The organism is Streptococcus sp. DD13 (assembly GCF_001578875.1).
Lineage (GTDB): Bacteria > Bacillota > Bacilli > Lactobacillales > Streptococcaceae > Streptococcus.
This window is the reverse complement of sequence record NZ_KQ969506.1, coordinates 973979-1018058: the sequence shown is the minus strand read 5'-3', so window position 1 is coordinate 1018058 and position 44080 is coordinate 973979. Positions and strand designations below refer to the sequence as shown.

Annotated in this window: 45 protein-coding genes and 2 pseudogenes; 41 read left to right on the top strand and 6 right to left on the bottom strand. The window is 43.3% G+C overall.

Annotation, left to right across the window (positions count from 1 at the left end; translation table 11 throughout):
* The 4 genes from STRDD13_RS04775 to STRDD13_RS04760 form a co-directional block, all read left to right on the top strand.
* The coding region (locus tag STRDD13_RS04775; protein ID WP_156471276.1) for an AAA family ATPase at positions 1–908 on the top strand (908 nt) is incomplete at its 5' end.
* Between the two features lie 251 nt (positions 909–1159).
* The gene (locus STRDD13_RS04770) at positions 1160–1915 is read left to right on the top strand and encodes a class I SAM-dependent methyltransferase (protein WP_067102560.1); all 756 of its coding nucleotides are present in this window, start codon (positions 1160–1162) and stop codon (positions 1913–1915) included.
* A gap of 11 nt (positions 1916–1926) precedes the next feature.
* Positions 1927–2277 carry a cupin domain-containing protein gene (locus STRDD13_RS04765; protein WP_067102557.1) on the top strand — a complete coding sequence of 117 codons (351 nt, stop codon included), beginning with the start codon at positions 1927–1929 and terminating at the stop codon, positions 2275–2277.
* A complete protein-coding gene (locus STRDD13_RS04760; RefSeq protein ID WP_067102555.1) occupies positions 2267–2575 on the top strand; it encodes a cupin domain-containing protein in 309 nt (102 codons plus the stop codon). Before STRDD13_RS04765 ends, STRDD13_RS04760 begins: the two co-directional genes overlap by 11 nt.
* 280 nt (positions 2576–2855) lie before the next feature.
* On the opposite strand, the gene STRDD13_RS04755 is transcribed toward STRDD13_RS04760, so the two are convergent.
* From STRDD13_RS04755 to STRDD13_RS04740, 4 genes are all read right to left on the bottom strand, one after another.
* On the bottom strand, positions 2856–3635 hold the full coding sequence (locus tag STRDD13_RS04755) for an FAD:protein FMN transferase (protein WP_197457156.1): 780 nt from the start codon (positions 3633–3635) through the stop codon (positions 2856–2858).
* Positions 3628–4116, bottom strand: a complete 489-nt coding sequence (locus tag STRDD13_RS04750) for an FMN-binding protein (RefSeq protein WP_067102549.1) — start codon at positions 4114–4116, stop codon at positions 3628–3630. Before STRDD13_RS04750 ends, STRDD13_RS04755 begins: the two co-directional genes overlap by 8 nt.
* 40 nt (positions 4117–4156) lie before the next feature.
* Complete coding sequence (locus STRDD13_RS04745; protein WP_067102546.1) at positions 4157–5353, bottom strand: ferredoxin reductase family protein; 1197 nt, start codon at positions 5351–5353, stop codon at positions 4157–4159.
* Positions 5354–5629: 276 nt separating this feature from the next.
* Entirely contained in the window at positions 5630–6475 is an 846-nt protein-coding gene (locus tag STRDD13_RS04740; RefSeq protein WP_067102544.1) for a VOC family protein, read from the bottom strand.
* Between the two features lie 604 nt (positions 6476–7079).
* Between STRDD13_RS04740 and STRDD13_RS04735 the strand changes: the two genes are divergently transcribed.
* The 35 genes and pseudogenes from STRDD13_RS04735 to STRDD13_RS04570 all read left to right on the top strand — a co-directional run bounded on the left by STRDD13_RS04735 (position 7080) and on the right by STRDD13_RS04570 (position 39122).
* On the top strand, positions 7080–7796 hold the full coding sequence (locus STRDD13_RS04735; protein ID WP_067102541.1) for a YebC/PmpR family DNA-binding transcriptional regulator: 717 nt from the start codon (positions 7080–7082) through the stop codon (positions 7794–7796).
* A 220-nt stretch (positions 7797–8016) separates the two neighbouring features.
* On the top strand, positions 8017–9582 hold the full coding sequence (locus tag STRDD13_RS04730) for an ABC transporter substrate-binding protein (RefSeq protein ID WP_067102538.1): 1566 nt from the start codon (positions 8017–8019) through the stop codon (positions 9580–9582).
* A gap of 123 nt (positions 9583–9705) precedes the next feature.
* A complete protein-coding gene (locus tag STRDD13_RS04725; protein ID WP_067102535.1) occupies positions 9706–10659 on the top strand; it encodes an ABC transporter permease in 954 nt (317 codons plus the stop codon).
* Positions 10659–11486, top strand: coding sequence for an ABC transporter permease (locus tag STRDD13_RS04720; protein WP_067102533.1), 828 nt, complete (start codon positions 10659–10661; stop codon positions 11484–11486). Before STRDD13_RS04725 ends, STRDD13_RS04720 begins: the two co-directional genes overlap by 1 nt.
* A complete protein-coding gene (locus tag STRDD13_RS04715) occupies positions 11486–12358 on the top strand; it encodes an ABC transporter ATP-binding protein (RefSeq protein WP_067102530.1) in 873 nt (290 codons plus the stop codon). Before STRDD13_RS04720 ends, STRDD13_RS04715 begins: the two co-directional genes overlap by 1 nt.
* Positions 12345–13238: an ATP-binding cassette domain-containing protein gene (locus STRDD13_RS04710; RefSeq protein WP_067102527.1), complete on the top strand. Its 894-nt coding sequence runs from the start codon at positions 12345–12347 to the stop codon at positions 13236–13238. The genes STRDD13_RS04715 and STRDD13_RS04710 overlap by 14 nt, the downstream gene beginning before the upstream one ends.
* A gap of 260 nt (positions 13239–13498) precedes the next feature.
* A complete protein-coding gene (locus STRDD13_RS08980) occupies positions 13499–13648 on the top strand; it encodes a DUF4176 domain-containing protein (RefSeq protein WP_269450100.1) in 150 nt (49 codons plus the stop codon).
* Between the two features lie 205 nt (positions 13649–13853).
* Positions 13854–14510 (top strand): glycine zipper family protein, encoded by a 657-nt coding sequence (locus tag STRDD13_RS04705; RefSeq protein ID WP_067102524.1) that lies wholly within the window; start codon positions 13854–13856, stop codon positions 14508–14510.
* Positions 14492–15196: a hypothetical protein gene (locus STRDD13_RS04700; protein ID WP_067102521.1), complete on the top strand. Its 705-nt coding sequence runs from the start codon at positions 14492–14494 to the stop codon at positions 15194–15196. Before STRDD13_RS04705 ends, STRDD13_RS04700 begins: the two co-directional genes overlap by 19 nt.
* Positions 15186–15491, top strand: a complete 306-nt coding sequence (locus STRDD13_RS04695; protein WP_067102519.1) for a DUF4176 domain-containing protein — start codon at positions 15186–15188, stop codon at positions 15489–15491. The genes STRDD13_RS04700 and STRDD13_RS04695 overlap by 11 nt, the downstream gene beginning before the upstream one ends.
* Positions 15492–15726: 235 nt before the next feature.
* The gene (locus STRDD13_RS08255) at positions 15727–17034 is read left to right on the top strand and encodes a T7SS effector LXG polymorphic toxin (protein WP_082781179.1); all 1308 of its coding nucleotides are present in this window, start codon (positions 15727–15729) and stop codon (positions 17032–17034) included.
* Positions 17028–17405, top strand: a complete 378-nt coding sequence (locus STRDD13_RS04685) for an LSm family protein (protein WP_067102516.1) — start codon at positions 17028–17030, stop codon at positions 17403–17405. Before STRDD13_RS08255 ends, STRDD13_RS04685 begins: the two co-directional genes overlap by 7 nt.
* Positions 17406–17526: 121 nt before the next feature.
* Complete coding sequence (locus tag STRDD13_RS04680) at positions 17527–17745, top strand: hypothetical protein (RefSeq protein ID WP_156471245.1); 219 nt, start codon at positions 17527–17529, stop codon at positions 17743–17745.
* Positions 17746–17858: 113 nt separating this feature from the next.
* A complete protein-coding gene (locus STRDD13_RS04675; protein ID WP_067102511.1) occupies positions 17859–18413 on the top strand; it encodes a hypothetical protein in 555 nt (184 codons plus the stop codon).
* 122 nt (positions 18414–18535) lie between these two features.
* Entirely contained in the window at positions 18536–19096 is a 561-nt protein-coding gene (locus STRDD13_RS04670) for a hypothetical protein (RefSeq protein ID WP_067102508.1), read from the top strand.
* A gap of 82 nt (positions 19097–19178) precedes the next feature.
* Positions 19179–19652: a hypothetical protein gene (locus tag STRDD13_RS04665; RefSeq protein WP_231852559.1), complete on the top strand. Its 474-nt coding sequence runs from the start codon at positions 19179–19181 to the stop codon at positions 19650–19652.
* 3 nt (positions 19653–19655) lie between these two features.
* Positions 19656–20198 (top strand): T6SS immunity protein Tdi1 domain-containing protein, encoded by a 543-nt coding sequence (locus STRDD13_RS04660; RefSeq protein WP_067102505.1) that lies wholly within the window; start codon positions 19656–19658, stop codon positions 20196–20198.
* Between the two features lie 126 nt (positions 20199–20324).
* Entirely contained in the window at positions 20325–20810 is a 486-nt protein-coding gene (locus STRDD13_RS04655) for an immunity protein YezG family protein (protein ID WP_067102502.1), read from the top strand.
* Positions 20811–20855: 45 nt separating this feature from the next.
* A complete protein-coding gene (locus STRDD13_RS04650) occupies positions 20856–21554 on the top strand; it encodes a hypothetical protein (RefSeq protein ID WP_067102499.1) in 699 nt (232 codons plus the stop codon).
* 48 nt (positions 21555–21602) lie between these two features.
* The gene (locus tag STRDD13_RS04645; protein ID WP_067102496.1) at positions 21603–22493 is read left to right on the top strand and encodes a hypothetical protein; all 891 of its coding nucleotides are present in this window, start codon (positions 21603–21605) and stop codon (positions 22491–22493) included.
* A gap of 68 nt (positions 22494–22561) precedes the next feature.
* Positions 22562–23224, top strand: coding sequence for a hypothetical protein (locus tag STRDD13_RS08600; protein WP_067102494.1), 663 nt, complete (start codon positions 22562–22564; stop codon positions 23222–23224).
* 21 nt (positions 23225–23245) lie between these two features.
* Positions 23246–23992, top strand: coding sequence for a hypothetical protein (locus STRDD13_RS04635; protein ID WP_067102492.1), 747 nt, complete (start codon positions 23246–23248; stop codon positions 23990–23992).
* A gap of 238 nt (positions 23993–24230) precedes the next feature.
* A complete protein-coding gene (locus STRDD13_RS04630) occupies positions 24231–25106 on the top strand; it encodes a beta-carotene 15,15'-monooxygenase (protein ID WP_067102489.1) in 876 nt (291 codons plus the stop codon).
* 553 nt (positions 25107–25659) lie between these two features.
* A complete protein-coding gene (locus STRDD13_RS04625; RefSeq protein WP_067102487.1) occupies positions 25660–26103 on the top strand; it encodes a MarR family winged helix-turn-helix transcriptional regulator in 444 nt (147 codons plus the stop codon).
* Positions 26096–27901 (top strand): ABC transporter ATP-binding protein, encoded by a 1806-nt coding sequence (locus tag STRDD13_RS04620; RefSeq protein ID WP_067102484.1) that lies wholly within the window; start codon positions 26096–26098, stop codon positions 27899–27901. Before STRDD13_RS04625 ends, STRDD13_RS04620 begins: the two co-directional genes overlap by 8 nt.
* Positions 27891–29654: an ABC transporter ATP-binding protein gene (locus STRDD13_RS04615; RefSeq protein WP_067102474.1), complete on the top strand. Its 1764-nt coding sequence runs from the start codon at positions 27891–27893 to the stop codon at positions 29652–29654. Before STRDD13_RS04620 ends, STRDD13_RS04615 begins: the two co-directional genes overlap by 11 nt.
* 234 nt (positions 29655–29888) lie before the next feature.
* Positions 29889–30575 carry a gamma-glutamyl-gamma-aminobutyrate hydrolase family protein gene (locus STRDD13_RS04610; RefSeq protein ID WP_067102471.1) on the top strand — a complete coding sequence of 229 codons (687 nt, stop codon included), beginning with the start codon at positions 29889–29891 and terminating at the stop codon, positions 30573–30575.
* Positions 30576–30756: 181 nt separating this feature from the next.
* Positions 30757–31650: a MetQ/NlpA family ABC transporter substrate-binding protein gene (locus tag STRDD13_RS04605; RefSeq protein ID WP_067102470.1), complete on the top strand. Its 894-nt coding sequence runs from the start codon at positions 30757–30759 to the stop codon at positions 31648–31650.
* A gap of 98 nt (positions 31651–31748) precedes the next feature.
* On the top strand, positions 31749–33125 hold the full coding sequence (locus STRDD13_RS04600) for a M20/M25/M40 family metallo-hydrolase (RefSeq protein ID WP_067102469.1): 1377 nt from the start codon (positions 31749–31751) through the stop codon (positions 33123–33125).
* Positions 33118–34181, top strand: a pseudogene (locus STRDD13_RS04595) (methionine ABC transporter ATP-binding protein). The gene STRDD13_RS04600 and the pseudogene STRDD13_RS04595 overlap by 8 nt, the downstream one beginning before the upstream one ends.
* A 9-nt stretch (positions 34182–34190) precedes the next feature.
* Positions 34191–34898, top strand: coding sequence for a methionine ABC transporter permease (locus STRDD13_RS04590; protein WP_443031068.1), 708 nt, complete (start codon positions 34191–34193; stop codon positions 34896–34898).
* 144 nt (positions 34899–35042) lie between these two features.
* Positions 35043–35969: an L-lactate dehydrogenase gene (locus tag STRDD13_RS04585; protein WP_067102465.1), complete on the top strand. Its 927-nt coding sequence runs from the start codon at positions 35043–35045 to the stop codon at positions 35967–35969.
* Positions 35966–36799, top strand: coding sequence for an aldo/keto reductase (locus STRDD13_RS04580; protein ID WP_067102461.1), 834 nt, complete (start codon positions 35966–35968; stop codon positions 36797–36799). Before STRDD13_RS04585 ends, STRDD13_RS04580 begins: the two co-directional genes overlap by 4 nt.
* A 599-nt stretch (positions 36800–37398) precedes the next feature.
* The gene (locus STRDD13_RS04575) at positions 37399–38307 is read left to right on the top strand and encodes an ATP-binding cassette domain-containing protein (protein ID WP_067102459.1); all 909 of its coding nucleotides are present in this window, start codon (positions 37399–37401) and stop codon (positions 38305–38307) included.
* A gap of 62 nt (positions 38308–38369) precedes the next feature.
* On the top strand, positions 38370–39122 hold the full coding sequence (locus STRDD13_RS04570; RefSeq protein WP_067102451.1) for an ABC transporter permease: 753 nt from the start codon (positions 38370–38372) through the stop codon (positions 39120–39122).
* A 20-nt stretch (positions 39123–39142) separates the two neighbouring features.
* Here STRDD13_RS04570 and STRDD13_RS04565 read toward each other — a convergent pair.
* Together STRDD13_RS04565 and STRDD13_RS04560 are read right to left on the bottom strand one after the other, a co-directional pair.
* Positions 39143–40029, bottom strand: a pseudogene (locus STRDD13_RS04565) (sensor histidine kinase).
* Positions 40029–40718, bottom strand: a complete 690-nt coding sequence (locus STRDD13_RS04560) for a response regulator transcription factor (protein WP_067102449.1) — start codon at positions 40716–40718, stop codon at positions 40029–40031. The pseudogene STRDD13_RS04565 and the gene STRDD13_RS04560 overlap by 1 nt, the downstream one beginning before the upstream one ends.
* 852 nt (positions 40719–41570) lie before the next feature.
* Here STRDD13_RS04560 and glyQ point away from each other — a divergent pair.
* Together glyQ and glyS are read left to right on the top strand one after the other, a co-directional pair.
* The gene (gene glyQ / locus STRDD13_RS04555) at positions 41571–42488 is read left to right on the top strand and encodes a glycine--tRNA ligase subunit alpha (protein ID WP_000038760.1); all 918 of its coding nucleotides are present in this window, start codon (positions 41571–41573) and stop codon (positions 42486–42488) included.
* A gap of 208 nt (positions 42489–42696) precedes the next feature.
* The coding region (glyS, locus tag STRDD13_RS04550; RefSeq protein WP_067102447.1) for a glycine--tRNA ligase subunit beta at positions 42697–44080 on the top strand (1384 nt) is incomplete at its 3' end.

Sequence of the window (44080 nt, the reverse complement as noted above, 5' to 3'; positions counted from 1 at the left end):
GCTTAAAAGGTCTCAAAGATCGTCTGGAAGCCAAGGTCATCGGTCAAAACGTTGCGGTTGAAGCGGTGTCCAAGGCCATCCGTCGCAATCGGGCCGGCTTTGACGATGGCAATCGCCCAATCGGTAGCTTCCTCTTTGTCGGACCGACTGGTGTCGGAAAGACTGAGTTGGCCAAACAACTCGCTATTGATCTCTTTGGCAACAAGGATGCCATCATCCGTCTAGATATGTCCGAGTACAGCGACCGGACCGCGGTGTCCAAGCTGATCGGGACGACAGCTGGCTATGTGGGCTACGATGACAATTCCCATACTTTGACTGAGCGTGTTCGTCGCAATCCTTACTCGATTGTCCTTCTGGACGAGATTGAAAAGGCAGATCCACAGGTCATCACCCTGCTCTTGCAAGTGCTGGATGATGGGCACTTGACAGATGGTCAAGGCAATGTCGTCAACTTCAAAAATACTATTATCATCGCGACCTCCAATGCCGGATTTGGCTACGCTACTGGAGAGACAGAAGATGAAGGAGACAACGTGGCGATCATGGATCGGATTGCTCCCTACTTCCGACCAGAGTTTCTCAACCGCTTTAATGGGGTCATCGAGTTTAAGCACTTGGACAAGGAGGACCTAAAAGCCATCGTGGACTTGATGCTCGATCAGGTCAACCAAACCTTGAGCAAAAAGGATATCCATCTGGAAGTGACTGAAGGGGCCAAAGATCTCCTCATGGAAGAAGGCTACGACAAGGCCATGGGGGCTCGCCCACTCCGTCGGGTGATCGAAAGCCAAATCCGAGATAAGGTGACAGATTTCTACCTAGACCACATTGAGGCTAAGCAACTTCAGGCAGATGTGGTTGACGGGGACATTGTCATCCGTGAAAAACGCTCAGAAGAAAACTAATTCAGTCCCAATCCTCTAGGTGTTCAAATCCTCAACAGTGTCTGTTGGGGATTTTTCTTTTAGAAAGAAGGGAAACCAGCTAGGGAGTGGGGCTTGTATCAGATGGGTCCTCTTGTTCTATTCAAGCTTGGTGGAGTGTGTCAGTAAAAGTCTCTAAGTTAAAGGATATCGAAAACTCATATTTTCTGAGTTTTATCTGAAAATTATGATAAAATATAGAGAAAACACTTTCACACAAAAGGAGACTTGATATGGCCAAAAAAGAAGTAGGACATAATTTCCTTGCTAAGTTAGGGAAAAAACGCTTACGTCCTGGAGGGATCACGGCAACCAACTGGCTGATTGAACACGGACGCTTTTCCAAGGAGAGTCAGGTTCTAGAAGTAGCCTGTAACATGTGTACCACCTCTATCGAGTTGGCCCAGACTTATGGTTGCCACATTACAGGCGTTGATATGGATTCCAAGGCTTTGGACAAGGCTCGGCGCAATATCACAGAGGCTGGTCTAGAGGACTTGATCCAGGTGCAGCAGGGCAATGCAATGAAGCTTCCTTTTCCAGATAACTCCTTTGATATCGTCATCAACGAAGCCATGCTGACGATGCTAAGAGGGGAGGCTAAGTCGAAAGCTATCCAAGAATATCTTCGTGTGCTCAAGCCTGGTGGCCGTCTCCTGACCCATGATGTCTCCTATGAAGCAGAGCATATGGAAGAAAAACTATCCCAACTGAGCCAGACCATCCATGTCAACGTGGAGCCCCTTCACGTAGACAAGTGGCAGGAGCTGTTTCGCACCAATGGATTTTCAAAGGTGACAGCCCAATATGGGAAGATGACCCTCATGTCGACTAGGGGGATGATTAAGGATGAGGGCTTGTGGGGGACTTGTAAGATCCTCTACAATGGCTTTAAACGTGAAAATCGTCAGCAATTCACGAAAATGTACACGTTTTTTAACAAAACAGGAAAAGACTTGCGCTATATCGCTGTCTGCTCAGTCAAATAAAGGAGATAAGGATGGTTTATATTGAAAAACTTGATCAGGCAAGGGTACTGGACTTGAAAAAGCTGGTTCCAATTGAAGAAGAGCAAATGCTCTCTAAAACCTTGGTGCAACGAAGAGATCTTGGGATGACCATCTTTTCACTGGATAAAGACCAAGAAATCGGTCGGCACACCTCTCCAGGAGACGCCATGGTCAATGTCTTGTCAGGTGTTGCCAAGATTACGATTGATCAGAACGAATATCTAGTCCATGCTGGAGAGACCATCGTGATGCCAGCCAATGTCCCTCATGCGCTCTATGCGCAAAAAGCCTTTCAGATGCTACTGGTTGTCGTAAAACCGGAGGTAGACCATGAAGGCTGAACTCAAGCAGTTGGTTACCTACCATGAGGAGCAAATCGTCAGCCGATCCCTGTCAAAAAGACTAGGGATCATCTCCTCTGTGACCCTCTATGCCATGGATCAGAAGGAAAGTATCAGCAAGGAAACCAGTCCTCAGCCCAAACTCCTTCAAGTATTGGAAGGCCGGCTAGCAGTCACGCTGGAGGAAGGGACTGTGGAGATCTTAGAGACTGGGGAACTCCTCAGTATCGCTGCTCAGCAACTTCACTCCCTAAACGCCATCACTCCTTGTAAATTCCTCCAAATTGAATTGCCGTGATTTTTTAATAGGGCTCTCTCTTATTGGGACCTTTGCGTTGGGAGGGAAATCGGTCACGAAAGAGGAGAAGCAGATCCTTTCTATTCTTTCTTCATAAACCAAAAGAGAGTGGGACAGCAATCGGTCATTCGCTAGAAGTCGATTTCGTCGTCCCATCTCCGCATGGTTGAGTCGGGCTGTAAAAGCGGATGAAATCGGCCTAGTAGAGCCCACTCAACCACTGTGTCTTGCTCGACAATCTAAAAACAATTGAGAGGCTAGGACTTTTGTCCCAGCCTCTTTAGCGGTTCTGTATCTCGAATAATTGACCATTTTGATAGACCAAGACCTGGGATTTGGTGATGAGAAGGGCGGTTAGCGCTTCGTCTTGGATGAGCTGGTGGGCTTTCTCTTGGCCTGCCGAAAAGAGGGCCGTCGCCCAACTATCAGCCCAGGCTAGGCTTGGTGCTAGCACCGTGACTTGTAGTAAGTCATCCTTTCCCCGGATGCTCAAGTGGTGTCCTCGCTTAGCGAGACCTGAAGTTGCTATTCCCCCATCTGTCAGGGGATAAATCGCAATGAGTTCTTGGAGATCATCTGGATTTTCAATGCCAATTTGCCAGTTAAAGTCGACTCCCTCTCTAACCTTGACCTGCATGTCCCCAGCCCCATTAAAGGAGACTGCAAGAATTTCAGAGTAGCGAAGGAGAGGTTGCAGAACTTGGCGGAAAATCTTCTCGACAATCCAGCCTTTGACAAACCCAGTTGGGTCATACTTGCCCTGGAAATAGGGATCGAAGTGACCAAGGCTTCGCTTTTTGAGGGCGACTACCTGAGCATAAACTTCTTGAAACTCTGGGTCAAAGATCGGACTTTGATCTCCAACTTGGAAATGAGATACCAGGGAGGAAGAGCGAAAAGGTGAAAATTTGTCTTCCAGTCTATTCAGTTCTGCTTGGACTTGCGGGGTTAACTCCGCAAGTTTTCGTTGGGCCAGAGCTGGATCGGAGGTTGCGATGCTAATGGTAAAGGGCATGGTCATAGCCTGCAAGGTCTTGGAAACAAGTTGTGGACTAGGCATTGGCTTGGTTGATCGCATCTTGCAGGGACCCAGTAAATCCTTTAAAAGCCTCACTAGCACCCGAGATCAGCTGGACATCCGCTGATTGCTTGCTGATGGCCTCTTTTGTATAGACAGGGAGAGCATCGGCATTGATTTGTTGCGAGCGGGCATTTTCTGTCGGATACTCGAGGACATCAATCGTAGAGATTTGGCCATTTGCAACAGTGATTTGGACCTGATAGTCCCCTCGATCGGTAGCGGTGACTGCTCCGGTATAGGTGCCGTTTTTCAGTCCTGTCGTACTTGAACTTTCGCTTCCTGTCTGGCTGGTCTCGCTGCTGGTTGTCGGAGTAGATTCAGATCCAGCAGAGGCTGAGATCGTAGATGGGCTCGTTTGATTGCTTGCCTTAAGGTTATTGGCGATTAGGAGGATGGCATTGGCTGCTACAGCTGTAAAGGCTGCCCCTCCCAAAAGTAAGTTTTGCGTATTTTTTTTCATGGATGCGTGTTAGAAGGGCGTATCCCTTGCTCCTTTCTTTTTATCTAAAGCTAAAGCCCTCATAGACCAGCTCCGCTTTTGGATTTTTCTCTTCAAAGGTTTTGGCAAATAGGTTCATCATGACAACCGGTCCGCACATAAAGACAGTCGTGTCATCCGCTAGGTCGTAGTCGTCAAAGCTTAGAAAACCATCCACCTGGCTGTCCTTGAGGGTCAAGTGGAGGTTGGGGTTTCGCTCAGCATAAGCTCGGAGTTCCTCTAGATAAACCGCGTTTTCAGCCCCTGTGTAGGCATAGAAGAAGTCAACTTGCTTGTCCAAGTTGGGGTTTTCACGCAGATAAGAGATGAAGGGGGTGATTCCAATCCCACCAGCGATCCAGACCTGCTTGTCTCGGCCTTCTTCTAGAATCATGTGTCCATATGCCCGGTCGATCTTGACCTTGTCACCGACTTTCAGGTCCCGATAGATCTGACCCGTATAGTCTCCAGCCCCTTTGATAGTGAAATAGACGGTCTTCCCTTGTCCGCCTGAGATAGAGAAGGGATGGGGGGCATGTTCAAACCCTTTTGTCAATATTTTGAGAAAGGCAAACTGACCAAACTGGTAGTCAAAGTCCTTGTTTAAGTGAATCTTGACTTCTGTCGTGTCGTAGTTGAGATGGCGGATCCCTGCGACCCGTCCATAATAACCAAAGCCAAACTCCTGGTAAAGGAAAATCATATAAAAACCAGACCAAAGTCCCAAGAGTGCAAAGACGTTGACAACCAAGGCCAAAAGGCTAATCCCCATCAGACTGACGGGACTGAGCAAGTAGGCGTGGATGAGACCAAGGATGTAAGCGACATACACTAAGCGGTGAATGGTTCGCCAGATTTCGTATTTGAGCTTGTGTCCGAGATAGGCCACTCCGATAATGGAGAGAAAGAGAATGATTGAGACTTCTCCGATGACGCCGGCTGTGCTGGATCCAGAAATCCCCATCATATACTGGTGGAAGATCAAAAAGACGATGGAAAAGACAGCTAAGACCTTATGGTAGAAATACATGGTTTCAATTCCGTGGAACCATTTTTCAAGGAGACGAGCGCGTGTTGCCATCATAAAGGTTAAAGAAAGGGTTGTAAGGGCGATGCCAGCCCCAGTATAAGGACTAGTGGCACTGTTTGTGGCCCAAGCAAATGCAGTGATGAGGATGCTGATGAGAATAAAAGCGATCCCTGGAAGTTGTTTTTTCATAAAAAATCCTTACTAGTTAGTGTTATTTTATAAGAAACTATTGTAGCAGAGGGAGACTAAATTCGTCAAGAAAAGAGCTTGTATCAAAGATGGATGACCATCAGAAGTCGCCGGATGACTGAGGGAGCTACTTGAATAGAAAAACACCCCTCAACCTTTGGTCAATCGGTCAGATGGTTGGGGGGTTCTTGTCAGAATCTTGTCAGAAACCGTCATTAAGTGAATGGATACTTGAGAATGGGTACAAGGTGATGTTAAAACGAAATTTCCCGGGGATTAGATCCCTACTCTGGTCTCGATGCCCTGTGCATCTCTGATGGCCATCAAGTTAGAGTGAATCCATGAGACAGAAGCGCCACGAGTCTGTGCGTTTTTAAAATGGTGCAACAAAGTTTCTTTATCTGGGACTTGGATCAGGTAGTAGGCTAGACCCAGCATGTTGGGGGTGCGGTTGAGCTGTTGTTTTCCAGCCCACTCATTGACGGCTAGATGATGGTGATAGTTGCCCTGGGCCAACCAACTCCCAGTTGCGACGGAGAATTTATCCTCTAGCAAGAGGACATCTTGGTAAAACTGACGAGAAATCTTGCTATCTTTCACCTGAAGGTGGACATGTCCCATGCGACTACCTGCAGGAAGGTGATAAGGGTCCAAGAGCTGGGCATTTTGGTAGAGACTCTCTCCATCTAGCTCCTCTGTAACCCCGACGATGCGACCGTCTTCTCGAATATCCCAGTCTAGGACGGGTTTATCCCGATACAGTTCGATCCCATTTCCTTCAAAATCTTCTAGATAAAGGGCTTCGCTGTAGCCGTGATCTGCCCCTCCCACCATCGGGATTTTTAGTTCGATGATGCGTTTGAGGATATCGGATAGGTCTTGCCGACTAGGGAGCAATATAGCCATGTGGTAAAGGCCATAGCTCGCCTTGACAGGAGTCGTGTCTGACGCATGAAAGAGTTCAACAAGGGGTTCTTCCTGGGTTCCAAGGAGTACATGCTCTTTGCTTTCTTCAAGAAGGGTCATGCCCAGCACATCTCGATAAAAGAGCAGAGCTTTCTGCATATCTGCTACGTTAAGAGCGACTTGTTTGAGGTAAAGATTGGATTCATAAGGGTACATAAGGGTCTCCTTTTCTAAGGGATAGGGTGTCAAGGTTGAAGCTCACAAAAACTGTTAAACGTGTATGCAGGATACAAGTTCGAAAGCAGTGAAATTCAGAATCTATAGTGTTGAAATCGATGTAACATAAAACATTACAACAAGAAGTGTATCACTTGAGAAATGGAATGTCAAGGAAGACAACTCAGGAGACCGTTCACCCCTGTATCCCAGTCTGAACGAGAGAATAGATACAGTAGACGAATCCCCTCCATGCGTGTAGATCATGTAAAGATAGAGAAGGGAAATGTTGAAGAGTGGCGCTAACGGATCAGGATATTCAGGAGTTGCAAGAAGCTAAAGGAAGTAAATTCTCAAAAGAGACCAGGGAAGTTTTAAAAATCAGTCGAGAAGATTCCTCTGATTGGCCGTAAAAGGGAGGAAGCGAGGCGAAACTACCAGCGACAAGTCGAGCTGGAATACCGGAAAGACGCTAAAAAGTAAGACAGGCTGAGGCAAGTGGCTAAGCTCCCTAAGTCGTCTTTACGAAATGTAGGGGAAGTGCTATAATAGTAGGGATATTGATGAAAATCAAAATACTAGAGCATGTATAAAGGAGATTCCCATGGGACGTAAGTGGGCCAATATTGTTGCAAAAAAAACCGCCAAAGATGGCGCGAACTCGAAAGTGTATGCCAAGTTCGGTGTCGAAATTTATGTAGCTGCGAAAAAAGGGGATCCAGATCCAGAGTCCAACTCAGCCTTGAAATTTGTCATTGACCGTGCGAAGCAAGCACAGGTTCCAAAGCATGTTATTGATAAGGCCTTGGACAAGGCGAAAGGAAACACAGATGAGACCTTTACGGATGGACGTTACGAAGGATTTGGACCAAACGGTTCTATGTTGATCGTGGATACCCTCACGTCAAATGTCAATCGGACAGCGGCGAATGTCCGCGCGGCCTTCGGGAAAAACGGTGGCAATATGGGAGCTAGCGGTTCAGTCTCCTACCTCTTTGATAACAAAGGGGTGATCGTCTTTGCAGGTGAGGATGCGGACAGTATTTTCGAATTACTGCTTGAAGCGGATGTCGATGTGGATGATGTGGAAGTCGAAGACGGTAGTGTCACAGTTTACACCGCCCCAACGGACCTGCATAAAGCGCTTCTCGCCCTACGGGAGTCTGGCATTGAAGAATTCCAAGTGACGGAGCTTGAGATGATCCCTCAAGCAGAGGTTTCGTTGACAGGAGAAGACTTGGAAATCTTTGAAAAATTGTACGGCGTCTTAGAAGATGACGAAGACGTGCAAAAAATCTATACAAACGTAGATGGATTCTAAACCATCTAGCGACGGAGTGGACCACTCGGTCGCTTTTTTTATGAAGGCGTAGCAAAATTCTGCAATTCTTTGACATTCGTGGTAGGATAAGAAAGTTGTCAGTTCAACCAAGGTGGGATAGATAGTTTTTTTAAAAGAGGCTATAAAAGACATATATTAGTCAGCTTGGATGAAAATTGATATGATAGACCCACGATGAAAAAGAAAAAGGAGTTTAGCGATGAAAAAGAAAAAGTGGTTACTTGGCTTTCTGTCACTAGCAGCAGTGGCGACCTTGGCAGCATGTGGTGGGGGCTCTTCCTCAAGCAGCTCATCCAGCAATGCCTCAAATGATACGTTTACCTATGCTATCAATAGCAATCCAGAGTCCACCAATCCGATTAACACCAGTGACCGGTGGGGATTGACCTTGACCAACTATATTTATTCCCCGCTCTTACGAGTCAATCCAGATGGCTCTTACAAGAATGAGCTAGCAGAAGGTTATGAGATTGCTTCAGACGGCTTGAGCATCACAGTCAAATTGCGCCAAGATGTCAAATGGTCAGATGGGGAAAAGTTCACTGCGGACGATGTGATCTTTACCTATCAAAAGAAAGCCGATAAGGCCAATGGAAATGCGACGCATCTGTATATCAATGACAAGCCTGTCAAATTTGAAAAAGTGGATGACTATACCGTGCGTTTTGTCCTCCCAGAAGTGAGTGCCCCTGCCTTAGATAATATCGTAACAGAAACCTACATCCTTCCAGAGCATGCTTATAAAAATGTCAAGGACTTTTCAGGGAAAGAATTGGATGTAACACCTGTGGGAACGGGACCTTACAAGTTTGTTGAGTACAAAAATGGAGAATACATCCGTCTAGAAGCGAATGAAAATTACTATGGTGGAGCTCCAAAGATCAAGAATTTTATCTTGCGCATCATCAGCAATCCTGAAACGACTAAAACGGCTCTTCAAACAGGAGAAGTGGATGCTTCTTACATCCTGCCAACCGACATCAAGGACTACGATAAGAGCAGTATCGACACCTATGCGTATACGGAAAACCGTGTCGGATACATGGGCTTGAACACCGCTTCAGACGAATTGAAAGACGTCCGTGTCCGTCAAGCCATCTTATATGCTTTGGACAAAAATGAAATGAACAAGGCGGCTTATGTGGATAGCGACTATTTTGAAACGCCGTATTCCTTCCTACCTGTAGCCAATCCATATCGGACAGACCAGGTCGAAAAATACGAACAAAACTTGGATCGTTCGCGTCAGTTGTTAAAAGAAGCGGGAGTTAACAACCTGAAATTGTCTATCGGCTATACCTCAAGTGATGCCGCACAAAGTCTTCAAGCAACCCTCATTCAAGAACAACTGAAAAAAGTTGGGATTGACGTCGAATTGCAAGGTGGAGATGCGAGTGCTGTTTCAACCGAAATCCGTAAGGACAAACCAAAATACAACCTCTTTTTGAATGGCTATATCATGGGAAATGATCCTGATCAGTATGCCCGCTTGTTCACCACAGGAGGCAAGTCCAACTACTTTAAGTTGAAATCAGCTACAGTGGATAACCTCTTTAAACAAGGTGCAGTCGAATTGAATACTGAAAAACGGAAAGAAATTTACAACACCTTGCAAAGTGAGATTGCAAAAGAAGCAGTCATCTACCCAATCGTGGACAATAAAAAGGTATTGGCAGTGAACAAACGGATCACTGGTGTAGAGGATGCAAAACTAGTACCGATTTACACATTTGAAGACCCATCTAAGTTATCAATCGCAAAATAAGGATAAGGCAGACAAAAACAGCTATTTGCTGGTCTTGCAACCATCCCTGTGACCAGATAGGATGAGTATAATCGCCAGAGGCTTGGGATCTCCCCGGCCTCTTAGGTTTTTGGAGGATAAACATTGGCTAAATACATCTTTAAGCGAATCCTACAAGCAATCCCCTTGCTTCTCGTGATTTCGTTTATCGTTTTTACCTTGATTCACCTAGCTCCTTTTGATATGGTGGATTCGATCACAACCCCGAATATGGACCAGGAGCAGATTGATTTTATGCGCCATCAATATGGCCTAGATCAGCCTTTCTTGGTGCAATATTTCTTGTGGTTGCGTAATCTTTTGACAGGAAATTTCGGAAATTCTCTCAACGGGCAAAGCATTTTGGCGGCTCTATCAGAACGAATTCCCAATACGGTTTCCTTGGTCTTGCCAGCTTACCTGACTTCCTTGGTCTTAGCGATCGTGCTTGGCCTGCTTGCGGCCTCGCAACGAGGAAAATGGTTGGACCGCTTGATTGACGGAATCGCCTCTGTCGGGATTGCGATTCCTGCGTTTTGGTTTGGGATTGTTTTGATGACGGTCTTTTCGAGACAGTTGGGATGGTTCCCAGTGATGGGGATGCATACCCTCGGTCGGGAAAATGATTTTGGAGACTTTCTCAGTCATTTCATTCTGCCTTATTTAACCTTAATCTCAGCCTTTATGCCAGAGTTGCTTCGCTTTGTACGTTCGTCAGCCATCGTGGAGATTGACAAGGACTATGTGACCGTACAGGAGGCCTTTCAAGCTAAGCGACCAAGTATCTTCTTTAAGCATGTCTCACGGAATGTCTTGATTCCCATTGTGACCCAAATTGGACTTGCGCTCCCTATGCTGGTCACAGGGGCCTTAATCACTGAAAATGTCTTTAATTGGCCGGGTGTTGGGACCTATCTACGCGAAGCGACGAGTCGCCTAGACTACCCTGTCATTATGGCGGTGATGTTGATGTCGGCGACCCTGGTGATTCTCGGGAATCTTTTGTCAGATGTATTGTATTCGATTGTCGACCCACGGATTGGAAAGGGGGAAAACTAATGTTTGTCAAACGAATTTTGGAAGTCGCGAGGCGTTCCCCTCTTTTTCTCTTTTCGATTGGTTTTTTAGGGCTGGTCATCTTGATTGCGGCCATCGCCCCCCTTCTTCCCTTGGACCAGGTGACAACCAATGTCTCTGAGATTTATCAGGCACCAAGTGCTGCCCATATCTTTGGGACGGATAAGCTTGGGCGCGATTACTTGTCCCGCTTGATTTATGGTGGGCAAGTCTCTCTATTGGTCGGTGTCTTGGCTATGATGACCTCTGTTGCGATCGGGACGGTTGTAGGGGTCACTGCAGGTTATTTCGGTGGCTGGATTGATGCGGTTCTCATGCGAATTGTGGATATTCTCTCTTCTATTCCCTGGTTGGTCTTGGTCATTGTGCTGAGTGTCTTTTTAAAGCCAGGCTTATCTACGATTATCATTGTCATTGGGTGTTTTTCTTGGATGCGAATTGCCCGGCTCTTACGGGCTGAGACCTTATCGGCCAAGGTCAATGATTACGTCAGCTATGCCCAGTTTATGGGGATTGGCTCTTTTACCATCATCCGAAAGCACATCTTGCCGTCTGTCTTACCAACCTTAATCGTTGCTGCGACGACGAGCATCTCTTCTGCCATCATGACTGAATCGGCCCTCTCCTTTCTAGGACTCGGGATCAATGAACCCATGGCTTCGTGGGGGAGTCTCTTACAGGATGCCCAGACTTTGAGTCAACGTCTCCCTATGATGGCAATTCTACCCGGTTTGTTGATTGTCTTGACCATTTATTCCTTTAACAATGTCGGAGAACTCATCAAGGATAGTCTACAGGAGGAAGTCTAATGACAGATACAAGCATTCGGATTCGCAATTTACAGATTGTCCGAAAAAGACGCAGACAAGCGGATGTTCCTCTTGTCAAGGGAGTGGATCTCGATATCCCTAAAGGCAAAATCGTAGGTATCGTAGGGGAGTCAGGGAGTGGGAAGAGTCTGACCATGAAGAGTGTCTTGTCCATCCTGCCAAAGGAGCTGGAAGTCTCCTATGAACAATTGGATGTAAATGGTCAGGCAGCTAAGGACTGGGATCGCCTCCCTGTCTCTATGATCTTTCAAGACCCGATGACGTCTTTAAATCCCTTGCGAAAAATTGGCTATCACTTGCAGGAAATCGTCGAGCGCTTTCACCCAGATCTGTCTCGCAAGGAGCAAGAAGAGATGATGGAGGAGATGATCGGAAAAGTAGGGATTGACCGACCGAAAGAACGTCTCAATCAATACCCTTTTGAATTTTCGGGGGGGATGCGACAGCGGATCATGATTGCTATGGCCCTCTTAGCAAATCCCGAAGTTCTCATCGCAGATGAGCCGACTACGGCTCTTGATGTGACGATTCAGGCCCAAATTTTGGCCCTAGTCAAGGATCTCCAAGCCAATTTGGGGTTGACAGTAGTAATTGTCAGCCACGATTTCGGTGTGATTGCAGGTTTATGTGATGAAGTCAAGGTGATGCGAGATGGGCTTTTTGTAGAGGAAGGGACTGTCGAAGATATCTTTTACCATGCAGCGCACCCTTACACCCAAGAGCTCTTAGCTGCAGCCCAGCTAAAAGGGACAGATACCACGACCATTGCAGTGGATCAAGCAGATGAGACGGAGTTAGTGGCCCTATCCCATAGCCACCGTGTTAGGAGGAAAAAGCATGAGTCAGTCTAAACAGGAAGAATACATCCGGGTAGATCAGGTCAGCAAGGTCTATTCGAAGCGAAATTGGCGGGGGCAAACAACAGAAACGGTCGCCGTCGATGACCTTTCTCTCTCGATTTACAAAGGAGAAACCTTGGGACTCGTCGGAGAGTCAGGAAGTGGGAAGTCTACCTTGGCTCGCCTGATCCTAGGACTAGAAAAACCGAGTCAAGGAAAGGTGACCTATCTGGAGGGAGTGACAGATGGCAAGAGGCTTCAAATCATCTACCAAGACCCTTTTTCAGCACTCAATCCTAGCATGACAGCTCTTGAAATTGTCAAAGAACCTCTCTTTAACTGGTCCAAGGACAAGGCAGAAGAAGCTGCGATTCAAATTTTGGAGCGGGTTGGCATTACAGGAGACGATATCTATAAGCGACCACGGTCCTTCTCAGGAGGACAACGGCAACGGATCGGGATTGCCCGAGCTGTGGTGAGCCATCCAGACTTTATCGTTTGTGATGAGCCGACCTCTGCCCTAGATGTCTCCATTCAGGCACAGATCTTGAACATCCTCAAGGAATTGCAGGAGGAGTTAGGTCTGTCTTATCTCTTTATCTCTCATGATTTGTCTGTGGTCCGTCACATTTCAGACCGGATCGCAGTGATGTATCATGGTCACCTAGTCGAAGTAGCACCGGCAGACCATTTATTTGATCATCCCCAGCATGCCTATACCAAGTATCTACTGGCTGCCAAAATGGACTTAGACCCCGTCCAAGCTCGTGAAAAACTTGGTCAACTCTCCACCTACAATCAAGAATTTCACTTTAGCCCATCGGATGAGTGGGTAATGGTTGGAGAGGATCACTACGTCCGTCGCTCAACAGCTCTAGCAGATAAGAAGTAAGTTAAGGATGGTAAAAGATCGTCATCCTACAATTTGTTTATAGATAAAGGGTGTCAGCAAGGAGATTTGCAACAAACAAAATCAGTTTCATCGGCTTTTATTTTCATGGACATCCTATATAAAGAGAGATAAGAGCGGTAGGTTATGAAGAAAAAGAAATAATTTTTAGGAACAGGTCAAAAATCCTGTATCAGCCTTTGCCAAATAATGTGAAAAAGAGTAGAATAAAGGTATATAGTTGTTAATAAACCAACAATCAAATGGGTTCCGTAGCAACTCTAAAAAATGGTGATGGTACTGAAGTGATGATTGTGTCACGTGCTAGTGTGATTGAAGTGGATGATGGGAAAGGTGGAGCTAAAAGTGTCTATTTTGACTATGGTTCAGTAGTTATTCCGAACGGGATGTAGACACCAGATAATCTATTCTTTTTCAACAGAGAAAATGTTAAAGAGGTTCTATTTGAGGGATATAGAAATGAAGATGAGAAGGCTTTTGAAGAGCATTACGATACATGGATGAAGTCAGCAGAAGTTTCAAAAGGATCTATTTAAATAATGATATGAGAAGAATCGCTATAATATAGCGATTTTTTAGGGCTCTTTATCAACTGTAGTGGGTGGGGAAATTGCAAATGGAAAATGGAGTATCGGCACATTAGATATATATATAGGTTTCCAATATGCTCGTGCTGTGTTTAGAAAGTCAAGAAATAATCCTGTTAGTTTTCTTAACGGTACTGTTTTTTCTCGTGGTGGAGCTCAAATTTCTGATTTTAAAATATTGGGTAAATCGCTCTTTAAGAATGAAAGTAAATTGGGTAAATTTTTTAGTAAATTTCCGTCTTATGAACATGGTACAATTAATCGTGATTTAAATATGATGAGTGAGAATGCTAGTTCATTTTCTGCAATGACTAAGGTTGGAAAATTCTTTAAAATTGCAGGCTGGGCTGGAACCGCTATAGATGTAGCTTCCAATATTTCGGAATTGAAATCGAAAGGTTTCAGTAACGAACAAACAGCGGCAATCACAGCTCGGAGAACAGCTGTTGATATGGCAAGTTCGGCTGTTGGATCGAATTTAGGTAGACTAGCGGGAGCAGCTATAGGTCAAGTTATTTGTCCTATTCCTGATGTAGGAGCAGCATTAGGAGCTGTGGCTGGTTCAATAATTGGCTCTGCTGTGGGTAGTTGGGCTGGAAGTGCTATAAATAAAGAACTAGATCAGAATATTAAACCTAAAAAGAAAGGATGGAGCTGGCCATGGTAAAAAAAATAAGATTGTTATTTGCTGTGGATAATGGTATGGGCACTAATTTAAAAGGAACAGGTTTAGCTGCAGAGTACTATCCTTTTTCAAGAGATATTGTTTGGAGAAAGCTAGATAAGGAAAGCATAGGGAATCACCAAAACATAGCTAAGAAAATTAGCAGATTAACTTGGATGTCTTCGCCATTATTGATTGTCCCGATTATGGCTTTTATCGCTGGTTATTCTGATAATTACATTGTTCCTCAAAAAGAGTTCGGTTTTTTTTCTTTTCTATTGCCGATGATCTTAGGAATTTGGTTTTTTATACTTTTTGAACTATGGATGGTTTCAATTAGAAATACTTATCCTTTGATTGAAGCTCCTAGTAGTACTGTCCAGAAAGAATATTTTGAAGTTATACACGATATAACTTTAAAACATAATGATGTTTTGAAACAGATAAAAACACCTTATCTTGCAAACATCTTAGTAGTTTTGTTTATTGTCTTTGCAGTTATTCCTTTTGTTTATTGGTTTTATTTTATGCCAAGTACAATTATAGAGTTTATAATAAAATTAGTTGTACTTGCTATACTACTTTCTTTGGTTCCAAATATTATATGGAATGGCATAGTCAAAACTGTTATAAATAATAAAATTTTAGATAAATTAAATTATGAATTGGAGAATGGAAATGGAAAATAATAACCCTATTTTACCAATTGGTTCGGTTGTCATAACTAAAGAGGGGACTATTCCTTTAATGATTGTAAGTAGGGCAGCTTTATTCCGGAATGATAATGGACAAGTCGGTTACTTTGATTATTCAGCAGTACCTTATCCATCAGGTATAACTGATGGCGAGGAATTCGCATTTTTTAATAGAGAAGATGTTGAGTCTATTATTTATGTTGGTTATATTAATTCTGATGAACAACTGTTTTCTGAGAATTATGATAAGTTGGTTTCAGAATCTGGATATCAACGATTAAATTTATAGAAAAATTCTAGTAATAGAATTATCATATTGAATTGACTATGTTGTTTTTATAAGTTCTTATTAGGTGGAAAAAAATCGCTAGATAGTTGTGTGTCTTAAACTAGATTATTTCTAATTTAAGGCTTTCATTTCTCTGAAGCGATTTTTTCTTGATTTCACTTTGTTTGTGTTATAATAAGAGGTTCAGGATCAAAAGACTGCCTTATCTACCTCACAAACCTCACTTTCAAATCAAATCGAAACAGCAAAGTCCTCATTTGTGAATTTGGTCAATTCGGAAAGTCTTAAAGGAGACGTCAAATCAGCCATTAATGCCAAGATTAGCAATCATCAGATTCCACTCTTGACGAATTTTTCCAACGCCTTGTCAGTCCTTTCTGCTCAATATGACAAAACGATTGAACAGTTTCAGACGACAGTATCCGAAACTGCAACAGATGCAATTATTGATACGGATTATTTACAAGGGCTTTTAGATGGCTTTTCGAGCATAGAGACCAATATTAGTACGGTGAATCAAGCAACTGCAAATATTTATAGCTCGATCTCTGATATTATCAGTCTGACGAATCCAGATGCTAGTACCATTACAAGCCCTTTATCAGAAGGTAAAACCATTCTAACAGATACCAAAACCAATATGGAAAGCTTCAATGGTTGGAAGCGGGGAGATGAGTATAGTAAGGTACTGCAGTCGCAAACTCAAACGTTAGAAAGTCTTTCTACTATGGCGGGTCTTTCATTTACTGATGCAGAAGCCAAGGCGTTCTATAGTAGCCAAGATTTCTTAAAAGCAGTTAAGAAAATTTCCTCCAAAGCAAATGGCTCAACACCAGTAGAACTGTTAGGATTGGTCTCTAAGGTAATCAATAAAGATCTTGGGAAGAACAACATATCTAAAAAAAATAAAAGTTCTTCTACTGGGAATAAATTTTTAACAGAACAAGCTCAGAAGGCCCCAGGAGATTTTGTAAAAGAGGTTGCTCTAAATAAAGTAGGGGATGGGATTGAAAAGAAAATAACTGAGAAAGCTACTAAAAAAGCTACAGAAAAAAGTGCTGAGATATTTGCAAACCGCTACTCAACAGTGCTTTCTAATGGGAAAATCATGGGTAAGGTACCTGGGGCTACGCGTGCAGCGCAAAAAGCTTCGGAAACGGCTATAACATCTACCGCAAAAAATATAGGAGAGGCATTAAGTACTGGAGTAGGTATGTTAGCCGGTGTGGGGATTGATATGTTAAGCGGTGATTCGGCAGAAGTAGCTTGGGGTAGACAAGTAACCACTACATTGGGAACTATGGCTGTTACTACTGGAATTGAAGTAGGATCTGCTTATCTAGCTGGTGTTGGAGTCTTGGCGAATCCTGTTGGTCTTGGTGTAGTAGCTACTGTAGGCATCGGTATGGCTGTTGGGTTTGCAAATGAATGGGCACGCGAGACTTTTCCAGAATTTAAAAAAGCACAGGACGAAATCGGGAAGCAAGTTGTAACGGGGTGGAATAATTTAGTCAATGGTGTGAAAGGTTTGTTCTCATGGTAGACTTCAAAGTTTTAAAAGGTTATCCATATAATATTAGTTTGAATAAGCATAAATTGTTAAATGGATGGTTTCTTCTGATTACGGAAGACAATCAAGAATATTTAGTAAGAAGGAATTATAGTTTGACTTCTAGAAGATTGTATTCTGTTTATCAAACGGATAATTCGTTGAAGGATTATATATTTTCAGAAAAACGAAAAGATCACAACAATGGACGAGGTTTATTCTTAGCAATTGTTATTCCAGCTCTGCTGAGACTACTTACTCCATTGGAATTATGGTTCGGTTCGACTAATCGAAAAGGGGACCTTATAGAAGGTGCTTTAAATATACTAATCTTTATGATTGTTTTTTCTTGGTGGTTTTCCTAGTTTCGTTCATACGATTTATAGTTTTAAAAACCTTTCTAAAAAAAAGAGGGGAGACTTTAAAGTATAAAGGAAAAATTAAGGCGAATACACCCTTAAGTATAGGTCGGAATGGAGTTGGTTTTTGGTAATGGTAAATCAGAAAGTTTCTAAAATAATTGCCTACGTAATGATAGTAGTAGTTTTTGTTCTACCTTTTGTAGTTTTTGCTTTTTTCGTTGAATTTAGATTGTTTGCTCTTATTCCACCTGCTATTTTAATTTCACTCTTTTATAATGGGGTTAGGGTTAAAGGTGAGGAACAAGCAGTTGAATTTCATTATCTGGAAGAAACCAAAGATTAAGACATTTGGAAGTCTTGCATATTTAATTTTCTAAACAAAAATTTGCTGAAATAGAAGAGTTATAGAATTTAAATAAGTATCTTATGGTTCCCTTTATATAGAAGGAGTATGGTATGGTTTTTGCTACCTTATTTATTATTTTAATGTTTGTCATTCTTGTTTTCGTTGTAGGGATTGTTTATTGGGCTATCAGTTATGCTCAGAAAAGCAATAAGGAGTATCAGGCTTTTGCTTCATTGCATGGTTACCAATTTGATCGAGCACAGGGGAATGACTATTACAAAGATTATTCGAAGAAGAAGATGGATCAGGATCGGACCACCACTCCTTTCCAAAGTCCCTTTGTTGAAAAATATGCCAACTTTACGCACTATCCCTTTGGCCGTGGTCATGAGCGAAAAGTAGCCTATGTGATCTCAGGTGCCTACAAGGACTGGGAATTTAGAGCTTTTACCTATCACTTTGTGGGTAATACCATGGAGCAAACTGAGCCTGGTGGAGTCTTCAGTGTGGTCATGATTGAGTGTCCTCAGTCACCGCAGGTCCAGCTGCCCGAGCAAGTCTTTTATGAGAATGGTATTTTGTGCGCCTACCAGCACGAAAATCTCAATGTAGAAACCCTTCATGATCGGATCGAAAAATTAGGAGAGCTGGCAAAAGCCTTGTAGGATGAGCTGTCAGTAAGAAAAGTCACATCTTCAGTTCCTTAGGTGAGTACGGAGGTTAGGTGAAATTATCCAGTGGATGATTTCAGCAATCCAGGAAGTTCGGGGATGATGTCTCCCGTGGTTTGAGACATACAGGTGGCGGAGGCCGTGCTGGATCTGAGTTTGCCTCTGAAGCGGGAGAAGCTGCCACTAAGCACGGAGATGATGTGGCCAGAGGTCTGGAAGAGACCGGCAAGGGCAAGGAAGCTGTGGAAGAATTGCTTGATGGAGACGGTGTCTTTAAGAATTCGGAACTGGAAGAACGCTATCAACGTTATCTAAAAGATAAACAGAAACGGAATTTAGAGCCTAGAGACCGATTGGATTGGAAAGAAGCAAGTGATTATTGGGCAAATGAATCTCCTATGGCTCGTGGAAATCGATTTAATGAGACTGTTCGGAACTCTGATTTGTATGATTATCATGAGGTACACCTTGGAAGTGGGAAACGTTTGGATTCTTATGATCCTGATTTTGGAGAAATCATATCTCGTAAGGCTACAGATTTGGATAAAATTCAAGAGGAAACCTTTAGGGGCTATTTGCAAGAAATTCGGGATAAATATTCAGTTGGAGAAACAATTAGATCAAACGCATATCCAGAGCTAGATGGCTTAAAGCTAGATTTTGGAAATTCCTGCTAAAAATGCTGACTTGCCTAATATTGAGCATTTCAAGAATATAGCTTCGGAATATGATGTGAAACTAAGATTTACGGAGGAATAAATGATTACAGTAAACGCACAAGTGAGAGATGTTTTTCAAGAGATTAATTTTATCAACCGATATGAAGCAATATCTCAGGAGTATGATATAAAAAGATTGGGAGCGCGTTCTCGTTTAAATTATCTTGATGGTGAGTTAGTGATGGACATGATTGCAAAATCAGGATATACTCCACAATTTGACTCCAAAGAAAAATTCTTTAAATTTTATGAACAAGTTGATGATATTACTTTCGGATTACATTTTATCTTGTTCAATGGTACAGTTGAATTCATTTGGGCAGTGACCAGAGGGAAGGAAATTCTGGCTGGTTCTCCATGGGGGATTTATCCCAGATTATTAATTGATCCAAGTTGTCGTATTAGGAAACCGATTTTTAGCGATTATGATGAGCTTGAAGAAATTTTAGATAAAGGTTTTGCAATTTACGAAGACTTCAAACAAGCTTTTCTGAAGATTGCCGCAAAGAGTTAATAGATGTTAAAAAACTTTACCAAAGTGGCAGACATGCCTCAAGAAGTGATTGAAAAATACAAGGATCAAGTTCCAGCAGAGTTAGTTCAAATCTGGAAAGAAGATGGTCTGGGAACGTTTCTTGATGGCTATCTGAAAGTCATTAATCCAGATGATTATATTGATTTACTCCGAGATAGTTACTTCATGGGTCATGTTGCCTTCCCCATGTTCGTGACAGCTTTTGGAGATATTATTGTTTGCGAAGAGAAACAATATTTAAGAATGGTAAAATATAAGGATGGAATATTTGATACCATATTTGAAAAGATGCCACTGTTTATAAAATTTGTATATGATAAAGATTTCTCAGATGATTATTTTGACCTACCTCTTTATCATGAGGCGATAGAAAAATACGGGTTGCTTGATTACACTCAATGCTTTGGTTTTGTCCCTCTGTTAGCTCTGGGAGGCTTTAAAGATGTAGATCACATGGATAAAGTAAAAGTCCTAGAGCACATTTACCTCATGTACCAACTCACAGGCGGAGTGTTTGACGATTGATAAAAAAGAACCACCCTCGCGGTGGTTTTCTTGTGGTTTGATCAGAGCTGGTAAATATGGGATGTGGTATACTAGAAGCAGAGTTGCCAAAACACAGACTCATTTGAACCTAAATTGGAGGATGGGTTGGAAACACAAATTAATGAAAAAATTCGTGAGATCGCACAGAGTGTTAATGAGGCAATACCAGTAGCTTGGGATAATCTTTATATCGGCATTAATCTTTCTTCTGATGGAGGAGGAGTATATTATTTCTTTAATGAAGAAGGGAAAAATGAGTATATCTACAATCTCTATATACCAAAGCAATATAGTATTCCTATTTCAGAATTTAAGGAAAATGAAAGACGCACCTTTAGATTGGCTTGGGAGCTTAGAGAAATTTTTCAAAAAGAAGAACAAGCATTGTGGTCTTCTTGTACGATAAAAGTTCTTGGCACGAACTTATCTGCTGAATTTTACTATGCACCATGGAATCAAAGTAGCTTTGGACCAAGTGCTCTTTTAAAATATTTCAAGTATAAATACCTTGGTTTTGAACCTCGAGATGAAAAAGAACTAGAACAGTTCAAGGCTATGGAAGTCTTCCAGCAGGAACATAATGGCAATTAGTTTGCTTGAATTAAAGTTATCAGTCCAGACAAGGAAAGGGAGTTCATGACAAAAGCTTCAAAGAAAAAGAAAGTAGTGATCGAAGAACGCTACCACGGCCCTTTGATTACAGATGGTGTTAGTCTAGGCTATATCAAGCTTCTATCTTGGATTAGCTTAGCATTCTCTTTTATGGCGTATTTTGGGACAACCTATGTCGATCATATTGGCATTTATAAAAACTTGTTCATTATTTTCATGTTCATTAGTGGTTTAGCAATCCCACTCTCTTTCTTCGATCGTTTTATTGTGAGATTTAAGAGTTTTATCTATCTTTTTGTTTCTATACTTGTTTTGATTTTAAACATTGACATTACTTTTGCAGGCTTGGTTATGCTAGTTGGTAAAGATGAAATCTATTCAGGCTTGGCGCTAGCTTATAATCTGGTAGCTCTCTTTATCCTGCTTTTTTCTACAGGTCTCTACTCCTGGTATTATCTTCCTAAAAATCAGGGGAAAATCTGGGCTTTCAACCGATGGGAGACTTATGGTGGTAAAGACAATAACAAGAAGAAAGAGCGATTGTTTAATTTTGGAGTTGCTTTTGTAGCTGTATTGTTAGCACCAGCTATTCTCACTGGTTACATTGAGAATGTCTTTGGTGTTTTCTTGGGCATCTTGATGAACTTCGTTTTCCCAGCTCTCATAGTGGATGGAGTTCAGGCGGCACGCTATGTACGCAAACACCCAGAATATGAGGAGTAGAAGTTTTAGACCAATCGATCAATAGTGTCATAAAATTGGAGGGAGTCAATGAAGAAACAATCTATTTTTAAGGCAAGTTTTGAAGAAAGCCTCAATCTTGAGGATGATGGTTTTAGAAAGTTACAGCAAGAGCAACATGATAAGACTGTGAAGTTTTTTAAGAATGGGCATGCTTCTCTTTGGTTTCGCATTCGAAGTTTTATTTTAAGCCTTATTTTTCCTGTTGGCTTTAACTTTATCTTGCTGGCTATCTCTATGCAACTGCATGAAAGTGATACCTTGACCCTCCCAATAGCTGAGCACGAGTCGTTAACAGCAAATGTTTTTCTGATTTTACTTATCATCTGGCTATCCTTAGTTGTGATTGGGAAATTTATTAAGCGAACCTACTTATTACCGTATCGTTATCAGTTTCATGCTTTTACATTTATGATTTGGTTCTTATTGGAAATGGATCTAATCTTTTTAGACTTTCTATTAGCAAATTTAGCCTCTTGGGAAATTATTGGGATAGTTGCTTTCATTGTGATGATTATTTGCTGGATGTTTACTGTTGAGTTAGAGGGGTTAAGGAAACTCATGTATGGTGAGGTATTGAAAGAGACATTTCGTAATAAGATTGCAAAAATGATTGCTCTCTATGGGATGGGAATTTTAGGACTAGCTATTATCGTAAAGCATCTTCTGGGATTTTTTGCAATAGATGTTTCAAACTCAATAAAAGGATTTGGTTTTTTGCTGTTATGGATTTTTTGTAACTTTGTATTGTTCGCCATCGTTATTTTTATCGGTTTTCCTTATTTTCTTCATGCCTATTACAAATGGAAATACCCAGAAGACTACCGTGAGTGGGAGGGCCAGTCTGTCGAAGAATGGTATGGAAAAGCCTACTTGAAGAAGCATCCAGAACTGTCAGGGAAAGAAACAGGAGAAGACTAGTACTTCAGATAGGTTTAGAGCAGACTACCATTTTAAGAAAATCAGTTGCTTAGAGGAGAAAGACAAACATGTTTTTTAGGAAAGTAATTTATATAGGGGAGAGCCAAGGCCAGGCCATATATGTCCATGTCGATGAGCCACGAAATCCCCTAGCAGCTCCTAAGAGTAAACTCTTAAATACAGCTGCGGCGCGTGGAAATCGAAAACACATCATCTTGTCGATTTGTGCTCTTTTGGCGATGAGTGGCATCCTGCAGATTTTGCCAGCAACGCGCTTTTTTACGGGTGTCTATAGCTATGGAACCCTGATTTATTTTCTGCTAACTTGGTTGCTGGAAGTCATTTTACTATTGGTGATTGTGGAGCGAGCACTCTACAAAAATGTTTCCCTAGCGGAGCCTACCAGCAAGGAAAACTTCAGAAGAGCCGTCAATAGCAATCTCTTTTGGAATAATTTTTCAGATAAGAAGGTTACCCTTAGTAAGAAGCTATTCGCTTGGGTTTTCACAGTCTTTATGGCTGTCATGGGCTTGGTGGGTCCGATTTCTGTCCTCTCCATGCTCGTTTTGAAGATGATGGGAACACCCATTGGTAGTGAGATATTTCCTTTAAGCCTGATGGGGATTTTGCCAGCGGTCGCAGCTCTCTTGCTGTGGCAAAATAATATGATACGATGGTTGAAGGCAGTTGAGCGATATAGAAATCATTGCGTCAAAAAGGAAATAGAATAAAGAAAATAGAAAGAGATCAATATGTTTTTTAGAAGACGTCGTTTTTATTTGAATCAATATTATGACAAAGCCATTTATTTTGATCGTAAGACCCATGAAGTTTTAGAAGCTCCAAAGAGTAAACTATTAGATACAGAGAAATCAAGTAAAATGAACAGGCATATTCCTCTATTAGTTGTTTTCTTTATAGCTAGCGGAAGTGGCATTTCTTCCTTCTTTAGTCTATTTTTACAAGGAACTTATAGCATGACTACTTTTTGGAGTGTTATTCTTATCTGGATAGCAGAATTTGCTTTTGTCACTCTCCTTGTAGAACGAGCCTTGTATAGAAATGTCAATATAGCTCAAGTGACTACCCAAACGGTTTGTCTGACTACTATGATTTATCCCGATGACGAAAATCAAGACGAAGAGGAAAAGACGGAAAAAGGTTTTAGTAAAGGTGCTTTTTTATATTTTAATGCACTCTTATTTACTATCCCTGCGGTAGGTTTCTACTATGTCTATGATTTTATTTCCCGCTTTAAAGACTTGTTGGGGCAACCGATTGGAGGAGAGATTTTTAAGATTATATTTGCAGGTCTTTTGTTGGGAATTGCTTTTGTTGGGTTCAATCAAAATTACATTGTTAGAATCTTGAAATTGTCACAACGGTTTGAGGAGGGGGAAATTAGTGTGATATGTAGAGCTGATGACAATCCAGATGTCTATCTAGAAGTGAGTGTTGGACCAGATGGAGCTATTTTGACAAAAGAATTAGATAAGTAAAGAAGAAAGTTTTGAGATGATTTAAGCTATTTTAAAATATGGAGATTAATGTTTGTTTTAAAGTCAAGAGATGCAATAGTGACTTTTTGACTTCTAGTGAATATTGTTGAACTTTATTGCGCTAAGCAATGTAGAAAAATTTGATGCATACGATGGGGCAGTTAAGACAGCTAAAAACGTTGGTAAAGCTCTTGCTAGTGGATGGAAGACTGTTACGTCATGGTTTGGAGGCTAAATAATGAAGAGAGTAAGTATATTTGGTGCTGATTTTGAAAACAGTAAGAAAATTGTAACCAGTGGGAAGTATTCATTGACTGCAGGGATGCCAAATCCTATCCATATGAGCCTACTAAATCGCCTCTTTACAGTTGGTTTTTGTATGTTTATCTTTTTTGGTGTTATAGGATATTTTATAACAATTGCTATGCCAAGTAGTATTGGTTTAGAAGGTGAAGTATATTATATATCTTATGCTTCAACTGTTTTGATTCGATCTATGGCGGCATTTTTAAAACCTGTTAGTCTGCTATTCTACTTAACTTATCTATTCGCTTCTATTCCTGTTTTTTGGCCGAAGAAGCGCTTAAGCAGTCAGGTCTTTACCTATTTCCCTCTCTATTTTCCATGGGTATCTTCTGCGTTTTTAGCAGTCTTCTACTTAGCAAGTGCTGTGGCCTACGATGCCAACACTCTGCTGGGATTCTGGCTTCAGCTGATAGTAGGAATCGCTCTTTTTATCTGGATAATTGTTAATAAAATCAAGAATTTAAAACGACGCTTGAATGATGAAGATGAAAAGGTACTTTTGAAGAAAGTCTTGTTGATTGCCTTAGGAATAATGGTCTTTCTTTTTCCAGTATCTTTAATGTATCATCAGGTAAACAATTTACCGGTTTTGTGGTATTTTTATCCTTTCGGTTTACTTTTGATTCTTTGGTTTGTTGTTTATGCCTATTTAATAGCTTTTCTTATCAATGTTCACATTGTGCAAGCCTACTATATCCATAAGTATCCGATGGAATACAAAGAATATTTGGAGATTAGTGACCGCGAATGGTATAGTAAACGCTATTACAAAAAGTTGGTTAAGAATGGTCAGCTAAAGGAGAAATAGAGGGATATGAACCGTCAGCCAGAAACTTTAAATAAAGAATATTTTCAATCGTTTAATGATGGGGGATGACCTATATTTTGATGCTCCTACCCACTTAACCACTGTGTCTTGCTCGACAATCCAAAAACAATTGAGAGGCTAGGACTTTTGTTCTAGCCTCTTTCAGAAATCTTTAAATTTAATAACTGACTTTTATTATCGTCTTTTGAGGTTGACAACTTATTGAAAACGGTTATTCAAGGAAATTTTGTTGAATCGATAGAGGTAGGATTTGCTAAGTGAATCCTGATGTTGGAAGAAAATGATTTAGAAATAGCAACATCTTTCTACCATATGTATTCACAGAGTGAATTGCAATAGATAGAAGGATTTGTTGGCTATTTTAAAAAAGAAGACTCGTAGAGCAACTGGTCGGTGTTGAATTGCCCATTCTAAAAGACTGTTGATTCTCTCTTTTTTGTAGGGTGGAAAGTTTTCAGCTTTTTCCTTGACAATAGTTCGCATAAGAACTAAAATAGTTTCTATAAGAACTAATCCCGGAAAGGAGAAGGTCATGAAAGGGAGTTTTGAACATTTTCGGCAGTTTGGGATGCGCTTAGAAAAAGAGGCACGCGCTACGGCTAAGCGGTATGGGGTTGAAGACTTGGCTGGTCCGCAAGGCTTTACCCTGGTGTATTTGCTCAACCATCAGGACAATGAGGTTTTTATCAAGGATATCGAACGAAAGGCGCAGATTTCCAAATCTGTGGCTTCTGGCCTGATCAAGCGAATGGAGAAAAACGGCTATATCCAAGTCATTCCATCGCTCGTGGACAAGCGCAAAAAGCAAGTGGTCCTGACAGATGATGGACGAGAGGCAGGTCAGAAAGTCCAAGTTTTTATCGAAGAATTTCACCGTCGCCTGTTTCGAGGGCTGACTAAGGAAGAGGTTCGTCAAGCGGTCCGTGTCTGGAGGCGCATCGAGGAGAATATCACACAAGGAGAAGAAGATGCTTAAGATTTTTAAACGGCTCACACGCAAGGAATGGTTTCAGATTTTGGTCAGTGTCCTATTCGTGTGTGTAGAAGTCTGGTCTAACTTGAAGGTACCGGACTATATGTCAGAGGTTACGACCCTACTCAATACACCAGACACAACGGTTGCCCAGATCATGGGACCTGGCTGGAAGATGATTGGGTTTTCCTTCTTGAGTTTTTTGTCAGCTGTACTAGTGGGCTTGATTGCATCACGGGTGGCAGCGAGTTTTACCACGCGCTTGCGGGGGGATATTTTTGATCAGGTCATGGATTACTCGGATGCGGAGATCAAGCGCTTTTCCATCCCTAGCTTGCTGACCCGAACAACCAATGACTTGACCCAATTGCAGATTTTGATTACGACTGGTCTCCAAGTGGTGACCATGGGGCCGATCATGGCCTTTTGGGCCCTGACCAAGATCTGGGGGGAAAGTTCTGAGTGGACCATGTCTTTAGGAGTGGCTGCTTTGATCGTCATCGTCCTTTTAGCGGTCCTGCTAGGAGTGGCTTTTCCACGGCAGAGCAAGGTACAGGAGATGACAGACAATCTCAATGCAGTGACACGAGAAACCTTATCTGGGATTCGTGTCGTTCGGGCTTACAATGCTGAAGACTACCAGGATGCGAAGTATAGCAAGGTGAACCAGGATATGACCCGCCTGAATCTCTTTATTTTCCGGCTCATGTCCCTGATGAATCCGGTCATGACCTTGGTTTCTTCTGGTTTGACTCTGGCTGTTTACTGGATTGGAGGCTATTTGATCAATAATGTCAGTCTTCAAACGGCTTCCCAAACAGCTCTGGCACAGTCCATGCAAGAGCGGGTTACGATCTTTTCAGACATGGTGGTGTTTTCTTCGTATGGAATGCAGGTCATCCTAGGTTTCATGCTGATGGCAGCGGTCTTTATGATCCTGCCACGGGCCCTCGTTTCCTCCCGCCGGATTAATGAAGTGTTGGACTTGAAACCCTCCGTTCTCTTCCCTGAGGAAACTCAGAAGCAGAGCAATGGAAATGTTGGAGAGATTGAGTTTCATGATGTCTCCTTCCGATATGCAAGAGAGTCTGCGGATGTGATTGAACATGTTCACTTTAAGGCGAAGGCTGGTGAAACGGTTGCCTTCATCGGATCGACTGGATCTGGGAAGTCGACGTTAATCAGCCTCCTTCCCCGCTTTTATGATCCGACAGGTGGCTGGATTAAACTAGATGGTATTAAGATCCAAGATTATTCCGAAAATGACCTAAATGCAAAAATTGGATACATCCCACAAAAGCCTGTGCTCTATAGTGGGACCATCCGATCCAATCTGGACTTTGGTGATTCCTCAGAGTCCCCTCTCTCGGATGAAGCGATGTGGGAGGCCTTGGAGCTGGCTCAGGCCAAGGAATTTGTTGACAGCAAGGAGGCAGGACTGGATGCAGAAGTGGCTCAAGGAGGGACCAACTTCTCTGGAGGGCAACGCCAACGTTTGGCCATCGCTCGTGCTTTAGCCCGCAAACCTGAAGTTCTGATCTTTGATGATTCCTTCTCAGCTCTAGACTACAAGACAGATAAGCAGCTGCGGCATGACCTTGCTGAAAAGACAGCGCAAACGACTAAATTAATCGTGGCCCAACGGATTTCGACCATTATGGATGCAGACCAAATCTTAGTCCTCGAAGAGGGGAAGGTTGTTGGACAAGGGCGACACGAAGAGCTCCTAAAGACCAATCGTGTCTATCAGGAGATCGCCTATTCACAATTATCACAGGAGGAATTAGAAAATGGCAAATAAAAAAGAGCCTTCTTTGATGAAACAAATCCAACCTTATCTGAAAGGGGCACGTTTCTGGTTGCTCCTGGCCTCGTTGGCTGCGGTTCTCTCTAGTATCATCACCGTGATCGGGCCGGATCGCATTTCCGAAATCACCAATACCATTTCAAAAGCCCTGACATCTGCCAGTGATGTAGAGGTAGATAAGGTCTCTCAGATCGCGGTCGAATTGGCCTTCTTATATGGAGTAGCAGCTCTGTTAGCCTATGGACAGCAGTATATCTTTACGACCGTAGTGCAGAACTTTTCTAGACGCATGCGGACAGAGATTGCAGAGAAGATTAACCGTGTTCCTCTCTCCTACTTTGATGCGCATAATCAAGGAGATACCTTATCGCGCGTGACGAACGATGTGGATACGATGTCCCAATCCCTCCAACAAAGTCTAGGGACTCTCGTGTCAAGCGGTGTGCTGTTGATTGCTTCAGTTGTCATGATGATTCATACCAACGGTCGTTTGGCACTGGTTGCGATTCTTTCTGTCTTGCTTGGTTTTGTCGTGGTCGTCCTTTTGATGGCGTCTTCTCAGCCTCTCTTTAATCGCCAGCAGAATAATCTTTCTCAGGTTTCTTCCTATGTTGAGGAAATCTACTCTGGCCATAATGTCGTCAAGTCCTACTCCGCTGTCGCTCACGTTAAGGAGCAGTTTCAACAGTTGAATCGCTCTCTTTACACCAGTATGTGGCAGTCTCAGTTTATCTCTGGGATTATGCTTCCCTTCATGCAATTCATCGGCAATTTTGGCTATGTGATGGTCTGTGTATTCGGGGCGATGTGGATGCTAGATGGCAGTGTCAGCATGGGCACTATCGTGGCCTTTATGATTTACGTTCGCATCTTTTCTCAACCCTTGTCCCAGCTCGCTCAAGCTATTGGACAATTGCAACAAGCTCAGGCTGGGATGAAGCGGGTCTTTGAATTTTTGAATGAAGATGAAATGCAAAATGAAAAAGACAAACAGCCACAATTGCAAACGGTGAAGGGAGAGGTAGGCTTTGAGCATGTGAACTTTGGCTATACGTCTGACAAGACCATCATCCATGACTTTTCGGCACAAGCAAAAACGGGGCAAAAGATTGCGATCGTTGGCCCGACCGGAGCTGGGAAGACCACGATTGTCAATCTTCTCATGCGCTTCTACGAAATCAATAGCGGAAAGATTACGATTGATGGCGTGGATACCCGAGAGATGACTCGTCAAGAAGTCCATGATGCCTTTTCGATGGTCTTGCAAGATACTTGGCTTTTTGAAGGAACAGTCAAGGAAAACTTGATCTACAACCAGATAGGAATTAGCCAAGATCAGCTAGAGCAAGCCTGTCGTGATGTCGGAGTTCACCACTTTATCAAGACCTTACCGAAAGGCTATGATACCGTGTTGGACGATTCCGTGACCCTGTCTGTCGGCCAAAAGCAGCTCCTTACGATTGCTCGTGCCCTCTTGAAGGATGCCCCTCTCCTCATACTGGATGAGGCGACCTCCTCTGTCGATACACGGACAGAAGAATTGATCCAACAAGCCATGGACAAACTCATGAGTGGCCGGACTTCCTTTGTGATCGCTCACCGTCTCTCGACAATCCGCAATGCAGATTTGATTTTGGTGATGAAAGATGGCAATATCATCGAGCAGGGGAACCATGAAGCGCTGATGAAAGAGCAAGGCTTCTATGCAGATCTTTATAATTCCCAATTTGATGAAGAAGCTGAATAAATGAAGGTTTGCTAAATAGACCAGATCCTGAAAAGCAGTCCCCCAAAAAGAGGATGAAACTCTCTTTTGGGGGATTTTTGTATGACGGAATCAAACAAGGCTATTAAGAGGAGGGGATTGTTGCAATCGTAGACTTGTCTTGATTAATTTTCTTTAACCCTCCTTTAAAGATATATATTAGACGAAGGGAAAAAAGTGGTAGTACAATAGAACAAAACAAAAGGAGGAAGCAGAATGGCAAAGCCGATTATTGGCATTTCAGGAAATGAATTACCAATCCCTCGCTTGACAGCTGAACGGTATGATTTGGTCCCATCCGGTCTGTCAGAAGGGGTGCGGCAGTCAGGCGGGATTCCTTTTGTGATACCACTGGGGAAGCCGGAGCTAGCTGCAGATTATATCGCATCTATCGATAAGCTCATCCTATCTGGCGGGCAAGATGTCTATCCAAAATGGTATGGAGAAGAAGACCATGGAGACCCCAAGCATTACTTTTTAGAACGGGATTATTTCGAGGTAGCCTTGATTGTGGAGGCGTTGAAGCAAGGAAAGCCAATCTTTGCTGTCTGTCGGGGGATGCAACTGTTAAACGTGGCTCTTGGTGGGAGTCTCCATCAGGATGTTTCCAATCATTGGCAAGATGAAAAGTCAGGGACCAGCCACCGGATTCAGGTTCAAACAGGTAGTCTCCTGAGCCAATTGTGTGGAGAAGGGATTGAAATCAATTCCTTTCACCATCAATCCATTAAGAAACTGGGATATGGTTTAGAAGTGACAGCACGAGACCCGAGAGATGGGACTATAGAAGCTTATGAAGATCGAAAAAACCGTTTAATCGGGATCCAGTGGCATCCAGAGTTCTTGATCCAAAAGTGTCCTTGCAACCAAAAACTTTTTCAATTTTTTGTGAATGAAGTATAGGGATAGGGAGCTTGATGTTGATCAGAGGTTGGAGGGGATGGTTCCTTTTGTATGATGGTTCAAAGCGTCATAAAAATTTTTTAAGGGACATATAAGAAATCTATAATAGGCAAATGACCAAACTTCTGCTAGACTTATAGATAGTGATGACTCCAACGGAGTAAAATAAAAGGAGAAAAATATGAAATTAAAAAAAGTATTTGGAGCACTTGCTCTTGCAACAACAGCTGGGATCGCTCTTGCAGCCTGCGCACCATCTTCTTCTAGCTCAAATGCTACAAGCGGATCAGGATCCTCTAAAGAAACGACGCTTCGTGTGGGTGTGATGACCCTGAACGACACGTCTAAAGATGTTTGGACAAAAGTTGCTGAAAAGGTGAAAAGCGAAGGCGTAAAGATTGAATTGAAAGAATACACAGACTATACGCAACCAAACAAAGCCTTGAATCAAGATGAAGTGGACGTCAATGCTTTCCAACATATCTATTTCTTGAACAACTGGAACAAAGAAAACAAGGCAGATTTGCAAATCGCAGGATACACCATCTATACCCCAATTCGCTTGTACTCTGGTGTAGACGGAGATAAAGAACGTTACAGCAAGGTTGAAGACATTCCAAATGGAGCAAAGGTTGGGATTCCAAACGATGCAACCAATGAAAGTCGCGCCCTTTACCTTCTTGAGCAAGCTGGTTTGATCAAGTTGAAAGTAGAAAACAATGGTCTTGCGACAAAAGCAAACATCACTGAAAACAGCAAAAACTTGGACATTCAAGAAGTATCTGCTGAGCAATTGGTTCGTGCACGTGGTTCACTGGATGCAGCCGTGATCAACACAAACTACGCTCAACAAGGTGGTATTGATGTGTCAACTGCTATCTTCGTAGAAAAACCATCTGACATCACTGAGCAATGGTACAACATTATTGCAGCGAAGAAGGGTTGGGAATCCTCAGACAAAGCTGACGCGATCAAGAAGTTAGTGGCAGCCTACAACTCTGAAGATATTGCAAAAATCTATGAAGAAAAAACCAAAGGTGCAGAAATTCCAATCTGGGATTCTGTGAAGAAATAACAGGGGAACCTGTCTGTCCTAGGAAGAGGGACAGAGATATCAAGAGGATGGGACTGGGTTCGGCCTAGTTCCTCTTCCTGTTTTTAGGAGGGATTCAGATGCCATTTTATAGCAAGGAAGAGCAAGTCAACAAGTTTGATACAGATCCATATATCCAAGAGGAACTTTCATTTTTTAAGGAATTGATTGCACGCAAATCAATTTATGCTCAAGGGATTGGCTTAAAGGATGTCGCTTATTTGTTGAAGGAAGAGTTTGAACGGGCTGGAGCAGAGGTGTTGGTGGACGAAACCTACACAGCTCCGTTTGTTATTGCTCAGTTTAAATCCGATCAACCAGACGCGAAAACCCTGATTTTTTATAATCATTATGATACCCAACCTGCAGATGGGGATCAGGTTTGGACCTATGGAGGTCCGTTTGAGCTGACTCGTCATGAAGATTACCTGTATGCACGAGGGGTAGATGACGATAAGGGGCATATCGTGGCTCGACTGACAGCTGTTAAGCGCTATTTGGCAGAGCATGGGTCCCTTCCTGTCCATGTGACCTTTATCATGGAAGGCGCTGAAGAATCCGCATCTGTCGACTTGGAGCACTACTTGGACAAGTACAAAGATCGACTGAGAGGCGCGGATCTCCTTCTATGGGAGCAAGGGCGAAGAAATCCGTTAGGTCAGTTGGAAATTTCGGGTGGAAACAAAGGAATCGTAACCTTCGATCTAGTGGTGGATAGTGCCAACGTGGATATCCACTCTTCTTTCGGAGGGGTGATTGACTCTGCGTCCTGGTACCTCTTGCGAGCGATCGATAGCCTCCGCAAGGAGGATGGACGTTTAGCTATTCCAAGTATTTACGAGCAACTGCGAGAGCCTAATCAGCGGGAATTGGACCTTGTGGCGGCTTATGGCTTAACCAAACGAGAAGATTTAATAGCAGTCTATGGACTAAATCTTGCGACTCTTGATGAGGATCCAGAGGATTTGCTGAGACGCTTGTATTTTGAGCCTGCGATTAATATTGAAGGACTGTCGACAGGCTATCAAGGGGCAGGGGTCAAAACCATTCTGCCTGCCTCTGCCAAAGCCAAGATGGAAGTACGCCTAGTGCCTGGCCTTCATCCAACTTTTGTCCTCTCAGAAATTGAAAAGCATTTAAAAGCCAATGGCTTTAACCAGGTTCAAGTCATCTATACCCTAGGAGAAGAGTCCTATCGCTCGGATATGTCTGCACCTTCTATCTTGAAGTTGATTGACCTAGCCAAAGATTACTATGCGGATGGTGTAGCAGTCTTACCAACCTCTCCAGGAACTGGTCCCATGCATGCGGTCTATCATGCTTTGGAAGTACCGATGGCTGGTGTTGGATTGGGCCATGCCAACAGCCGGGATCATGGGGGAGATGAAAATATTGCGATAGAAGATTATGTGACCCATATTGAACTAGTAGAGGAGTTGATTGCATCTTATGAGTAAGGAAATTGTAAAATTAGATAACATTGATGTGACCTTTCATCAAAAGAAAAAACGATTGAGGCGGTGAAAAATGTCACGATTCATATCCATCAAGGAGATATTTACGGAATCGTAGGATATTCTGGAGCTGGGAAGTCTACCCTGGTTCGTGTGGTGAATCTCTTGCAGGAGCCAACGGCTGGTCAGATTACGATCGATGGAGACCTCATCTTTGATAAGAAACCACTCTTGAAAGCTGCGGCTCTCCGTCAGAAGAGACGAGATATCGGAATGATCTTCCAACATTTCAATCTTATGGCACAGTGGACAGCTTCACAAAATGTTGCCTTTGCCCTTCGTCATTCAGGTCTTTCAAAAGAAGAAAAGGCGGAAAAAGTCCGGAAACTACTAGAACTGGTGGATCTGGCAGACCGGGCGGACAACTATCCAGCCCAACTATCTGGTGGTCAAAAGCAACGGGTAGCGATCGCGCGGGCCTTGGCCAATGACCCAAAAATTCTCATCTCAGATGAATCGACATCGGCATTGGATCCAAAAACGACCAAGCAAATTTTAGCACTCTTACAAGAATTGAACGAAAAACTTGGTCTGACAGTCATCATGATTACCCACGAAATGCAGATTGTAAAAGATATTTGTAACCGTGTAGCGGTCATGCAAAATGGAGAGCTTTTAGAAGAAGGGTCTGTCTTGGATATTTTTTCAGATCCCAAAGAAGAGCTGACACAGGAATTTATCAAAACAGCGACAGGAATCGATGAAGCTCTGGAGAAAATCTATCTGCAACCAGTGGTCCGGGACTTGGCGAAGGGAAGCAGACTGGTTCGTCTCAAATATGCAGGAGCTTCCACGACAGATGAGCCCTTGCTCAATGAAATCTATAAAGAATACGGTGTGACGGCCAATATCCTCTATGGCAATATCGAGATTTTGGAACATACACCAGTTGGGGAGATGGTCGTGATCCTGTCTGGAACCCCTCAAACTGTCGAAGCTTCCTGTCAAGCGATTCAAGATCGGGGTGTCCAGTTATCTGTATTAAAGGAGGGAAAATAGATGGAACAGATCGCAACATTTTTTCAACAGCATTTTCCAAATGTCATTAAGATGGGCTTGTATGACAATGCCCTACTTGGGACAGAAGGCTGGCTCTCAGCGATTTATGCTACCTTATATATGACGTTATGGGGATTTATCTGGGGCGGACTACTCGGTCTGGTCTCGGGCTTGTTCCTCGTTTTGACAGGTCCTAGAGGAGTCTTACAAAATCGCTTTGTCTTTTCTGTATTAGACAAGATCGTCTCCCTTTTCCGGGCCTTCCCTTTTGTTATCCTCTTGGCAGTGATCGCTCCTGTGACACGTAGTCTGGTCGGTACAGAATTTGGGGTCCAAGCCGCGGTCGTTCCCCTCTCTTTATCAGTCTTTCCTTTCTATGCCCGTCAGGTGCAGGTGGTACTCGCAGACTTGGACCGTGGGGTGATTGAGGCAGCTCAAGCTTCCGGTGGAACCCTTTGGGATATTGTAAAAGTCTATCTTCGCGAGGCTCTTCCGGATTTGATTCGGGTGACGACGTTGACGCTCATCTCCTTGGTTGGCTATACAGCGATGGCAGGAGCTATCGGGGCAGGTGGTCTAGGGAAAGTTGCAGTATCAGACGGATATAACAACTTCCGTTCAGACCTCACCTTGGTTGCAACCTTGCTCATTCTGGTCTTGATTTTCACCATTCAATTTATCGGAGATTACTTTACCAAAAAACTGAACCATCGCTAGGGAGAAGACCGACTCCTTTGATAAAAAATAAGAAAGATCTTTGCCTTCTCTTTTTTCGAAGAAGTGCAAGGATTTTCTGCTGTTAAAAGAAAAGCAAAGATTTTCTTGAGAGAGAATCTTGAACAAATCTAGGAGGGATTATATATGGGACGCAAAATTGGCATTATCGGAATCGGACATGTAGGAGCCACCTTGGCCCACAGTCTCATCCTTAGTCAGACCTTTGATCAGTATGTCCTGATCGATACGAATGTAAAAAAGGTAGAAGCAGATGCCTTGGATTTTAGGGATACTGCTGCAAATTCTGGTCAGTCCGTTCGGATTATCGTCAATGACTATCAGGCTCTAGCAGATGCGGATATTGTGATCTCCACCTTAGGAGATATTAAGTCGCAAGCCAATAATAGTGATGATCGCTTTGCCGAGTTACCCTTTACCAGCCAGCAAGTTATCCAGGTTTCGGCTGATTTGAAAGCGTCAGGCTTCCAAGGAATATTGCTAGTCGTCACCAACCCAGTGGATGCAGTGACCCAGCTTTACCAGAAATACACGGGTTTTCCAAAGGAGCGGGTGATTGGATCGGGGACTCTTTTAGACACGGCCCGTATGAAACGAGCAGTGGGGGAACGGCTGGCGCTCGACCCTTCGAGTGTATCAGGCTATAATCTAGGAGAACACGGGAATTCACAATTTGTTGCTTGGAGTCAAGTGCGGGTTAAAGGACGTCCGATTACAGAATTACTGAGTCAGGAAGAATTGGCTAGTATCAATCATGAATCCCTTAGAGGGGGACATACAGTCTTTTTTGGAAAATTTTACACGAATTTTGGGATAGCTGCTGCAGCCAAACGCTTGATTCTAGCTGTCTTAGAGGATCGTCATGAGGAGTTACCAGTATCTCACTATGTCGCTGATTATGGAACTTATCTTGGTTATCCTGCCATTGTTGGTGCCCAAGGAATCGAAGAAAGTCTCATGTTGACCTTGACAGATGAAGAAAAGGCGAAATTAGCGCATTCTGCGCAAACCATTAAGGAAAATACAAAAAAAGGATTGGAGGACAGTCGATGAACACCATCACTCTAAACGACGGCCATCGCATCCCAGCTATTGGATTTGGGACCTATGAAGCAAAGGATCAGGAGGTCTATGAAGCGGTTCGTGAAGCCTTGCGTGCAGGGTACCGCCATATTGATACAGCAGCCTTGTATCAAAACGAAGAAGCTGTTGGGAAAGCCATCAAAGATTCGGGCATTCCTCGGGAGGAAATCTTTGTCACGACCAAGTTGTGGAATGATGCACATGATTATGGCAAGGCCAAGGTGGCCTTTCAAGAATCGTTGGATCGCTTAGGGCTCGACTACATTGACCTTTACTTGATTCATTGGCCAAACCCTCTTGCTCTTCGAGATCAATGGCAGAGCGCTAATCGGGAAACTTGGAGAGCCCTGGAAGAGCTCGTTGAAACAGGAAAGGTACGAAGTATCGGCGTCAGCAACTTTATGGTCCATCACCTGGAAGCTCTCTTGGAATCGGCGCGGATCGTACCAGCTGTCAACCAAATCCGCCTGGCACCGGGTGTTTACCAAAAAGAAGTCGTAGACTTTTGTCGGGACAAAAACATCCTCTTAACAGCATGGGCCCCTCTAGGGAGAGGAGAGTTGTTCCAACATCCTGTCATGCTGGAATTATCCCAAAAATATGGTGTGACCGTTGCCCAGTTGTCCTTGGCTTGGTCTATACAAGAGGGCTTTGTACCGCTTCCTAAATCCGTGACGTTCAGTCGCATTCGTGAAAATATTGACCTGCCAGACATTCTACTTTCAGAAGAGGATAAGCTGAAATTAAGAGAAATCACAGTAGAGAATCGTGCTCTAGATCCAGACACGGTGACATTTTAGGAGCGGAGCTAGTCGGATTCCTCCAGATGACCGCTACTATGTAAGGGATAGCTCAATGATTTCTTGATTGAAGGAGTCGATCATCAAGTGAACCTACAATCCAACGCTTGCCATCACGAATAGACAGCAAAAGATTTTCTTGCTCTTGGAAGTGCTGGGGCTAGATTTCGAATCGGGACTAAGGTTCCAACCATTTCGAGAAAGTGGGACAGAAATCGGTCATTCGTTAGAAGTCGATTTGGTTGTCCCACCTCTGCACAGTTGAGTCGGGCTGTAAAAGCGGATGAAATCAGCCGAGTAGAGCCCACTCAACCACTGCGTCTTGCTCAACCATCCAAAAACAATGGAGAGGCTAGGACTTTTGTCCCAGCCTCTTTTCTCACGGTGGAAAGTTTCAGTATATTTAGGATTGAATTTCAATAGTCGAAATTCTTTTTATTTCTTTGGAGAGTCACCTATTCAACATTTTTATTTTATAAGAATTCTTTTCTGCATTTTTTTTAGAAATATTTGAGAATTGCTTGATAGTTATTTGAAAAGCAAGCTGTATACTAAGAATGTAAAGAAAACAACTAGTCATTTGGACGAAGGAGAAAGCCATGGAAAAAGTATTAGAAATTTCCCAGTTGAGTAAAAAATTTGGTCATCAATACGCCTTAAATGATGTGAATCTCACCATTCACAAAGGGGATGTCTATGGACTCATCGGTAAAAATGGAGCAGGAAAGACCACACTGATCAAGGTGATCACCCAGCTGATTCAAGAAACTGATGGAAGTGTCTCTCTCTTTTCTTCGACGAATCGTTCCCAGTGGACACAAGCTCTAAAGCGCGTTGGATCCGTCATTGAAAGCCCTGTAGCCCACAAGCATATGACCGCCTATCAAAACTTGTTCTACTTTTGTAAGGTAGCTCATATCCCAAATCCTGACCAGGTCATCAAAGAAACCCTGAATTATGTCGGTCTAAAGAACACAGGGAAGAAGAAGTTCCGAGATTTTTCTCTCGGAATGAAACAACGCTTGGGAATCGCGATTGCGCTCATTGCCAAGCCTGATTTTCTCATTTTGGACGAGCCGATCAATGGCCTTGATCCTGTCGGGATCAAGGAATTCCGTCAGATGATCAAGCGCCTTAATGACGAACTTGGGATGACCATTCTCATTTCCAGTCATATCCTCTCCGAACTCTATCTGGTTGCCAATCGCTTTGGCATTGTCGATCAAGGGCGCCTGATCAAAGAGATTAGCAAGGCTGAATTCGAAGAACAGGGAGAAGATTACATCATCCTTAAGACCAACCAGTTAGCTTTGGCCAGTCAACTCATCCAAGATGAGCTTCATCATCGGATCAAGGTCATTGATAAGGACGGTGTGATCCATATCTTCGGACAGACCCATGATATTAAAGTGATCGTCAAAGCTTTGGTTCAAGCAGATATTGATGTAGACGAAATCTACTATGCCCGCCAAGATCTGGAAAAATTCTTTACAGACTTGGTAGATTAGAAGGAACCCGAACACCGTCTTCTTGCAGTATTTAGGCTATATATTTATTTAGGAGTTTTATCATGTTGCATACGATTCAAGCTGATTTTTACAGACTTTTTCGCTCCAAAGGTTTTTGGATTACAGAAGCCATTCTCATCCTCCTCATCCTGGCTGGAGTCATTTTTGGAGCGACTGCTCACTTTGGTGTCAATACGGAATCCACACTCCCCCAAGCGACAGAAGTTTGGACGGGCTTTAAAGCCTTGACCAATTACTCTGCCAGCATCAGTATGACCATCTTCTTTACGATAATTATCGTCACCTTGGTTCTGGGAACGGACCTAACACAAAACTTATACAAAAATAGTCTGGCCTACGGCGTTTCGCGCACCAGCTATTACTTTGCAAAAAGTGCGGTTATCCTGACCATTGCCCTCTTTCAATTTCTAGTTGTTTATGGTTTTGTCTTCTTACTTGCGACCCTCTGCAATGGAATGGGAGTCATGCCTGAGCATTTCGTGTCTCATTTTGGTTTGACCTTCCTACTTCAGTTTCTCTCTACCTTGGCTTGGGTCAGCATTACTTCCTTTCTCCTTTACGCTAGCCAATCCATTACCCTGGCCTTTGTCGGCTACTTCGTTGGAAATCTCTTCTTAAGCCTGCCTGCGCTCTTCTTTAAAGATATTGAGATTTTCCACTATCTCAATTTGGAATTCCAATATTCCATGGTCCAAAGTACAACAGCAATGGTCAACACTCTCGTGATCGCTCTTGGATTCATCCTTGTTTTCGGTTTCCTAGGACTCGCTACTTTTAAGCACAAAGATTTATAACAAAAAGGCTTGACGAGTGCTCAAGCCTTTTTTCTTAGTGTAATGGTCAAGAGAAACCAGTCTGCCTCTGTCGCTAGTTGTAAGTCGCCCCCTAAAATCTCTACAAAATTTTGAATGATGTAAAGGCCTAAGCCAGATGACTCTTCTGTATCCGATAGATTTTCTGAGTAGAAGCGACTAGCTAGTTGGTCTAAGTGCTGGATTGGTTGTTGTACGATATTGCGCAATTCGAGCCGAATCGTGTCTGCGTCCGAGACCAAGGTCAAGCGCGCCTGGTCCTTTCCATGCTTGAGGACATTGCTGAGCATATTTTGCAAGAGACGCTCCCAAAGCTCAGGGTCACTAGCATAATGAAGCTCCTCTTCGAGCTCTACTTCTAAGGCAATCCCTGCTTCCGACAAGCTATCGTAATATTGGAATAACTGCTGGGTTAAGACTTGACTGAGATTGACATCCGAAATTTGAGGCTGAATCGCTCCTTCCATCAAGCGTCTGTATTCCAAGAGAGACTCCAAGCGCTTGGAGACGACTTGAAGATTGGAAGCAATTTTATTGAGTTTTTCCCTCTCTTGCGTCCCTCCCTTGATGATTTGTTGGGTATAACCCGATGCGATGGTCAAAGGCGTCCGGATATCGTGGGCAATATTACTGATGGCCATATCCATGGTCTTTTTTCTTTAAAGGCGATCCGATTGGTCCGCTCGATCTGTTCAAAGAGCCCCTCGATTTGCTTGGTCAAGGTGACGAATTCTTTTTTTGATACACGGGACGCTAGCCGTACGCCACTCCCGCTTTGAAGTTTTTCTTGAATCTGCTCCTTTAAATCCTTTAAGGCAGAAAGCAGGCGAACGTAGCCCAACCCCAAGAGAAGGACAAGGACGACTAGAGTGAAAACCAATCCCCACATTACTGATCTCCTTTCAAGCGAACACCCAAGCCCCAAATCGTTTCGATATAGTCCTCATTTGGATCCAGTTGAGCAATTTTTTTTCGAAGATTGCTCAGTTGAGCGTTGAGGGTGTTGTCCCCAGGTAGATAAGCTTCCTCCCAGACCGCCTCATATAATTCTTCTTTGGTAAAAATCTTCTTTGGATGCGCCAGCAAGGTCTCAAAAATTTGGAATTCTTTTTTACCCAAGCGAAGCGTCTGATCGCCCGACTCCAGTTCAAAGGTTTCCGGATTTAGGAGCACATTCTTAACTATTTGTTTTTTCGATTGTTGACGATTCTGTATAGGGACTCCTTGATTTCTCAACTGCACCGTCACCCGCGCGTAGACCTCATCTAGATTAAAGGGCTTGACGATATAATCATTGGCACCTGCGAGGAGATACTGGCTAATGAGGTGCTTGTCCCCCAGGGCTGTCAGCATTATGACAGGCACCCGACTCTGCCTGCGGACTTCTTCTAGGACCTGATCGCCATTTTTTCCAGGAAGCATGATATCCAGAAGAATCAAGTCAATCGCTTCTTGCTGGAAGAGTCGCAAACCTTCTGTACCGGAATAAGCCTGAAGCACCTCATGGTCTTCCCTTAACAGACTATATAAAATCTCTTGGATATCATTATTGTCTTCGATTAATAAGATTCGTGCCACCTACCCTAGCTCCTCTTTTCTTTACTTGCGAAATCAGTTCTATTCCCCTAGCCTATCAAATAAAGGGACCCTCGTCAATAAGTATTTAAAAGAAATACCCGATCAAGTAGCTTCCTTCTTCCTATAGGGGACGCGTTTCGTTGATCATTCTCCTTGCTTGCAATGACTCCTTTTATCAATAGAAGGAGTGATTGTACAGACGAGCAAAGCTTTTTTGTCCCCTCTTGAAGGGCATAGATGAATCCAGGTTTCTTTCTCCGATCTCTGAAGAGACGAGGTCCATCCGATTGTCAGGCATAATCTTTTCCTTTTATTAAGTTTTAGTTCCCTTCCTTTTGAAGTGATACCAGAGCAAGTAGTGGATACTTAAGATTTATTCAGCCTTTGAAACGAACGAACCACTGATGATGGATATAGCTAGACAAGTATAGGAATTTTTGATAGAATGGGTCTATTGAAAGAGGTCTTTTCGAGAGAATTTTTAAGCGAGTTTGGGGTGGTGGAAGCCAAGCAAGTCAACGATACAGATGGCGCTTTCGGATAAAAATTGAACAAAATGAAGTAATAAATCAGGGTGGAACCGCGTTTCTGACGCCCCTAGGTCACATGACTTAGGAGCAGAGACACGGTTCTTTTTGTATCCTGAGTCACAAGAAACTTTATGAATAAGGAGTAAAATATGTCCAAAAAATTGACTTTCCACTGCTTCAGTGGCAGCTACCTCCTTATAGTCGGACTGCCCCACGCTCAGCACTAGGGTGCCTGAGCTAGACGCAGTACTAACTCGTCTTGCCTCGTAAAATCGACGAGGCAGACTCGTGTCGCAAGAAATTATAGAAAAAGGAGTAAAACATGTCTAAAAAATTGACTTTCCAGGAAATCATCCTTACTTTGCAGCAATACTGGAATGACCAGGGTTGTATGCTCATGCAGGCTTATGATAATGAGAAGGGTGCGGGAACCATGAGTCCGTACACCTTCCTTCGTGCCATTGGTCCTGAGCCGTGGAATGCGGCTTATGTAGAGCCATCTCGTCGTCCAGCTGACGGTCGTTATGGGGAAAACCCTAACCGTCTTTACCAACACCACCAATTCCAAGTGGTTATGAAACCATCACCATCAAACATCCAAGAACTCTACCTTGAGTCGTTGGAAAAATTGGGGATCAATCCATTGGAACACGATATTCGTTTCGTTGAAGACAACTGGGAAAACCCATCAACTGGATCAGCAGGTCTTGGTTGGGAAGTGTGGCTTGACGGGATGGAAATCACACAGTTCACCTACTTCCAACAAGTGGGTGGGTTGGCAACTGGCCCTGTTACCGCTGAGGTCACTTATGGATTGGAACGCTTGGCTTCTTACATCCAAGAAGTAGATTCTGTTTACGATATTGAGTGGGCTCCAGGTGTGAAATACGGAGAAATCTTCCTTCAACCAGAATATGAACACTCCAAATACAGCTTTGAAGTTTCTGACCAAGACATGCTTCTTGAAAACTTTGAGAAATTTGAAAAAGAAGCAGGGCGTGCTTTGGAATTAGGCCTTGTTCACCCAGCCTATGATTACGTTTTGAAATGCTCCCATACCTTCAATCTGCTTGACGCTCGTGGAGCGGTATCCGTTACAGAACGTGCCGGTTACATTGCTCGCATCCGGAACCTGGCCCGTGTCGTAGCCAAAACCTTCGTCGCAGAACGCAAAAAACTCGGTTACCCACTACTCGACGAAGCCACACGCGCCAAACTCCTAGCAGAAGAGGAAGAGTAAAGAGAGCCTATTAGATGGGATTGGATGATCGAGCAATCCTACAGAACCAGTTGCTGCAGTGATAAAGGTATCGTTAGAGAAACTAACGATACCAGGCAAAATTGGAGACCTTAGGCTCCAATTTTAGCAATGAAACGACGAAGTCGGTTGCTTGCGTGCCAATCACATAAGGCAAACTGGAAAAAAAGATATTTTTCGGAGAAAAAACATGACAAAAAACTTATTAGTAGAACTAGGACTTGAAGAGTTGCCAGCCTACGTTGTCACACCAAGTGAAAAACAACTCGGTGAAAAAATGGCAGCCTTCTTGGATGACAACCGTCTTTCATACGACAGCCTTCAAACCTTCTCGACACCACGCCGCTTGGCTGTCCGTGTCATTGGTTTGGCGGATCAACAAACGGATTTGACCGAAGATTTCAAAGGGCCTTCTAAGAAAATCGCCTTAGATAGCGATGGAAACTTCTCAAAAGCAGCTCAGGGATTTGTCCGTGGAAAAGGCTTGACCGTTGAGGATATCGAATTCCGTGAAGTCAAAGGGGAAGAGTACGTTTATGTGACCAAGCACGAATCTGGAAAACCAGCTAAAGAAGTTCTGGCTGGCCTTCCAGAAGTGCTTGCTTCATTGACATTCCCTGTTAGCATGCACTGGGCCAACAACACCTTTGAATACATTCGCCCTGTTCACACCTTGACCGTTCTTTTGGGCGACGAAGCGCTCGACCTTGATTTCTTGGATATCACCTCAGGTCGTGTGAGCCGTGGGCATCGTTTCCTTGGACACGAAGTGGAAATTACCAATGCGGATTCTTATGAAGAAGACCTTCGTACCGTTTACGTGATTGCGGATAGCAAAGAACGTGAAAATATGATTCGGGAGCAAATCAAGGCTATCGAAGCAGAACAAGGTGTTCAAGTTCAAATCGAAGAAGGTCTTTTGAATGAAGTCTTGAACTTGGTCGAATACCCAACTGCCTTTATGGGAAGTTTTGACACTAAATATTTGGAGGTTCCAGAAGAAGTCTTGGTGACCTCAATGGAAACGCATCAACGTTACTTTGTAGTACGTGACCTGAATGGTCAGCTCAAACCAAACTTCATCTCAGTCCGGAATGGGAACGCAGCCCACTTGGAAAATGTCGTTCGAGGAAATGAAAAAGTCTTGGTGGCGCGTCTCGAAGATGGGGAGTTCTTCTGGCGTGAAGACCAAAAATTGAAGATTGAAGACCTCGTTGCGAAATTGGCACACGTGACTTTCCATGAAAAAATTGGTTCTCTATCAGAACACATGGCGCGTGCGGGTGTCATTGCAGCGTCACTAGCTGAGCAAGCTGGTTTGACGGCGGAAGAAAGAGCAGCCGTCGCTCGTGCAGCTGAAATCTACAAATTTGACCTCTTGACGGGTATGGTCGGAGAGTTCGATGAATTGCAAGGAATCATGGGTGAAAAATACGCCCTCCTCGCTGGTGAAGATGCTGCGGTAGCGACCGCTATCCGTGAGCACTACCTTCCTGATGCAGCAGATGGTGCCCTTCCAGAAACTAAGGTTGGTGCGATCCTTGCCCTTGCAGATAAATTGGATACCCTCCTTT

Excerpts from the sequence above, each read along its gene's own strand:
- STRDD13_RS04580 (WP_067102461.1), top strand. The coding sequence starts at position 35,966 with ATGAACACCATCACTCTAAACGACGGCCATCGCATCCCAGCTATTGGA.
- STRDD13_RS04745 (WP_067102546.1), bottom strand. The coding sequence starts at position 5,353 with ATGAAAAAACAACTTCCAGGGATCGCTTTTATTCTCATCAGCATCCTC.
- STRDD13_RS04600 (WP_067102469.1), top strand. The coding sequence starts at position 31,749 with ATGCCATTTTATAGCAAGGAAGAGCAAGTCAACAAGTTTGATACAGAT.
- STRDD13_RS08600 (WP_067102494.1), top strand. The coding sequence starts at position 22,562 with ATGTTTTTTAGGAAAGTAATTTATATAGGGGAGAGCCAAGGCCAGGCC.
- STRDD13_RS04715 (WP_067102530.1), top strand. The coding sequence starts at position 11,486 with ATGACAGATACAAGCATTCGGATTCGCAATTTACAGATTGTCCGAAAA.
- STRDD13_RS04575 (WP_067102459.1), top strand. The coding sequence starts at position 37,399 with ATGGAAAAAGTATTAGAAATTTCCCAGTTGAGTAAAAAATTTGGTCAT.
- STRDD13_RS04660 (WP_067102505.1), top strand. The coding sequence starts at position 19,656 with ATGTTAAAAAACTTTACCAAAGTGGCAGACATGCCTCAAGAAGTGATT.
- STRDD13_RS04650 (WP_067102499.1), top strand. The coding sequence starts at position 20,856 with ATGACAAAAGCTTCAAAGAAAAAGAAAGTAGTGATCGAAGAACGCTAC.
- STRDD13_RS04585 (WP_067102465.1), top strand. The coding sequence starts at position 35,043 with ATGGGACGCAAAATTGGCATTATCGGAATCGGACATGTAGGAGCCACC.
- STRDD13_RS04740 (WP_067102544.1), bottom strand. The coding sequence starts at position 6,475 with ATGTACCCTTATGAATCCAATCTTTACCTCAAACAAGTCGCTCTTAAC.
- STRDD13_RS04665 (WP_231852559.1), top strand. The coding sequence starts at position 19,179 with ATGATTACAGTAAACGCACAAGTGAGAGATGTTTTTCAAGAGATTAAT.
- STRDD13_RS04710 (WP_067102527.1), top strand. The coding sequence starts at position 12,345 with ATGAGTCAGTCTAAACAGGAAGAATACATCCGGGTAGATCAGGTCAGC.
- STRDD13_RS04760 (WP_067102555.1), top strand. The coding sequence starts at position 2,267 with ATGAAGGCTGAACTCAAGCAGTTGGTTACCTACCATGAGGAGCAAATC.
- STRDD13_RS04570 (WP_067102451.1), top strand. The coding sequence starts at position 38,370 with ATGTTGCATACGATTCAAGCTGATTTTTACAGACTTTTTCGCTCCAAA.
- STRDD13_RS04750 (WP_067102549.1), bottom strand. The coding sequence starts at position 4,116 with ATGAAAAAAAATACGCAAAACTTACTTTTGGGAGGGGCAGCCTTTACA.
- STRDD13_RS04755 (WP_197457156.1), bottom strand. The coding sequence starts at position 3,635 with ATGCCTAGTCCACAACTTGTTTCCAAGACCTTGCAGGCTATGACCATG.
- STRDD13_RS08980 (WP_269450100.1), top strand. The coding sequence starts at position 13,499 with ATGGGTTCCGTAGCAACTCTAAAAAATGGTGATGGTACTGAAGTGATG.
- STRDD13_RS04620 (WP_067102484.1), top strand. The coding sequence starts at position 26,096 with ATGCTTAAGATTTTTAAACGGCTCACACGCAAGGAATGGTTTCAGATT.
- STRDD13_RS04675 (WP_067102511.1), top strand. The coding sequence starts at position 17,859 with ATGGTTTTTGCTACCTTATTTATTATTTTAATGTTTGTCATTCTTGTT.
- glyQ (WP_000038760.1), top strand. The coding sequence starts at position 41,571 with ATGTCTAAAAAATTGACTTTCCAGGAAATCATCCTTACTTTGCAGCAA.
- STRDD13_RS04730 (WP_067102538.1), top strand. The coding sequence starts at position 8,017 with ATGAAAAAGAAAAAGTGGTTACTTGGCTTTCTGTCACTAGCAGCAGTG.
- STRDD13_RS04735 (WP_067102541.1), top strand. The coding sequence starts at position 7,080 with ATGGGACGTAAGTGGGCCAATATTGTTGCAAAAAAAACCGCCAAAGAT.
- STRDD13_RS04770 (WP_067102560.1), top strand. The coding sequence starts at position 1,160 with ATGGCCAAAAAAGAAGTAGGACATAATTTCCTTGCTAAGTTAGGGAAA.
- STRDD13_RS04645 (WP_067102496.1), top strand. The coding sequence starts at position 21,603 with ATGAAGAAACAATCTATTTTTAAGGCAAGTTTTGAAGAAAGCCTCAAT.
- STRDD13_RS04630 (WP_067102489.1), top strand. The coding sequence starts at position 24,231 with ATGAAGAGAGTAAGTATATTTGGTGCTGATTTTGAAAACAGTAAGAAA.
- STRDD13_RS04765 (WP_067102557.1), top strand. The coding sequence starts at position 1,927 with ATGGTTTATATTGAAAAACTTGATCAGGCAAGGGTACTGGACTTGAAA.
- STRDD13_RS04685 (WP_067102516.1), top strand. The coding sequence starts at position 17,028 with ATGGTAGACTTCAAAGTTTTAAAAGGTTATCCATATAATATTAGTTTG.
- STRDD13_RS04625 (WP_067102487.1), top strand. The coding sequence starts at position 25,660 with ATGAAAGGGAGTTTTGAACATTTTCGGCAGTTTGGGATGCGCTTAGAA.
- STRDD13_RS04720 (WP_067102533.1), top strand. The coding sequence starts at position 10,659 with ATGTTTGTCAAACGAATTTTGGAAGTCGCGAGGCGTTCCCCTCTTTTT.
- STRDD13_RS04605 (WP_067102470.1), top strand. The coding sequence starts at position 30,757 with ATGAAATTAAAAAAAGTATTTGGAGCACTTGCTCTTGCAACAACAGCT.
- STRDD13_RS04695 (WP_067102519.1), top strand. The coding sequence starts at position 15,186 with ATGGAAAATAATAACCCTATTTTACCAATTGGTTCGGTTGTCATAACT.
- STRDD13_RS04615 (WP_067102474.1), top strand. The coding sequence starts at position 27,891 with ATGGCAAATAAAAAAGAGCCTTCTTTGATGAAACAAATCCAACCTTAT.
- STRDD13_RS04610 (WP_067102471.1), top strand. The coding sequence starts at position 29,889 with ATGGCAAAGCCGATTATTGGCATTTCAGGAAATGAATTACCAATCCCT.
- STRDD13_RS04635 (WP_067102492.1), top strand. The coding sequence starts at position 23,246 with ATGTTTTTTAGAAGACGTCGTTTTTATTTGAATCAATATTATGACAAA.
- STRDD13_RS04700 (WP_067102521.1), top strand. The coding sequence starts at position 14,492 with ATGGAGCTGGCCATGGTAAAAAAAATAAGATTGTTATTTGCTGTGGAT.